The sequence below is a fragment of the Nocardia vulneris genome (assembly GCF_001613425.1).
GTDB lineage: Bacteria > Actinomycetota > Actinomycetes > Mycobacteriales > Mycobacteriaceae > Nocardia > Nocardia vulneris.
The window spans coordinates 1-57,671 of record NZ_BDCI01000020.1; the positions used below are offsets into that span (position 1 = coordinate 1).

54 protein-coding genes (1 of these 54 running past the window's edge) are annotated in these 57,671 nt (G+C 68.8%); 28 read left to right on the top strand and 26 right to left on the bottom strand.

The window, feature by feature from the left end:
- From NVU01S_RS21315 to narI, 15 genes are all read left to right on the top strand, one after another.
- Positions 1–683 (top strand): alpha/beta fold hydrolase (locus tag NVU01S_RS21315; RefSeq protein WP_063825203.1); only part of this gene is annotated, 683 nt, incomplete at its 5' end.
- Between the two features lie 5 nt (positions 684–688).
- Complete coding sequence (locus NVU01S_RS21320) at positions 689–985, top strand: MGMT family protein (protein WP_014987736.1); 297 nt, start codon at positions 689–691, stop codon at positions 983–985.
- Between the two features lie 65 nt (positions 986–1,050).
- The gene (locus tag NVU01S_RS21325; protein WP_043680106.1) at positions 1,051–1,800 is read left to right on the top strand and encodes a VOC family protein; all 750 of its coding nucleotides are present in this window, start codon (positions 1,051–1,053) and stop codon (positions 1,798–1,800) included.
- A gap of 83 nt (positions 1,801–1,883) precedes the next feature.
- Positions 1,884–3,623 carry an NTP transferase domain-containing protein gene (locus NVU01S_RS21330; RefSeq protein ID WP_043680108.1) on the top strand — a complete coding sequence of 580 codons (1,740 nt, stop codon included), beginning with the start codon at positions 1,884–1,886 and terminating at the stop codon, positions 3,621–3,623.
- Positions 3,624–3,708: 85 nt separating this feature from the next.
- Entirely contained in the window at positions 3,709–4,467 is a 759-nt protein-coding gene (locus tag NVU01S_RS21335; RefSeq protein WP_043680151.1) for a class I SAM-dependent methyltransferase, read from the top strand.
- A gap of 149 nt (positions 4,468–4,616) precedes the next feature.
- Complete coding sequence (locus NVU01S_RS43485; RefSeq protein ID WP_141691864.1) at positions 4,617–4,817, top strand: hypothetical protein; 201 nt, start codon at positions 4,617–4,619, stop codon at positions 4,815–4,817.
- Between the two features lie 131 nt (positions 4,818–4,948).
- Complete coding sequence (locus tag NVU01S_RS21340) at positions 4,949–7,261, top strand: arylsulfatase (protein ID WP_043680112.1); 2,313 nt, start codon at positions 4,949–4,951, stop codon at positions 7,259–7,261.
- Positions 7,262–7,365: 104 nt separating this feature from the next.
- Positions 7,366–7,713 carry a DUF1330 domain-containing protein gene (locus tag NVU01S_RS21345; protein WP_043680115.1) on the top strand — a complete coding sequence of 116 codons (348 nt, stop codon included), beginning with the start codon at positions 7,366–7,368 and terminating at the stop codon, positions 7,711–7,713.
- Between the two features lie 118 nt (positions 7,714–7,831).
- Positions 7,832–9,487 (top strand): bifunctional S-methyl-5-thioribose-1-phosphate isomerase/methylthioribulose 1-phosphate dehydratase, encoded by a 1,656-nt coding sequence (locus NVU01S_RS21350; protein WP_043680118.1) that lies wholly within the window; start codon positions 7,832–7,834, stop codon positions 9,485–9,487.
- Positions 9,484–10,059 (top strand): 1,2-dihydroxy-3-keto-5-methylthiopentene dioxygenase, encoded by a 576-nt coding sequence (locus tag NVU01S_RS21355; RefSeq protein WP_043680121.1) that lies wholly within the window; start codon positions 9,484–9,486, stop codon positions 10,057–10,059. The genes NVU01S_RS21350 and NVU01S_RS21355 overlap by 4 nt, the downstream gene beginning before the upstream one ends.
- Positions 10,056–10,745, top strand: a complete 690-nt coding sequence (mtnC, locus tag NVU01S_RS21360) for an acireductone synthase (RefSeq protein WP_043680124.1) — start codon at positions 10,056–10,058, stop codon at positions 10,743–10,745. The genes NVU01S_RS21355 and mtnC overlap by 4 nt, the downstream gene beginning before the upstream one ends.
- 414 nt (positions 10,746–11,159) lie before the next feature.
- Positions 11,160–14,843 (top strand): nitrate reductase subunit alpha, encoded by a 3,684-nt coding sequence (locus NVU01S_RS21365; RefSeq protein ID WP_244896317.1) that lies wholly within the window; start codon positions 11,160–11,162, stop codon positions 14,841–14,843.
- A gap of 1 nt (position 14,844) precedes the next feature.
- On the top strand, positions 14,845–16,467 hold the full coding sequence (gene narH, locus NVU01S_RS21370) for a nitrate reductase subunit beta (RefSeq protein WP_373864207.1): 1,623 nt from the start codon (positions 14,845–14,847) through the stop codon (positions 16,465–16,467).
- Positions 16,464–17,144, top strand: a complete 681-nt coding sequence (gene narJ, locus NVU01S_RS21375) for a nitrate reductase molybdenum cofactor assembly chaperone (protein ID WP_043683374.1) — start codon at positions 16,464–16,466, stop codon at positions 17,142–17,144. The genes narH and narJ overlap by 4 nt, the downstream gene beginning before the upstream one ends.
- Positions 17,141–17,899: a respiratory nitrate reductase subunit gamma gene (gene narI, locus NVU01S_RS21380; RefSeq protein ID WP_043683371.1), complete on the top strand. Its 759-nt coding sequence runs from the start codon at positions 17,141–17,143 to the stop codon at positions 17,897–17,899. The genes narJ and narI overlap by 4 nt, the downstream gene beginning before the upstream one ends.
- Positions 17,900–17,921: 22 nt before the next feature.
- Here narI and NVU01S_RS21385 read toward each other — a convergent pair whose 3' ends face one another.
- The 6 genes from NVU01S_RS21385 to NVU01S_RS21410 all read right to left on the bottom strand — a co-directional run bounded on the left by NVU01S_RS21385 (position 17,922) and on the right by NVU01S_RS21410 (position 21,200).
- Positions 17,922–18,353, bottom strand: a complete 432-nt coding sequence (locus tag NVU01S_RS21385) for a YdeI/OmpD-associated family protein (protein ID WP_043683368.1) — start codon at positions 18,351–18,353, stop codon at positions 17,922–17,924.
- A gap of 73 nt (positions 18,354–18,426) precedes the next feature.
- On the bottom strand, positions 18,427–18,879 hold the full coding sequence (locus NVU01S_RS21390) for a VOC family protein (protein WP_043683365.1): 453 nt from the start codon (positions 18,877–18,879) through the stop codon (positions 18,427–18,429).
- A gap of 120 nt (positions 18,880–18,999) precedes the next feature.
- A complete protein-coding gene (locus tag NVU01S_RS21395; protein WP_082032508.1) occupies positions 19,000–19,827 on the bottom strand; it encodes an aminoglycoside 6-adenylyltransferase in 828 nt (275 codons plus the stop codon).
- A 224-nt stretch (positions 19,828–20,051) separates the two neighbouring features.
- Positions 20,052–20,351: a helix-turn-helix domain-containing protein gene (locus NVU01S_RS21400; RefSeq protein WP_063048153.1), complete on the bottom strand. Its 300-nt coding sequence runs from the start codon at positions 20,349–20,351 to the stop codon at positions 20,052–20,054.
- On the bottom strand, positions 20,344–20,700 hold the full coding sequence (locus NVU01S_RS21405; RefSeq protein WP_063048154.1) for a type II toxin-antitoxin system RelE/ParE family toxin: 357 nt from the start codon (positions 20,698–20,700) through the stop codon (positions 20,344–20,346). The genes NVU01S_RS21400 and NVU01S_RS21405 overlap by 8 nt, the downstream gene beginning before the upstream one ends.
- Before the next feature lie 53 nt (positions 20,701–20,753).
- A complete protein-coding gene (locus tag NVU01S_RS21410; protein ID WP_063048155.1) occupies positions 20,754–21,200 on the bottom strand; it encodes a cupin domain-containing protein in 447 nt (148 codons plus the stop codon).
- 158 nt (positions 21,201–21,358) lie between these two features.
- On the opposite strand from NVU01S_RS21410, the gene NVU01S_RS21415 reads away from it, so the two are divergent.
- Positions 21,359–23,062 (top strand): metallophosphoesterase, encoded by a 1,704-nt coding sequence (locus NVU01S_RS21415; RefSeq protein WP_043673447.1) that lies wholly within the window; start codon positions 21,359–21,361, stop codon positions 23,060–23,062.
- Here NVU01S_RS21415 and NVU01S_RS21420 read toward each other — a convergent pair.
- From NVU01S_RS21420 to NVU01S_RS21460, 9 genes are all read right to left on the bottom strand, one after another.
- On the bottom strand, positions 23,034–23,405 hold the full coding sequence (locus NVU01S_RS21420) for a TfoX/Sxy family protein (protein ID WP_043673374.1): 372 nt from the start codon (positions 23,403–23,405) through the stop codon (positions 23,034–23,036). The genes NVU01S_RS21415 and NVU01S_RS21420 overlap by 29 nt on opposite strands.
- 36 nt (positions 23,406–23,441) lie before the next feature.
- Positions 23,442–24,419 (bottom strand): alpha/beta hydrolase, encoded by a 978-nt coding sequence (locus NVU01S_RS21425; protein WP_043673372.1) that lies wholly within the window; start codon positions 24,417–24,419, stop codon positions 23,442–23,444.
- 40 nt (positions 24,420–24,459) lie between these two features.
- The gene (locus NVU01S_RS21430; protein ID WP_063775988.1) at positions 24,460–25,167 is read right to left on the bottom strand and encodes a DUF6875 domain-containing protein; all 708 of its coding nucleotides are present in this window, start codon (positions 25,165–25,167) and stop codon (positions 24,460–24,462) included.
- 58 nt (positions 25,168–25,225) lie between these two features.
- Positions 25,226–29,377 (bottom strand): non-ribosomal peptide synthetase, encoded by a 4,152-nt coding sequence (locus NVU01S_RS45255; RefSeq protein ID WP_280140775.1) that lies wholly within the window; start codon positions 29,375–29,377, stop codon positions 25,226–25,228.
- 214 nt (positions 29,378–29,591) lie between these two features.
- Entirely contained in the window at positions 29,592–30,395 is an 804-nt protein-coding gene (locus NVU01S_RS21440; protein ID WP_043673444.1) for a sirohydrochlorin chelatase, read from the bottom strand.
- Entirely contained in the window at positions 30,392–31,648 is a 1,257-nt protein-coding gene (locus tag NVU01S_RS21445; RefSeq protein ID WP_052280780.1) for a uroporphyrinogen-III synthase, read from the bottom strand. Before NVU01S_RS21445 ends, NVU01S_RS21440 begins: the two co-directional genes overlap by 4 nt.
- Positions 31,649–31,679: 31 nt before the next feature.
- On the bottom strand, positions 31,680–32,081 hold the full coding sequence (gene nirD / locus NVU01S_RS21450) for a nitrite reductase small subunit NirD (protein WP_043673367.1): 402 nt from the start codon (positions 32,079–32,081) through the stop codon (positions 31,680–31,682).
- A gap of 64 nt (positions 32,082–32,145) precedes the next feature.
- Positions 32,146–34,680 (bottom strand): nitrite reductase large subunit NirB, encoded by a 2,535-nt coding sequence (nirB, locus tag NVU01S_RS21455; RefSeq protein WP_043673364.1) that lies wholly within the window; start codon positions 34,678–34,680, stop codon positions 32,146–32,148.
- 306 nt (positions 34,681–34,986) lie between these two features.
- Positions 34,987–36,243 (bottom strand): MFS transporter, encoded by a 1,257-nt coding sequence (locus tag NVU01S_RS21460; protein ID WP_082032122.1) that lies wholly within the window; start codon positions 36,241–36,243, stop codon positions 34,987–34,989.
- A gap of 65 nt (positions 36,244–36,308) precedes the next feature.
- Here NVU01S_RS21460 and NVU01S_RS21465 point away from each other — a divergent pair, with 65 nt between their 5' ends.
- Positions 36,309–37,034, top strand: a complete 726-nt coding sequence (locus NVU01S_RS21465; RefSeq protein ID WP_043673361.1) for a FadR/GntR family transcriptional regulator — start codon at positions 36,309–36,311, stop codon at positions 37,032–37,034.
- A 177-nt stretch (positions 37,035–37,211) separates the two neighbouring features.
- Positions 37,212–38,690: an MFS transporter gene (locus tag NVU01S_RS21470; RefSeq protein WP_043673358.1), complete on the top strand. Its 1,479-nt coding sequence runs from the start codon at positions 37,212–37,214 to the stop codon at positions 38,688–38,690.
- Positions 38,691–38,767: 77 nt separating this feature from the next.
- Here the strand turns inward: NVU01S_RS21470 and NVU01S_RS21475 are convergent, their stop codons facing one another.
- The 3 genes from NVU01S_RS21475 to NVU01S_RS21485 form a co-directional block, all read right to left on the bottom strand.
- Complete coding sequence (locus NVU01S_RS21475; protein WP_029897303.1) at positions 38,768–39,622, bottom strand: TIGR02569 family protein; 855 nt, start codon at positions 39,620–39,622, stop codon at positions 38,768–38,770.
- A gap of 96 nt (positions 39,623–39,718) precedes the next feature.
- Positions 39,719–40,885, bottom strand: a complete 1,167-nt coding sequence (gene moeZ / locus NVU01S_RS21480) for an adenylyltransferase/sulfurtransferase MoeZ (RefSeq protein ID WP_280140777.1) — start codon at positions 40,883–40,885, stop codon at positions 39,719–39,721.
- A gap of 114 nt (positions 40,886–40,999) precedes the next feature.
- Positions 41,000–42,058, bottom strand: a complete 1,059-nt coding sequence (locus NVU01S_RS21485; protein WP_373864209.1) for a DUF3152 domain-containing protein — start codon at positions 42,056–42,058, stop codon at positions 41,000–41,002.
- Positions 42,059–42,496: 438 nt separating this feature from the next.
- On the opposite strand from NVU01S_RS21485, the gene fasR reads away from it, so the two are divergent.
- Positions 42,497–43,153 carry an HTH-type transcriptional activator FasR gene (fasR, locus tag NVU01S_RS21490; RefSeq protein WP_014987771.1) on the top strand — a complete coding sequence of 219 codons (657 nt, stop codon included), beginning with the start codon at positions 42,497–42,499 and terminating at the stop codon, positions 43,151–43,153.
- Between the two features lie 139 nt (positions 43,154–43,292).
- Here the strand turns inward: fasR and NVU01S_RS21495 are convergent, their stop codons facing one another.
- On the bottom strand, positions 43,293–43,520 hold the full coding sequence (locus tag NVU01S_RS21495) for a DUF3107 domain-containing protein (protein WP_043673352.1): 228 nt from the start codon (positions 43,518–43,520) through the stop codon (positions 43,293–43,295).
- A 144-nt stretch (positions 43,521–43,664) separates the two neighbouring features.
- Positions 43,665–44,210, bottom strand: a complete 546-nt coding sequence (locus NVU01S_RS21500; RefSeq protein ID WP_043673349.1) for a YceI family protein — start codon at positions 44,208–44,210, stop codon at positions 43,665–43,667.
- Positions 44,211–44,312: 102 nt separating this feature from the next.
- Here NVU01S_RS21500 and NVU01S_RS21505 point away from each other — a divergent pair, with 102 nt between their 5' ends.
- Positions 44,313–45,146: a helix-turn-helix transcriptional regulator gene (locus NVU01S_RS21505; RefSeq protein ID WP_043673346.1), complete on the top strand. Its 834-nt coding sequence runs from the start codon at positions 44,313–44,315 to the stop codon at positions 45,144–45,146.
- 1 nt (position 45,147) lies between these two features.
- Here NVU01S_RS21505 and NVU01S_RS21510 read toward each other — a convergent pair whose 3' ends face one another.
- From NVU01S_RS21510 to NVU01S_RS21520, 3 genes are all read right to left on the bottom strand, one after another.
- Positions 45,148–45,837 carry a ferritin-like fold-containing protein gene (locus tag NVU01S_RS21510; RefSeq protein WP_014987775.1) on the bottom strand — a complete coding sequence of 230 codons (690 nt, stop codon included), beginning with the start codon at positions 45,835–45,837 and terminating at the stop codon, positions 45,148–45,150.
- Positions 45,838–45,908: 71 nt separating this feature from the next.
- Positions 45,909–46,976 (bottom strand): polyhydroxyalkanoate synthase family protein, encoded by a 1,068-nt coding sequence (locus NVU01S_RS21515; protein WP_043673343.1) that lies wholly within the window; start codon positions 46,974–46,976, stop codon positions 45,909–45,911.
- 69 nt (positions 46,977–47,045) lie between these two features.
- Positions 47,046–47,903 carry an SCO6745 family protein gene (locus NVU01S_RS21520; protein WP_043673341.1) on the bottom strand — a complete coding sequence of 286 codons (858 nt, stop codon included), beginning with the start codon at positions 47,901–47,903 and terminating at the stop codon, positions 47,046–47,048.
- Positions 47,904–48,353: 450 nt separating this feature from the next.
- Between NVU01S_RS21520 and NVU01S_RS21525 the strand changes: the two genes are divergently transcribed.
- The 6 genes from NVU01S_RS21525 (at position 48,354) to NVU01S_RS21550 (ending at position 53,755) form a co-directional block, all read left to right on the top strand.
- The gene (locus NVU01S_RS21525) at positions 48,354–50,018 is read left to right on the top strand and encodes a DEAD/DEAH box helicase (RefSeq protein ID WP_043673339.1); all 1,665 of its coding nucleotides are present in this window, start codon (positions 48,354–48,356) and stop codon (positions 50,016–50,018) included.
- Between the two features lie 28 nt (positions 50,019–50,046).
- Positions 50,047–51,282: an Rv3212 family protein gene (locus tag NVU01S_RS21530; protein WP_043673335.1), complete on the top strand. Its 1,236-nt coding sequence runs from the start codon at positions 50,047–50,049 to the stop codon at positions 51,280–51,282.
- A 102-nt stretch (positions 51,283–51,384) separates the two neighbouring features.
- Positions 51,385–51,891 (top strand): nitroreductase/quinone reductase family protein, encoded by a 507-nt coding sequence (locus NVU01S_RS21535; protein WP_043673332.1) that lies wholly within the window; start codon positions 51,385–51,387, stop codon positions 51,889–51,891.
- A gap of 68 nt (positions 51,892–51,959) precedes the next feature.
- Complete coding sequence (locus NVU01S_RS21540) at positions 51,960–52,571, top strand: acid phosphatase (RefSeq protein ID WP_043673329.1); 612 nt, start codon at positions 51,960–51,962, stop codon at positions 52,569–52,571.
- Complete coding sequence (locus tag NVU01S_RS21545) at positions 52,568–53,053, top strand: GNAT family N-acetyltransferase (protein WP_029897327.1); 486 nt, start codon at positions 52,568–52,570, stop codon at positions 53,051–53,053. Before NVU01S_RS21540 ends, NVU01S_RS21545 begins: the two co-directional genes overlap by 4 nt.
- 9 nt (positions 53,054–53,062) lie before the next feature.
- Positions 53,063–53,755 carry an endonuclease V gene (locus NVU01S_RS21550; RefSeq protein WP_043673325.1) on the top strand — a complete coding sequence of 231 codons (693 nt, stop codon included), beginning with the start codon at positions 53,063–53,065 and terminating at the stop codon, positions 53,753–53,755.
- 13 nt (positions 53,756–53,768) lie between these two features.
- On the opposite strand, the gene NVU01S_RS21555 is transcribed toward NVU01S_RS21550, so the two are convergent.
- Entirely contained in the window at positions 53,769–54,185 is a 417-nt protein-coding gene (locus NVU01S_RS21555) for a hypothetical protein (RefSeq protein ID WP_043673431.1), read from the bottom strand.
- A 268-nt stretch (positions 54,186–54,453) separates the two neighbouring features.
- Here NVU01S_RS21555 and NVU01S_RS21560 point away from each other — a divergent pair, with 268 nt between their 5' ends.
- Both NVU01S_RS21560 and NVU01S_RS21565 read left to right on the top strand, forming a co-directional pair.
- A complete protein-coding gene (locus tag NVU01S_RS21560; RefSeq protein WP_029897334.1) occupies positions 54,454–55,398 on the top strand; it encodes a diacylglycerol/lipid kinase family protein in 945 nt (314 codons plus the stop codon).
- 252 nt (positions 55,399–55,650) lie between these two features.
- The gene (locus tag NVU01S_RS21565) at positions 55,651–55,905 is read left to right on the top strand and encodes a WhiB family transcriptional regulator (RefSeq protein WP_011211115.1); all 255 of its coding nucleotides are present in this window, start codon (positions 55,651–55,653) and stop codon (positions 55,903–55,905) included.
- Positions 55,906–56,018: 113 nt separating this feature from the next.
- Here NVU01S_RS21565 and NVU01S_RS21570 read toward each other — a convergent pair whose 3' ends face one another.
- Both NVU01S_RS21570 and NVU01S_RS21575 read right to left on the bottom strand, forming a co-directional pair.
- Positions 56,019–57,533 carry a sensor histidine kinase gene (locus NVU01S_RS21570; RefSeq protein ID WP_014987786.1) on the bottom strand — a complete coding sequence of 505 codons (1,515 nt, stop codon included), beginning with the start codon at positions 57,531–57,533 and terminating at the stop codon, positions 56,019–56,021.
- A gap of 22 nt (positions 57,534–57,555) precedes the next feature.
- A protein-coding gene (locus tag NVU01S_RS21575) for a biotin/lipoyl-binding carrier protein (protein WP_043673322.1) crosses the window boundary here: on the bottom strand, positions 57,556–57,671 show its 3' portion. 100 nt of this gene lie beyond the right edge of the window; the window shows 116 of its 216 coding nt (coding positions 101–216); its start codon lies off the right edge, out of view; it ends in the stop codon at positions 57,556–57,558.

Here is a 57,671-nt window from a genome sequence, read left to right on the forward strand (position 1 = left end):
ATCTGGCCACCAACCATCTTCCCGAGGTCCGGATCATCGCGCCCGACCTGCGGGGACACGGCCGATCGAGCACGCGCCCGCCCTGGACCTTCGAAGCTGTCGCCGACGATCTGGCCGAATTGCTCACCGCCGCGGGCGGGCAGCCGGTGACCGTGGTCGGGCACTCGTTCGGCGGGGCGTCGGCGTTGTATCTGGCACACCGGCACCCGGAACTGGTCCGGCAGCTGGTGCTGCTGGATCCGGCGATCGGCCTGGCACCCGAATTCGTCGGCGATATCGCCGAATCGCTCGTGGCCGAGCCCGACTACGAGTCCGTGGCCCGCGCCCGCGAGGACAAGCTGGCGTCCTCGTGGGCCGACGTGGCGCCGCACATCCTGGCGGCCGAGCTCTCCGAGCACCTGGTGCCCACGGCGCACGGCCGGGTCGGCTGGCGGATGAGCGTGCCCGCGGTCGCCTCGTATTGGGGTCAGCTGGCGCGGCCCTATGTGCTGCCCCCGCGCGAGTTGCCGACTGTCCTGGTGCAGGCGACGAAGGTACAGCCGCCGTTCGTCACCCCGGAGTTCCGCGCCGCGCTCATCGCCCACTTGGGCGACCGGCTCACCGTGCACGAGTGGGAGTGCGATCACATGGTGCCGCAAGAACTTCCGGCCCAGACGGCCGCGCTGATCCGCTCGGTGCTCTGAGCCCCGTGGCCACCACGGACGCCGAGGTCGAGCGGGTGCGCGCGCTGGTCGCGTCGATCCCGCCGGGCCGCGTCGCCACCTACGGCGATATCGCCGCGGCCGCAGGGTTGTCCACGCCGCGCACGGTCGGCTGGATCATGCGCACCGACGCGGCCGACCTGCCCTGGCACCGGGTGCTCGGCGCGAGCGGCAGGCCTGCCGCGCATCTGGCCGAGCGCCAGCTGCGCCTGCTCGCGGCGGAGGGCACGCCGGTGCGCGACGGCCGAGTCGACCTGCGGGCGGCGCGTTTTCCGTTCCCGTAGGGCTAGACAGCGCCTAGTCCCGGAAATACCCCCGCAGCGGGTGGCGCGGCGGTTACCGTTGTTTCATGTCCACCCGCCTGGCGTGTGTCGTGTTCGATGCAGACCGGCCGCGGTTCGTCGCGGACTTCTGGGCCGAGCTGCTGGGGTGGGGCGTGACCATCGAGCGTCCGGAGGGCGTGGACGTCGCGGCGCCCGACCCTGATGGTGCCGAGCTCGCCCTGACCTTCGCACCCGCGACCCGAACGAAGAACGCCAAGAACCGCATTCACCTCGATCTGGCCAGCCGCTCGATCGATCATCAACGGCTGCAGGTCGATCGGGCGTTGTCGCTGGGCGCGCGCCGGATCGACATCGGCCAGGGCGCGGTGCCCTGGGTGGTGCTCGCCGATCCCGAGGGCAACGAATTCTGTGTGCTGGAACCGCGGGAGGAGTACGTGGACACCGGCGCGGTGGCCGCCATCGTGGTGGACACCCGGGATCCCGTGCGGCTGGCCGAATTCTGGTCCGCCGCGTCCGGCTGGCCGGTCGCGCACGGCGGCGCGCAGATCGCGGGCCTGCGTTCACCGACTGGGCTCGGCTCCTGGCTCGAGTTCGTCCGCTCGCCGGAGGCGAAGTCCGGCCGCAATCTGCTGCACCTGGATCTGGCCTCCTACGACGACCAGGCGGTCGAGCTGGCCCGGCTGCGCGCCGCGGGCGCGACACCGATCGCACACACCGGCGCAAGCCTCGGCTCGGTGCCGAGCCTGACCCTCGCCGACCCGGAGACCAACGAGTTCTGTCTGCTGCGCCCGGCCCGCGACCGCTCGACCGCCTAGCCGGTCGGCCGCCGCCTCCCGGGTTCGTCGCGGCGACGAATTAGCATGACCGCCATGTTGTACCTTGCTCGAGGTCGTGCTGGGTGACCGCCGCGGACGCCATCGTGCTCGCCGGCGGCCGGGCGAGCCGGATGGGCGGTGTCGACAAGCCCGCGATCGTCATCGGCGGCCGCTCCATGCTCGATGCCGCCTTGGCGGCCGTCACCGGGTGCGTGCACACGGTGGTGGTCGGTCCGCACCGGCCCGAACTGCCGGAGCCCATTCGGCAGGTCCGTGAGGTGCCCCCCGGGTCGGGGCCGGTATCGGCGATCGGTGCGGGGCTGCGGGCGCTCGGTTCGGCCGCGCCGTTCGTCGTCGTGCTCGCCGCGGATCTGCCGTTCCTGACCGCCTGGTCGATCACCGAATTGCTCAGGCACGCCGGGGAATCCGGGGCCGACGCGGTCTTCGCGGCGGACGATTCGGGACGGCCGCAGTATCTGATCGGAGTGTGGCGGCGCACCGCGCTCACCACCGCGCTCGACCAGCTGGATTCGCTGATCAACCAACCGATGAAAGCGTTGATCCCCGCCGACTCGGCGATCATCCCGCTGCCCGGCGTCGCCGACTGCGACACCGACGAGCAGGTGCGGCTGGCCCGTGCGTCGGCGGCCACCCCGCCCGCGGCAGCGCTCACGCTGGCGGCCGCGCGCACCGAGTTGCGCACCGGGCTCACCCGGCTGACCAGCTACGTAGCCGATCTACGCGCGGTGCGCGGAGCCGCGCTCGCCACGCCGTTGACCGCGGCCGGTCCCCTGCCCCGTTTCGATGTCTCGGCGATGGACGGCTACGCGGTGGCAGGTGCGGGCCCGTGGCGGTTGCGCCGCGATATCGGCTTCGCCGGCGGCCAGCGCCCGGTCGGCCTGCTGCCGGGCGAGGCGGTGCGCATCGCCACCGGTGCGCATGTGCCGGACGGCACCACCGGCGTGGTGCGCGACGAATTCACCGACATCGACGGGGACCGGCTGCACCGACTACCGGATACCCCGCTCCGCGACGATATCCGCCGCCGCGGCGAGGACCGCGAGCCCGGAGATCTCGTTGCGCCGCAGGGAACTCCGGTCACCTCGGCGTTGATCTCGGCGGCCGCGAGCGTGGAGGTGACCGCCGCGCCGGTGCGCGGGCCGGTGCGCGCCCGCATCATCATGACCGGCGACGAGATCCGCAACAAGGGCCCGCTGCACGCGGGGCAGACCCGGGACTCGATCGGGCCGATCTTGCCGGAGCTGTTGTCCTGGTACGGGATTCACGCCGTCGACCGGGTGCACCTGCGCGACACTCCGAACGGCTTCGACGAGGTGCTCGCCGCGGCGGCGGAATGCGACCTGCTGGTGATAGTCGGAGCGACCGGCGGCGGCGCGGCCGATCAGCTGCGCACCGCGGTCGCTCGCGCGCAGGCCAGGATACTGGTGCATCGCCTGCGCCTGCGCCCCGGCGGCTCCACCCTCGTCGCCGAACTCCCCAGCGGCACAACGATCCTCGGCCTGCCCGGGAATCCGTACGCGGCGGTCGCCACGCTGCTGGCGCTGGCTCCCGCGGTGGTCGACGGCCGCACCGGCAGCACCCCCGGTCGCACCCAGCTCGGCCCGCTGCACAACGCGGGCGAGATCTCCGGACCGGTCCCCCGCATCGTGCCGGCGCGCTACGCCGACGCGGGCGGCTGGCTGGGCGATCCACACATCCGGACCGCCCACCTGGGCGGACTGGTCGATCGCGACGGCCTGGTCGTCGTCCCGGCCGAGGCCGCGGACGGCGCGACGGTCGAGTTCCTGCCGCTGCCGAGGTGACCGTACCGGTCGAATCACCGCGCCGACGGCGGGACGCGGTATTCGGCGTTGCCGCCGCGGCAACCGGCTGGCAATGTCACCGGGCATGAAACGAAGCTTCGAGGATCTGGTGGCGGAGGCGAGCACGGTCCCCGTGGCGGGCTGGGACTTCGGCTGGCTGGACGGACGGGCCACCGAGCAGCGGCCGTCCTGGGGTTATCAGCGGCTGCTGGGTGCGCGCCTCGGCAAAGTCGATGCGGCACTGGATATTCAGACCGGCGGCGGCGAAGTGCTCGCCGGTGCGGGGCACATCCCACGACTGCTGGTGGCCACCGAATCCTGGCCGCCGAACGTCGCCAAGGCTACCCAGCTGCTGCACCCGCTCGGCATCACGCTGGTGGCGGATCCGGACGAACCGCCGTTGCCGTTCGGCGACAACGCCTTTGACCTGGTGACCAGCCGGCATCCGGTCACCGTGTGGTGGCGCGAGATCGCGCGGGTCCTGCGCCCGTCCGGCACCTATCTGGCGCAACATGTCGGCGATGCAAGCGTTTTCGAACTGGTCGAATATTTCATCGGGCCGCAGAGCGAAGAAATTCGCAGGCAGCGAAATCCGGCGGACGATCGCGCCGCGGCCGAAGCGGCGGGACTGGAAGTCGTCGATCTGCGCTACGAACGGTTGCGCGTCGAGTTCCACGATATCGGCGCGGTGATCTACTTCCTCCGGAAGGTGCCGTGGATGGTGCCCGACTTCACCGTCGACAGATACCGTGATCGACTCGTGACGATGCACGGCGAGATCGAAGAAAATGGACCGTTCGTCGCCCACTCGACCCGATTCCTAATCGAGGCTCGTAAACCCTGAGACCACATCGCACCCCTGTGCTACCTGGGCATTTGCCTAGGATCGCCGGTGCGACGTGCTTTTTTCACTTACCCTTTCGGAATTGCCACCGGCTCGCTATCGTGGGGAACGTTAGGCGAATAACAATCCCCGGAAAGGACCGAGTGGAGATGACTGAAAAGTCGAAGAAAGCGCCTAAGAAAATGCCGAGGCAGATGGATCGGCAGCAGCAGCAACAGCGCCAGGATCAGAACCAGAACCAAGGTATGAACCGAGGCGGCGCAAATTCCGAAGGCCAGCGCATGCCGAACCAGCGCCAGTCGGACAACGACCGGCGCGACGATGATCAGCGCAGGATGGGCCACAACTAACTGATCCACACCGCGTGCCGCCGGTTCACTGTGGAACCGGCGGCCGCGGTTGTGCGCATGCGCCCTGTGGGTTACACGCACCCTGCGTGAAACGCTGGTGAGCCAGACATTCCGCCCTATCTACTGACGGAATGCCTGTTCCCTCCTCCGCGCGCGGTTACGAGTCCTTCGGCGGCGCCATCGGACGCACCACCGCGGACTCGACGCCCGAGTGGACCTACCCGCCGACGGCGCCCGCGGGCGCACCCAACATCGTCGTGGTGCTGGTCGACGACCTGGGGTACAGCGATATCGGCCCGTTCGGCTCCGAGATCGAGACGCCGACCCTGGATCGGCTGGCCGCCAACGGCGTCCGGCTGACGAACTATCACACCACGCCGCTGTGCTCGCCGTCGCGGGCCGCGCTGCTCACCGGAATCAACTCCCACCGTGCCGGTTTCGGCTTCGTCGCGAACGCCGATCCGGGCTATCCCGGCCTGCGCCTCGAACTCGCCGACGATGTGCTCACCCTGCCGGAGATCCTGCGCGACAACGGTTACGCGACCTACGCGGTCGGCAAATGGCACCTGGTCCGCGACGCCACGATGAACCCTGCGGCACACCGGGATTCGTGGCCGACCCAGCGTGGCTTCGATCGCTACTACGGTTCCCTGGAGGGACTCAACTCCTTCTATTATCCGAACCAACTGGTGTCGGACAGCTCGGTGGTCGACGTCGAGGAGTACCCGGCGGACTACTACCTCACCGACGACTTGACCGACAAGGCGATCGCCTACCTCAAGGACCTGCGCGCGCACGACGCGACCAAGCCGTTCTTCCTCTATTTCGCACACGTCGCCATGCACGGTCCGCTCCAGGCCAAACCCGCGGATCTGGCCAAGTACCGCGGCCGCTACGCCGAGGGCTGGGACCGGTTGCGGCAGAACCGGTTCGCCGCGCAACTCGCGCAGGGCCTGTTTCCCCCGGGCACCGAGCAGAAGCCGCGCAACACCGAGCCGGGTTACGAAGCCGCGGAATGGGATTCGTTGAGCGCCGGGCAGCAGCGCCGATTCGCCCGGTACATGGAGGTGTACGCGGGGATGGTCGACAGCATCGATCAGAGCCTCGGCCGCCTGCTCGAGACCCTCGAACAGCTCGGCGAACTCGACAACACCATCGTGGTGTTCACCTCGGACAACGGCGGCACCGCCGAGGGCGGCCCGGAGGGCACCCGCAGCTACTTCGCCGAGTTCGCCCGGATCGACGACCCAGACTGGATCGGCGACGTGCCGCACGACGAGGAACTGATCGGCACCGCGCGGCTCGGAGTGCACTATCCGCGCGGCTGGGGGCAGGCGTCGAACACCCCGTTCCGTTTCTACAAAGGGCAGACGTTCGCGGGCGGTGTGCGCGTGCCGCTGCTGGTCTCCTGGCCGAAGGGACTGCCGCGCGGCGCGGGCGACAACGGCATCCGGCACGAATACGCCTATGTCACCGATCTCGCGCCGACGCTGCTCGAGCTCGCCGGGCTGCGCCGCCCGAGCGTGCGTAACGGCTTGCCGGCCAAAGACTTCGATGGTGTCTCGGCCGCCGCCCTGCTGCGTGACCCGCAGGCCGCGACGCGGCACACCGAACAGTATTCCGAGATGACCGGACACCGCGGCTTCTACCGCGACGGCTGGAAGTTGCTGTCCCTGCACGAGCCCGGCGCGGACCTCGACGGCCCGCACTGGCAGCTGTTCGATGTGCGTACCGATCCGACCGAATTGCACGACGTTGCGGACCGGTACCCGGACAAGGCGGCCGAGCTGGCCGCCGCATGGGACGAATCCGCCTGGGCCAATACGGTTTTCCCCCTGCTCACCCGCCAGGACCTGGCCCGCAGACGCCCCGAGGAGGCGCGGCTCGGCGAGCCGCTGCGGCTGCTGCCCGGCACCCCGACCCTGGAGCGCTACCGCGCCCAGCGACTGATCGCCTATCGCGATTTCACCATCACGGCGGAGCTGGCCGGCTATCGCCCCGGCGACGAGGGTGTCCTTGTCGCACACGGCGATCCGCTCGGCGGGTATCTGCTGTACATCGAGGACGGCTGGCTGGTGTTCGGGATGAACAGCTACGGCCGCTACGACTCGGTGTCGACCGGTCCGCTGACCGCCGGAATCCGCCGGATCTCGGTGACCGCGACGGTCCGTCCGCAGCTGCGCTGGGATTTCGCCCTCGCGGTCGACGGCGTGCGGGTGGCCCGGCTCCGCGATCAGGTCCAGCTGGTGGGCATGTCGCCGTGGACGGGCATCTCCGTCGGCGTCGACGCGCGCGGACCGGTGTCCTGGGAGCTGCGCGAGCGCCGCGGCCCGTTCCGGTACGGCGGCGAACTCCGCGCGGTGACCTACACGCCGGGGCCGATCCGGGTGCCCGCGGGCACCATCGAGGCGGTGGAGCGGGAAGCGGAATTCGTTGCGGAATAAGCGAACCGGCACTTACCCCGGAGGTAATTGTCCGGCCGCACCGGGCGTCCTACGGTCGAGGTGGCGTCACGATCGGGTGACGCCACCGAACAAGGGAACCGCTCATGCCCGCGTATGGCTTCGCCCATCTGCGTGTGCGCACGCCGCACGCCGACATCCTGGAATACCTGGAACGCATCCAGGACACTCTCGATCCGTTCCACGGGCGCTTCGTGATTCACGGACCGCCCGCCGAGATCGTGGAGGGCAGCTGGCCCGGGTCCATGGTGCTGCTCGAATTCCCGGATCTGGACACGGCACGGCAGTGGTACCACTCGCCCGCGTACCAGGCGATCATGCCGCTGCGCACCGACCACATCGAGGGCGATCTGCTGTTGATCGAGGGCGTCGGGCCGGACTACGACCCGCGCGAGCGCGCGGCGAAACTGCGCGCGGGCACCTCGGCGGCCTGAGTCCAGGGCGGCGCTTTCGGCATCGGCGCCGGGCGCGCGGCCGACTTTTCCCGGCTGTTCCGTTTCCGATACCGTTGACCAGGGACAACCTGGTGACATGCGGTAAAGGACGGGCTTGATGGACGACAGTTCTCTGATCTGGGACGACGGTGCGCTGGTCACCATCGACCAGCGTGGACTGCCGCACGAAGTCCGGGAGCTGCGCTTGCGCACCGTCGACGAGGTGATCGACGCGATCCGGGTGCTGGCGATCCGCGGGGCCCCGGCCATCGGCATCGCGGGCGCGTTCGGCGTGGTCCTCGCCACCGCCGCGCACACCGTCGACGGTGTGATCGACACCGCCGCCGTGCACGCCGACGCCGACCGCATCGCGGCCGCACGACCGACCGCGGTGAACCTCGCGTGGGCGGTGCGGCGGGTGCGCGCCGAGGTCGAGCGGGGCGCGGACGCCGTGCTGGCCGCGACCCTCGACCTGCTCGCCGAGGACGGCCGGGTCAACCGGGCGGCGGCGACGCACGCCGCGGATCTGGTGCAGCGACTCTGCGCGGACCGGCCGCTGCGCCTGCTCACCCACTGCAACACCGGCCGTCTCGCGACCAGCGCGTTCGGCACGGCGATCGGCGCGCTGCGGGTGCTGGCCGAGCGCGGCGCGGTAGCGAATGTCCTGGTCGACGAGACCCGCCCGCTGTTGCAGGGCGCCCGGCTCACCGCGTGGGAGCTGGCCGAAGCGGGCATCCCGCACCAGCTCACCATCGACGCCGCGGCGGCCTGGGCGATGGCGACCGGGCAGGTCGACTGTGTGCTCGTCGGGGCCGACCGTGTCACCGCCAACGGCGATGTGGCGAACAAGATCGGCACGTACCCGCTCGCACTGGCCGCGCGCCACCACGGCATTCCGTTCATCGTGGTCGCACCGGAATCGACCAGGGATCCGCACATGGGCACCGGCCGCGACATCGTGGTGGAGGAACGCCCGGCCGCCGAGGTCACCGGATTCGGCGGTGTGGCAACGGCTCCCGCCGGCACCGCGGTGTTCAATCCGGCCTTCGACGTGACGCCGGGCGACCTGGTGACGGCCGTGGTGACCGAACTCGGCGTGGTGCACCGCAACACGGACCTGCAACCCTTGCCCGGCAACGAGATCGCCGGGATCGCACGCGGGCTCTATCAGCGGGGCTGGATGCCGGGGACCGCGGGCAACATCTCGGTGCGCACCGGCGATACCGCGGTGATCACCGGCAGCGGGTTGTCCAAAGGTGAACTCACCGAACGCGATATGGTCACCGTCCGGGTCGCCGATTCGGCGCCGATCACCGACCACGGCCGGAAACCGTCCGCGGAGACCACGATTCACACGGCGGTCTACCGCGCCACGGCAGCCCAGGCGGTTGTGCACATCCACCCGCCCTACGCCACCGCACTGGCAACCCGCCCCGGCGCGCTCGACGCGGTGACCACGGTGCGGATCACGGACTACGAACTCATCAAGGGGCTCGGCGGCACCGATCCCGCGGCCATCGATATTCCGGTGTACCCCAACTGGACCGACGTGCCGCGCATCGGCGCCGACATCGAGCGCCACCTCACCGACCATCCCGGCGCGCCCCCGATCCTGTTCATCGCGGGTCACGGGATCACCGCGTGGGGGGACAATCTTTCCCAGGCGCGCGATCGCGCCGAATGCCTGGAAGCCCTGTGCGAGCTGATCTCCCGGACCGGCCGGACACCGGCGTTCGGCGAGCGCGCGGACCCACTCGAGATTGGACTGACATGACCCTGCTCCAGGTGATGGCCGCCGACAACGCGGCCGACGTGCGGGTGCGAACCACCGACGACGAGCTGATCGGCACCGAATTGGCCGCGCACGGCATTACTTTCGGCCGCTGGCCGGTGCTGCCCGACGCCGCGGCGGTGTCCTCGGACGACCTGCTCGCGCACTACACCGACAACGTCGCCGAACTGAACGAGTCCGGGCGGTACCAGCACATCGACATCGCCCGCATCCACCCCGACGACAGCGATCCGGAGTGGCCGCAGATCGCCAAGGGTGCGCGGGAGAAGTTCCTGAACGAGCACCGCCACGCCGAGGACGAAGTCCGCTATTTCGCGGCCGGGCGCGGCTGCTTCTATCTGCACCTCGGGCACGAGGTGCTGGCCGTGGTCTGCGAGGGCGGCGATCTGCTCTCGGTGCCCGCGGGCACCCTGCACTGGTTCGACATGGGCACCCGGCCCGATTTCATCGCCATCCGGTTCTTCGAGGAGGCCGACGGCTGGGTCGGTGACTTCACCGGTGACCGGATCAGCGAAGGGTTCCCGACCCTCGACGAGCTGCTCGCCAAGTCATGATCACGACGATCGTCGTCGATATCGAAGGAACCACCAGCCCGACCAGCTCGGTGCGCGAAGACCTCTACGGCTACACCCGCGCCCGGCTGCCGGGCTGGCTCGCCGAAAACCGCGAGGGCGCAGCGGCGTCCATCATCGACGGCACCCGGAAGCTGGCCGATCGCCCGGCGGCCGACAACGACGAGATCGCGGCCGTGCTGCGCGGCTGGCTCGACTCCGACGTCAAGGCCGAACCGCTCAAAGCGGCCCAGGGACTGATCTGCGCGGAGGGTTTCCGCGCGGGCGAGCTACACGGTGAGTTCTTCGCCGACGTGCCACCCGCCCTTCGGGCCTGGCACGCGGCCGAGCTGACGCTGTACGTGTACTCGTCCGGATCCGTTCGCAACCAACAGGATTGGTTCGCCTTCGCGCGCGGCGGCGAGCTGACGTCGTTGATCAGCGGCTTCTTCGATCTGACCACGGCGGGCGGCAAGCGCGAGGCCGCCTCCTACGAAAAGATCGCGAGCACTATCGGCGTGCCCGCGGAGCGCATCCTGTTCTTGTCCGACCACCCCGACGAACTGGACGCGGCCGTCGCGGCGGGGTGGCAGGTGGTCGGCCTGGCACGGCCCGGGGAACCGAACCCGCCGCGACCGCCGCACCGGTGGGTGGACACCTTCGCCGATATCGAGACTCGCGCCGAATAGATTGCCCATCGATTGCGCTCATTACGGCAATTTTCGGGCGCAAACAAAGAGCGAATAATTCACGAGTAACGCAATCAGTTCATACCAGATGAAACTACACATATCGGACTTTGCGACATCCTTTGCGACGGTATCGACACGCCCGCGAATGTGACGCGCCCAAAAACACAGCATTTCCACAGCATTGACAAAAGCTGGCGGATGATCTCGGGCAGCAGGCTTCACTTTCGGTGAACCCGCAGGTAGTTTGCGTCTTCCTGCGGGTTTCCGCACCCGTGGCGACCATGCCGATCAGCACCTCCACGCTCCGCGCGCAGCCGACGGGACGGAGTCGGAGAATGTTTCTTGGCAGCACGCCGAAAACATCTTTAGAGTGAGTAACGGCTACCGAATTCACTGCCGCTTGGAGGCGTAGTGGTTGACTCGCGATCCGACGACGTCGGGGATCTGCTTTTACAGTTCGGCAAGTATTTTCAGCGCGGCGAAATCTCCGCCGATCAGCGCACCCTGCACAGGCGGGGCGGGCGCGAAGCCGACAAGTTCTATCGGGAGCGGTGGTCGCACGACAAGGTGGTGCGCTCGACCCACGGGGTGAACTGCACCGGGTCCTGCTCGTGGAAGATCTACGTCAAGGACGGCGTGATCACCTGGGAGGCACAGCAAACCGACTATCCCTCGGTCGGCGCGGACAAGCCGGAGTACGAGCCGCGCGGGTGCCCGCGCGGTGCCTCGTTCTCCTGGTACACGTATTCGCCTGCGCGAGTGCGCTATCCGTACGTCCGCGGGACGCTGCTCGAGCTGTACCGCGATGCGAAGGCCCGGCTGCGCGATCCGGTGCTGGCCTGGGCCGAGCTCGTCGAGGACCCGGTCAAGGCGAAGCGCTACAAGGCCGCGCGCGGCAAGGGCGGCTTCGTACGCGCCGAGTGGCGCGAGGCCACCGAGATGGCTGCCGCCGCGCATGTCTACACGATCAAGCGATACGGCCCGGATCGGGTGGCGGGTTTCTCGCCGATTCCGGCGATGTCGATGGTCAGCCAAGCGGTTGGGGCGCGGTTCATTTCGTTGCTGGGTGGGTCGATGCTGTCGTTCTATGACTGGTATGCGGATCTGCCGGTGGCGTCGCCGCAGGTGTTCGGTGATCAGACCGATGTGCCGGAGTCGGCGGATTGGTTCGATGCCGGGTATCTGATCATGTGGGGTTCGAATGTGCCGGTGACGCGGACGCCGGATGCGCACTATATGACCGAGGCGCGGTATCGGGGGCAGAAGGTCGTGGTGGTGTCGCCCGACTATGCCGACAATACGAAGTTCGCCGACGAGTGGGTGGCGGCGCGGCCGGGAACCGATGCGGCGCTTGCCATGTCGATGGGCCACGTGGTGCTGCGCGAGTTCTTCGTCGAACGGTCGACACCCCGGTTCCTCGACTACGTCAAGCGCTACACCGATCTGCCGTTCCTGGTCGAACTGGACGAACGCGACGGGCACGTCGTGCCGGGCAAGTTCCTGACCGCCGCCGATCTGGGCGATAGCGGCGAAGGAGCCGAGTTCAAGACGGTGCTCCTGGACGCCGGGGTGAACCCCGTCGTACCCAACGGCGCATTGGGGTATCGCTTCGGTGCTGCCGGAGCCGGACGCTGGAACCTGGACCTCGGCGACGTCGATCCGCTGTTGACGCTCTATCACCACGGTGATGAGCATGCAACTGTCCGTCTTCCCCGCTTCGACAGCGACGTGCCCGGTGTGCTGACTCGCGGTGTGCCGACGAGAACCGTTGCGGGAAAACGGGTTACCACTGTCTTCGATCTGCTGCTGGCTCAGTACGGCGTCCAGCGCGAGGGACTGCCCGGAAGCTGGCCGACTAGTTACGACGATGCGACCGAGCCGTATACGCCTGCTTGGCAGGAGGCCATCACCGGCGTACCCGCCAAGCAAGCGGCACGGATCGCGCGCGAGTTCGCTGACAACGCAATGCGTTCGGGCGGCCGGTCGATGATTCTGATGGGTGCGGGCACCAATCACTGGTTCCACTCCGATCAGATCTATCGCGCGTTCTTCACGCTGACGCTGCTCACCGGCTGCCAGGGGGTGAACGGTGGCGGCTGGGCGCACTACGTGGGGCAGGAGAAGTGCAGGCCGCTGACCGGTTGGTCCACACTGGCTTTCGGGCTGGACTGGCAGCGGTCACCGCGCCAGATGCAGGGCACCGTCTTCTGGTACCTGACCAACGATCAGTGGCGCTACGATCCGTTCACGGCCGAGACCTTCGCCTCGCCATTGAGCACCGGGACGTTCGCCGGACGCACCGCCGCGGACAATATCGCGCTGGCGAGCAGGCTGGGCTGGATGCCGAGTTATCCGACGTTCGACCGCAATCCGCTGGATCTGGCGGACGAAGCCGAGCGCGCGGACGAGCCGGCGGCGGACTACGTGGTGGGCAAGCTGAAATCCGGCGACCTGCGTTTCGCGTGCGAAGATCCGGACGCCCCGGAGAATTTCCCGTGCTGCCTGACGGTGTGGCGGTCCAATCTGCTCGGCTCCTCGGGTAAAGGCAACGAGTACTTCAACAGACATCTGCTCGGTGCGGATTCGAATTTGCAGACCACCGATGTGACCGGTGTGCGGCCGCAGGAGTTGGTGTGGCGGGAGCGGGCGGCGACGGGGAAGCTGGATCTGTTGCTGTCGTTGGACTTCCGGATGACGAGCACGACACTGTTCTCCGATATCGTGCTGCCCGCAGCTACTTGGTATGAGAAGCACGATCTGTCCTCGACCGATATGCATCCGTTCGTGCACGCCTTCTCCCCGGCCATCGCGCCGCCCTGGGAAGCCAAGACCGACTTCGAGGCATTCCACCGCATCGCCCAGGAGGTTTCCCGCCTGGCGGAGCACCATCTCGGCGTGCGCAAGGACATCGTCGCCGTTCCGCTGCAACACGATTCGCCCGACGCGTTGGCGCAGGCCGGTGGGCGGGTGCTGGACTGGAAAGCCGGTGAGTGCGAGCCGATTCCGGGTCAGACGATGCCCAAACTGGTGCTGGTGGAACGGGACTACCCCAAGATCGCGGAGAAGATGGCCGCGCTGGGGCCGTTGGTCGAGACGCTGGGCCTGACCACCAAGGGAATCACCACCTACCCCGAAGCCGAAGTAGCGTATTTGGCCGGGGTGAACGGCGTGGCGAGTTCCGGTGTGGCCCAAGGCCGCCCGCGACTCGCCAAGGATATCCATGCCGCCGAGGCGATTCTGGCATTGTCCGGGACCACGAACGGCAGACTCGCGGTCGAAGGTTTCGAGGCGTTGGAGCGTCGTACCGGTACTGAGTTGGTGGATTTGGCTGCCGAGCATGCGGGGAAGCGGATTAGTTTTGCGGATACGCAGGCGCGTCCGGTGCCGGTGATCACGTCGCCGGAGTGGTCGGGGAGTGAGTCGGGTGGGCGGCGGTATTCGCCGTTCACGATCAATGTGGAGCGGTTGAAGCCGTGGCATACGTTGTCGGGGCGTCAGCATTTCTATTTGGATCATGATTGGATGATCGAGCTGGGTGAGCAGTTGCCGGTGTTCAGGCCGCCGTTGGATATGACGGGGTTGTTCAGTGAGCCCGAGGTCGGTGCGGTGGGGGTGAATGGTGTGACGGTGCGGTATTTGACGCCGCATTCGAAGTGGTCGATCCATTCGGCGTATCAGGACAATTTGCATATGTTGACGTTGTCGCGGGGTGGGCCCTCGATCTGGATGTCGGAGCGGGACGCGGCGAAGATCGGTGTGGCCGATAATGATTGGATCGAGGCGGTCAATCGTAACGGGGTGGTGGTGGCGCGGGCGATCGTGTCGCATCGGATGCCCGAGGGCACGGTGTTCATGTATCACGCGCAGGACCGGGCGGTGGGTGTGCCCCGGATCGAGGATCGTGGCGAGGTCGATGATGCGCGGGGTAAGCGGGGTGGGATCCATAACGCGTTGACCCGGATCATGATCAAGCCGTCGCATTTGATCGGCGGGTATGCCCAGCAGTCGTTCGCGTTGAACTATCACGGCCCGACCGGTAATCAGCGTGACGAGGTCACCACGATCCGGCGCCGTAGCCAGGAAGTGGAGTACTGATATGCGTGTCATGGCACAGCTGGCGATGGTGATGAACCTGGACAAATGTATCGGCTGCCACACCTGTTCGGTGACGTGTAAACAGGCGTGGACCAATCGTGGTGGCACCGAATACATGTGGTTCAACAACGTCGAAACCCGGCCCGGGCAAGGCTATCCCCGCCAATTCCAGAACCAGGACCGGTGGAAAGGCGGCTGGACACTGAACCGGCGCGGCAAACTCACGTTGCGGTCGGGGTCGCGGTTCACCCGCCTGCTCAACCTTTTCGCCAACCCCGACCTGCCCACCGTCGCCGACTATTACGAGCCGTGGAGCTATGACTACGACACTCTGCTCGCGGCCCCGGCGATGGACACCACCCCGGTCGCGCGCCCGAAATCGTTGATCACCGGCGCCGATACGACGATCACGTGGGGCGCGAACTGGGACGACGACCTCGGCTCCGGACCCGAACAAGTCGGAAAAGACCCCCTGCTGGCACGATTGTCCGACCAGGTCAAACTCGAGTTCGAGCAAACCTTCATGTTCTACCTGCCCCGCATCTGTGAACACTGCCTCAACCCCTCGTGCGCGGCGTCGTGCCCGTCAGGGGCGATCTACAAACGCGCCGAAGACGGGATCGTGCTCGTCGATCAGGACAAATGCCGCGGCTGGCGGCAATGCGTCACCGGGTGCCCCTACAAGAAGATCTACTTCAACCACAAAACCGGCAAAGCCGAGAAATGCACCTTCTGCTACCCGCGGGTGGAAGTCGGGATCCCGACCGTGTGCTCGGAAACCTGCGTCGGCCGGTTGCGCTACATCGGCGTCATGCTCTACGACGCCGACAAAGTCGGTGCCGCGGCCGCGGTCACCGACCCCGAAGATCTCTACCCCGCCCAACTCGGGGTCTTCCTCAACCCTCACGACCCCCGCGTCATCACCGAAGCCGAACACGCCGGGATCTCCCCGGAATGGATCCAAGCCGCCCAGGACTCACCGGTCTACAAACTCATCGCCGACTACCAGATCGCGCTGCCCCTGCACCCGGAATACCGCACCATGCCCATGGTCTGGTACATCCCACCCCTCTCACCCGTGGTCGACGTCCTCACCCAAACCGGCCACGACGGGGAAAACCCGCACAACCTCTTCGGCGCCATCGACACCCTGCGCATCCCCCTGCAATACCTCGCCGAACTGTTCACCGCCGGCCAGATCGGACCCGTGCGCGCCGCCCTCCAACGACTCGCCGGGATGCGTGCATTCATGCGCTCGATCAACCTCGGCGAAGAACCAGACCCGGCCATCGCCCCCTCGATCCGGCTCCAACCCGAAGAAATCGAAACCCTCTACCGGCTACTCGCCATCGCCAAATACGAACACCGCTACGTCATCCCCTCCGGCGCCGGATCACAAGCCCACCAACTCGACGCACTCGCCACCGGATGCAGCCTCGACACCGACGGCGGACCCGGCATGACCGCACTCGACACCATGGTCGAAAAGTTCCACCTCACCGACACCAACAACGCTGCACCACAGGAGAAGTCGAAGCGGATCAACCTGCTCGACTGGGACGGATCGAGTACCTCCGGTCTGATGCCCACCGACGTCCACGTGCCGGACGGTGCGGCCCGATGACCATCCTGAAACTGCGCCGCCGTCCCGAACCCGCCGTCGCGATGACCGAACGGGATCGGCACCTGGTGTGGCGGCTGGCCGCGTTGCTGCTGGACTATCCGAGCGACTCACTGCTGGCGATGAAGGATCGATTGGCTTGTGCCGCAGCAGAATTGCCGGGCGACATCGGAACCGGATTGACTCGGTTCCTCGGATACTTACGCGACACAACGCCATTGGCGCTCGCGGCCGCCTACGTCGAGACGTTCGACCTGCGCCGCCGCGCCAGTATGCACCTGACCTACTACGCCTACGGCGATACCCGCAAGCGCGGCATGGCGTTGTTGCGTTTCAAGCACGCCTACCGGCAGGCAGGCGCCGAACTCGCCGACACCGAGCTGCCCGACCACCTGCCGGTGGTCCTGGAATTCGCCGCGACGGTCGACCCGATCGGCGGCGAACGATTGCTCGGCGAGCATGTACCGGTGCTCGAGCTGCTCCGGCTCTCGTTGGCGGACAGCGGTTCTCCGTACGCCGACGTGCTCGCCGCCGTGCTGGCCACGCTGCCGCTGCCGACCACGGCGGACCGGCGGCGGATCGCGGAACTGGCCGCACAGGGTCCACCGGAGGAAGAGGTCGGGCTCGACCCCTTCGCGGCGGACCCGTCGATGTTCGCCGACTCGGAAGGACGCCGATGAACCTGACCCCGCACCTGCCGATCGCGCTGTGGCTGATCCTGCCCTACATCGCGTTCACCTCGTTCGCGCTGGGCCACCTGTGGCGTTATCGGAACGACCAATTCGGCTGGACCACCCGGTCCTCGCAGCTGTACGAGAGCCGGCTGCTCCGGCTCGGCAGCCCGCTGTTCCATTTCGGCATGCTCGGGGTGATCGGCGGCCACGTCATGGGTCTGCTGATCCCGCAATCCTGGACCGACGCGCTCGGCATCCCCGAATACGACTATCACCTGTGCGCCGTGCTGTGCGGGTCGGTGGCCGGACTGGCGGTCCTCGCGGGTGTCGCCATCCTGCTCTACCGTCGCCTCACCGTCCCGGCGGTGCGCAAAGCCACCACCGGCAACGACAAGCTCATGTACGGCCTGCTCGCCGCCGCGCTGATCACCGGCATGCTGAATACCTGGGGCAGCAACGTCTTCTGGGGCGTCTACAACTACCGCGCCACCGTATCCCCTTGGTTCCGTAGCCTTTTCACCCTCGACCCGCGGCCCGACCTGATGGTCGACACCCCGTGGACCTTTCAGCTGCACGGCCTGGTCGTCCTGGTGCTCATCGGCATCTGGCCCTACACCCGGCTGGTGCACATGTTCAGCGCGCCCATCGGCTATCTGACCCGCCCCTACATCGTCTACCGCAGCAAGGCCGCCGAGACGAGCACCAAGAGCAGCTACGCCCGTGCCTGGCGCGCCCCGGTCACGCCCCAGCGCTGGCGCTGATCACGTTTCGGCACAACCGAATTCACCGCAGCGCGGCGACCACCTTCGCGATCCGGCGGGTGCGAGTGTCCTCGCGTTTGGCATCGACGACCGACGTGACGTGTTCGCGGCGGCGCGAATAGGACAGCTCGTCGAAGGCCGCACGCAGGCCGGCGGCGTGCAAGGCGGCGGCGAGGTCGTCCGGCACCTCGACGGTCCGCTCGATGTCGTCGCGCTCGACGGTGACGAGCACGGTGTCACCAGGCCCCTTACCCAGCTGGGTGCGGATCGCTTTCAGCACGCCCAGACACGGTCCCGACCCCATGTCCACGATGGAACCGCGATATTCGATGCCGTCGAAGGTGGCGCGGACCGGGACGCGCCCGCCGCCCAGCGCGGCGGACACTGCCGCGGGGACGGCGACGAACGCACCGCCGCCGAGCGCCGACTCGACCGTTCCCACGAATTCCGCCATGCGGCCAACCTACTCCTGAACAGGGCAGACGAGGCCCGCGCGAGGATCCGCGCGAGCCTCGTCGGCGGCGACCTCAGGCGTTGTCGTAGGCGTCCTGCAGGGTTTTGATGTCCAGCTTGGACATGCTGCGCAGGGCGGTGCCGACCGCGATGGTCTTGGCCGGGTCGTCGCCCGCCAGCAGCTTCGGCAAGGCCGCGGGCACGATCTGCCAGGACAATCCGAAGCGGTCGGTCAGCCAGCCGCACGGGCCCGGCGCGCCGCCCTCGGTGAGGGCGTCCCACAGGCGGTCCACCTCGTCCTGGCTATCCACGATCACCTGCAACGAAGCGGCGTCGGTCAGCGGGTGCCCGGGTCCGCCGTTCATCAGGGTGACGGCGTGCCCGTCGAGGTCGAGGGTGACGACCAACGCCGAACCGTCCGCGTTGCGGGCGACGTCGGTGATCGCCGAGTTCGGCAGCACCGAGGTGTAGTGGGTGGCCGCTTCCTCGGCGGCGTTGTCGAACCAGAAGAAGGTGTTGACGGACATGCTGTGCTCCTTGCGTATCGGTGACTTGCTGTCACCCTCTGGTCGGAGCCGGGTCGCCGCCTTCGACGTATCTCGTCGAAAAACTTCGAAATATTTTCCGGAACGCGTTGAGCTGGCCGTTCAGCGCTGCGGGAGCTGATCGAGGTACGGGCGGACGGCCTTCTCGGCGGCTGCCGGGTAGTCCAAGTCCTGACTCGCGGCGACCGCCCTGGCCAGTTCGGCGAACAGGTCCGCGGTGGCCTGGGCTTGGCGCAGCGGGTCGCCGATCGCGAAGATCGCTTCGACGCGCTGCCACACGCCCGGCGCGGCCCAGTCCCGCATCTTCGTGCCGCCGTGCCAGACGTCGTGTCCGGCGCCGTGGTGTGTCACCGCGTGCCATTCGATCATGGTCAGCAGCAGATCCTTGGTCTCCTGATCCCGGGAGCGCACCACCCACTGATCCCCACGCGCCAAATACCTTGGCAGGTGCGCGATCTCGAACCAGAACTCCGCGCACTGCGCCGTGAACTCCTGCTGATCCGGTAGGTCAACGATCGGGCTCGCCCCGGTCGCCGCGGGTAGCCGCGCCGCGATCCCGTCGCGATCGAACAGCACCTGATAGCCCCGCTCGTGCAGTTCGTCCAGCCCGTCCGCGGCGAATTCGCTCAGCAGATCCACCGGCAGTATCTGGAAGTCCGCCTTCACCCCACCGTCGAAGAACACCAGATGCGCCGGGTTGTCATACGGCCCCTCCAACTCGATGTTCACCCACACCTCCCCCAACTCCCGCACCCACCCGTCATCCCCCGAGTACAGCTCAGGATCCGTCGTGAACACCTCGATGTCATGATCCGACAACGCGTCCACCGCCCCGCCGACCCGCCCCCGCGACCCGGTCCGCAACACCACCCGCACATCCCCCCGCCCCCGAGCCCACTCCACCACCCGCACCACAAACCCGTCATCCATCCCCCGATCGTCCCCCACCCGCACCCCCACAACCACCCGCCAACTGGCTGAACCCCACCCCCACTCCCCGGCAACCCCCACAGACCATCCACACCCTTCACAGGCCTCGCACCCCCTGTGAACCGTACGAACGCTCTGTGCGCCCCGACCTATCTGTCGCTTGGTCCGCAACTACCCAACTTGCCGACCCCGGGATACGGACTACCTCCCGGTGGCTCAGTCCATCAGCCGGCCTCGCGCAGCCGATCGAACCCTACGTTGAGCCGCAGGTACAGGGCCTCGGCAAGGCGCTCCAGCATCGGGATCGTCGGCATCGTGCCGCCCGCCTCGAAGCGAGCGATCGCAGGCTGCTTCAAACCGGCCCGCTCCGCCAGTTCCGCCTGGGTGAGGCCGAGTTCTTCGCGCCGCTCACGGACGGCGGCACCGAGTTCGAATCGAATCCGCGCCGCCTCGTAGCCGGCACCTGCGCCGGGCCGACTCATCACCTCGTCACGAATATCGGTCCAGCTCTTCCGTTCACCCATGGATTTCTTCCTCCTCCACGGTATGTGCCTCAGCAGCACATCGTTTCATCGCCCGCACCGCACGGTCTATCTCGGCGGTCTCACGCATCCGATGCTTGCGAAATACCGTCAGCAGAATGATGCGCCTGCCTGATGCGATCCAGTAGGTGATCCGCACTGCTTCCCGAGATAGATAGAAACGGAGCTCACGCAGCTTTCCGTCCAGTTGCCTGGTGTACGGCTCATCCAGCAGCACTCCCCGCTCCGCTAGAAGGTCGACATAGAAGATCACGGTCTCCTGGTCGTCCTGGCCGAGCGAGTCGAACCACTCGACCACCTCTGGTTCCAGCTCTACCCCTCCCCAATTCATAACACGGATGTTATGTCAGTTCAAGGCCGGCGGCCCCGAAAACGGTGGGACGGTTAGGCGCAGGGTGGGGTGGGGGCGTCTCGGAAGAGGGGGTGGGCGGTGGGTGGGGCGTAGACGACGTCGAGGATCAAGGGGGTGGGGCCTTGGTTGCGGCCGATGTGGACGTTCCAGGCGCCTTCGGGTTCGTAGATGAAATCGCCGGGGTGGTAGGTGGGGCCGGTGCAGTCGGGGCCGGGGTGGGTGAGGGTGCCGGCGCGGATGACACCGAAGACGGGGCCGTCGTGGTAGTGCCACCCGGTGGAACCGCCTGGGGCGATGGTGATTTCGCGCACCACGAGATCGGTGCCCGCGACGAACGGGAGCAGGCCCGCGGGGATCTGGGCTTGGGCGAGGGTGACGGCGGTGATGTCGGTGCCCGGGGTGGCGTTGGCGGTGACGCCGCCGCACACGGCCGCGCCGAGCACGAGCGCCGCGCCGACCACGCGCAGGAATGGCCTCATCGCCGGAGCGTAACCGGGACGGCAACGATTGCGGAATGCGATTTGTCGTGATTGTCGGAAAGGCGCTGAAGGTGGTGAAGGGAAAGTTCACGAATTGTTCGCGCGACGCCTGCGGTGTCGAGTTGCCCGCGACGGGCGGGCCGTACAGCATGATGCGAATGCCGTCGCATCCGCTGAACCCCGCAGGCGATATTCCGGATACCGGAATCCCGGCCGAGCTTTCCGCCGAAATGACCATGGCCGAACAGCATGATTGGCACCGGGAGTATCTGCGACGTCATCCGGTGTCGCGGCGCAATATCCTGCGCGGCGCCGCGGCGGCGGCCGCCGTCGCCGCGGTGGGCGGCTCCCCGTTCGGTAAGCGCGCCTACGCGCAGGACGCGCAACTGGCGGTCGGTGGGCGCCACGTCGGCTTCGGGCCGGACGCGGCGAGTCAGCTGCGTTTCGCGGGTCAGCTGTCCCGGCGACCGGCGGGGACCAAGGTTTTTCTCGATCACGGCCCGACTCCCGCGCTCGGCGCGACGGTGGAGGCCGAGGTGCGCAACCTGCTCACTCAGGTGCCGCGCAGCGACGGCGGCGTGCTCGCGGCCGAACAGTTCTACGCGCACGCGCCGGTGGACGGCCTGCCCGGCCGGTTGCCGCATTTCTACCGCTGGCGCACCTCGGACGGGTTCGCCGGTGATATCCGGGCCGCTGCCCCGGCGATGCCGACCGCGCGCGCGGCGCTGGTGCCGTTCCGGTTCACCATGATGGGCGATCAGGGCACCGACGAAACCCCGGCGCAGCCACCGGGCGTCGCGCCCGGCGATTATGACGACAAATACTACAAAGCGGACAATGATCCGTCGGCTCCGCACGCAACCAATGTGTTGCGCCAAATCGCCGCCGCCGAACCGGATTTCCATATCCTGGCCGGCGATATCGCCTATGCCGATCCTTCCGGTGCGGGCAAACCGAACCAATTCGTTCCGCACGGCGGCAAACTCGCGTCCGGCTTCGACAAGTTCAATCCGTATGTCTGGGACGTGTACTTCGGCGCGATCGAGAACAGCGCGGCGCAGACGCCGTGGATGTTCGCCACCGGCAACCACGACATGGAGGCGACCTACGGCGCGCTCGGCTACGGCGGGCACGCGGCGCGGCTCGACTTCCCCGGAAACGGGCCCGCCGGTTGTCCTTCGGCGTATTCGTTCACCTACGGCAATGTCGCGGTGCTCTCGCTGGACGCCAACGACATCTCCTATGAGATCCGCGCCAACACCGGGTATTCCGGTGGGGCGCAGACGAGTTGGGTGGAGCGCACGCTGGCCGCCTATCGGGCCGATCCCGAGATCGATTTCCTGGTCTGCTTCTTCCACCACTGCGCCTATTCGACGACCGAGGCGCACGCCAGCGACGGCGGCGTCCGCGACGCCTGGGTCGCGCTGTTCGACCGATACCAGGTGGATCTGGTGCTGCAGGGGCACAATCACGTCTTCGAACGCACCGACCCGATCCGCGGCAATGCCGCGACGAAGGTGGCGGGCGACAACTCGATCGTCTATCCGGAATCGGACGGCACCGTCTACTACACGGTCGGCGGCGGTGGCCGTCCCCGCTACGAATTCCAGCCCGGATCGCAGGAGTCCTACCGCGGCAACGAGTTACCGGACACGACGGTGCCGAACAGTTACGTGTGGGTGCCGGGCGGCGGCAAGCGGGCGGAAGCGGCGCCGTGGTCGCGGGTGCGGTTCCGCAACTACTCGTTCCTGCGCGTCGATGTGCGACCCGGCCTCTTCGCCAGCGAAATGGACGTGGTGGCGGTCGACGAGTACGGCCGCGAATTCGACAAGCTCACCTACCGCCGGCAAGTCCGCGGCTAGTGCCCGGCTTCTGCTTCGGCGGCAGCGACCGCGCGTAACCGACACCGCGCTCGACCCATTCGCGCAGCACCGCGTCGTCGTCGGCCGCCTCGGCGGTGACGCGCAACCAGCCGACCATCTCGCGCCCGCCCATCACCATCGGCCGCACGATGTCCCGGGCGAGCAGGTCGTCGTGCTCGCGCGGGTCGACCCGGACCAGCAGCCCGCCCTGCCCGCTGGCCGCCACCGCCATATGGCCGCCGATCAGGAAGGCCAAGCCACCGAACATCTTTCGTTCCGAGAGCTGCGGCCCCGGGGTGATCATCAGCCGGATGCGGTCGGCCAATTCCTCGTCATACGCCATGGCGGCATTGTCTCCCCGGGCACCGACAGGTTCTGGTCAAGCACCGATGGCCGCGGCGAACAGCGGCCAGGACAGGTGCACGTCGTCCTGCCAGTAGGTCCAGGCGTGCGTGCCCGCCGGACGCAGGTTCGCGGTGACCGGGATGCCGAGCTGCTGCAGCCGATCCACGAACGGCCGGGTGCAGCCGCCGACGACGGTCTCCATCACACCGCCGACCAGGACCCGATCGATCAGCCGAACCGGATTCCCGTCGACCCCGGTGTCGCTGATGTTGTCGTGCTCGCCGGGCGCACCGGTGCCCGAGGAGACGTACAGTGCCACCCCGCGCAGGCGTTCGGCCTGCACCGTCGGATCGTGCGCGAGCCACGCCGGATTGTCCGGCGCGCCCCACATGTTCGCCGCGTTCGCGCCGAACACCGCGAGTTGCGAGGTGACCAGCGCCTGCGCCCCGGCGTCGCTGGTGCGCGGGCAGCCGCTGTAGGCCCCGACCGCCTGGTACATGCCGGGCGCGCCGATCGCCAGATTCAGCGCGGAGGTGGCCGACATGGAAAGTCCCGCAACGGCATTGCGCCCCGTCATGGCGAATCGCGATTCCAGCAGCGGCGGCAGTTCCCTGGTCAGGAAGGTGGTCCACTGATTGCGGCCGAGCGCGGGATCGTCCTGCAGCCAGTCGGTGTAGAAGCTGGCCCGCCCGCCGATCGGCACGATCACGTTGACGTTCTTGTCCGCGAAGAAGTCCGCGACGTCGGTGCGGCGCATCCACGGCCCGCCGTCCTCGCCGCCGTCGACGGCATTGAGCAGATACAGCGCGGGGGCGCCCGCGCCGGGATGCGACATCCACAGGGTGATCGGCTTGTTCATCGCGGCGGAATGCACGACCACCTCTAGTTGCCGCCCGCCGAGCGGCCGCACATCGAGGATGCGGGAATCGGGATCGGCGCCCGCCGTCACGGCCGGGACGATCGCGGCGAGCAGCACGAGCAGGGAAACCAGGCAACGCATCAGCCGGCGCATGATGTCGAGTATCTATCAGGCCGATGGCGACCCGTGGCATTCAGCGGGCGTGTTCGTCCGGCGAGTGAACACGCAGGTCGGTGATGCCATCGTCGGCGACCCCGGTCCGTTGCAGCCGTTCGGCTATCGACCAGCGAAGACGGCGCGGCAGATCGGGCGCCACCTGGGTCAGGTAGGCGTACAGCCATTCGGTGCGTCCGACGAGAAACGGGAAGTCGGTGTTCATCATCTTGCGGATCACCAGCATCGGCAGCGGCGCGTCGAGCGGGCGGAAGTCCTTGTTCCACAACCCGGATACGCCGCAGCCCGGATAGAACTGGCCGAGCATCAGCCCGTCGGCCACCACGGCGGTCTTGCGCGCCCGATGCACCGCGTCGACCGGGCCGTACCGGGTGAGGTCGGGGAACAGCGTGATGGCTGCCAGCATGCCGGCGTCGCGCCCCGCGGCGGTGCGCAGCGCGCGATAGATCTCGAAGGCGTCGTCCACCGCGGCGGTCATGGTGTCGACGGCCGGTTGCGGGCCGGGCAGGACGGCGACCCACAGGCTGTGATGCGTCATCGTATGGCGCACAAAGGGACACACCGGGCCGTCGCGGCCGAGGGCGGGATCCGGACGGGCCAATCGGTCGGCGAGATACCGTAACAGTGTGCCCGCGTGCGGGTTTCGCTCCGCCCAAGCCGCCGGGTCGTCGTAGACATTGCACCATTCGAGGCCGGTACGCGGCCCCACGTGGGTACGTGGGCTCACGACCGATCCTCGCCGGGCGTGGCGAAACCACCTGTGCGCGTCCCGATATACACGCGGCTCACTGTTCCCGCGCCGCCGTCACGGATACCGCCGTGCGTTCGAGGTGGCGGGCCAGGATCGGTCCGATCACGGCGACGACGTCGGAATTGGTGAGCTGAGCGTGCGTCGCCGCCACCGGATGTTCGATGAGCTCGCCCGTGACGTAGGGCCGCCACATCTCGGCGCCGAACAGCTCGGTCATCCCGCGGGTCGCCGAAAAATACAGCAGGTCACCGTCGTACACGCCGGGGCGGTAGCCGTGCGCGAGAGCCACACCGTCCACGTAACCGCGGTGCAGCCGCTCGAGCTGGAGTGCGGACAGACCGGTGCCGAACGACGCACCCGCGCGCGCCAATTCGGCGGCGGCCTCGTCGGCACTCAGCTCCGGGGCGGCGTCGGCGTCCAGCGGTTCGTCACCGAGCAAGTGGGTCAACAGGTCTCGCATCCGGGGCACCGGCGGCGGCGCGGCACCGTCGGGAACGACGACGCTGTCCAGCATCGCCAGCGCACCGACGGCGGCGCCGCGCGCCCGCAGCCGCACCGCGATCGCGTGCGCGATCTGCCCGCCGAGCGACCAGCCCAGCAGGTGGTATGGGCCCTCGGGTTGGGCGCGAACCATCGTCGCGACATAACTGTCGGCGAGTTCGTCAATGGTGCCGATGGTCTCGCCCTGTCCGGTCAGCGTCGGCGCCTGCAGCCCGTACACCGGCCGGTCGGTGATGTAGCGGGCCAGCCCGGCATAGCACCAGGCCAGCGGCACCGCGGAATGCACGCAGAACAGCGGTGGCCGAGTGCCGTTGCCGCGCAGGGCGAGTAGCACGCCGAGCGCGTCGTCCGCGGTGTCCGCGCCGTCGTAGCCCGCGATGCGCGCCGCGAGCGCGCCGACCGTCGGCGTGGTGTACAGCCAGCGCACGGTGACCGGAACGCCGGTGGCGGTCGCCAGTTCGGCGGAAACCGCCACGCCCAGCAGGGAATTCCCGCCCAGTTCGAAGAAGTCGTCCACCAGGCCGACCCGCGACTGCCCGGTCGCCCGCTCGAGCTGCGCGGCGACCAACCGCTCGGTGTCGGTCTCGGGCGCGACGTAGGGACGCGGCGCGGCCACCGGGGCCGGCAGCGCGCCGCGATCCAGTTTCCCGTTGCCCGACACCGGCAATCGGTCGAGTTCGACGAGCGCCGCGGGCACCAGCGCCGCGGGCAGGGTGCCGCGTAGTCGGCGCGCGGTCGTCACCGGATCGAATCGCGCGCCCGGTGCGGTCACCACATAGGCGACCAGGCGCGCCTCGGCTCGGCCCGCGTCGGCGACAGTCACCACGGCTTGCGCGATCTCGGGGCCCGCGAGCAGGGCCGATTCGATCTCGGCGGGCTCGATCCGCCGCCCGCGCACCTCCACCTGCCCGTCCACCCGGCCGAGGAATTCGAAGGCGCCGTCGGGGCTCGCGCTGACCAGATCGCCGGTGCGATACAGCCGTTGGCCGATGCCGAACGGGTCGGCGATGAACCGCACCGCGGTGCCCGCCGGATCTCGGAGATAGCCGTCGGCGACCCCGATACCGCCGAGGTACAGCTCGCCCCGCGCGCCGGGCGGCACCCGGACCAGCCGCGCATCGAACACCACCGCGAGCACTCCCGGCAGCGCCGCACCGATCGATACCGGTTCGCCCGGACGCATCGCCGCGGTTTGCGTTGCCATGACGGTGGTTTCGGTCGGCCCGTAACCGTTGAACAGGCGCACGTGCGGCGCCCATTCGCGGACCAGCTCCGGTGGGCACGCTTCACCGCCGACCACCACGGCACGCAGCCCCGGCACCGCGGTCGGCGACAAGGTCGCGAGCACCGCGGGCGTGGTGAGGAAGTGGGTGGCGCCGCTGTGCTCGAGCAGCCGGGCGAGCGCACCGCCCGCGACCACGGCGGGCGATGCCACCACCAGCCGGGCGCCTGCCGCGAAACAGCTCAGCAGCTCGAGCAGGTGCGCGTCGAACGACGGCGCGTGCGCGTGCAACACCACCGAATCCTGTGCCACCCCATAGTGTCCGAGGATGTAGTCGGTCAGCGAGCCGAGACCGCGGTGGGTGACCAGCACCCCTTTCGGCACTCCGGTCGTGCCCGAGGTGTAGATCAGATAGGCGGGGTGGTCCGGCCGTAGCGAGCGCGGCCGCTCGGCATCGTCGATCGGTGTCCCCGCGCGGCGCACCACCTGGGTCACCGCACGGACATCGTCGAGCAGCTGCCATTGCACGCTGCATCGGTGCGCGCCCACCAGCTCCCCGGTGTCGCAGGGCAGCAGCTTGCGCACCGCGGTGACCGTAAGCCCTTGGCGCGCGCCGGAATCCGCGATCACCGCGGCGATCCGCGCGGGCGGGTCGGCCGGGTCGATCGGGACGAAGCAGGCGCCGGATCTGGCGACGGCCCACAGCGCGAGCACCGACTCCAGCGAGCGCGGCACGGCCACGACGACGAACTCACCGGGCCGCGCCCCGGCCGCCATCAGCTGCCGGGCCCACCGCGCCGAGCGTTCGTCGAGTTCGCGATAGGTCATGCTGCGCGTGCCGTCCTGCACCGCGACGGCGTCCGGCACCAGGCCCGCCCGCAGCAGATCGGGCAGCAGCCGGATCGGGCCGCTCGGCTCGATGGCCACCGGCGCGGGCGGCGCGAGATCCAAGGCCGGTGTGGGGCAGTCGGTTCCGGCGGCCAGGAAGCGCGCGAAGTAGTCCAGGAACATGCGGTGCTGCCAGGCCACCAGGTCGTGCCGGTAGCGCGCCGGGTTGGCGTGGAAATCGATGCTCACCGAGCGCTCGTCCGGACCGGCCTGGTAGCCGTTGACGAGCAGGTCTTCCACCGGCCCGAGCGACAGCAGCCGCGCCTGCCCGGTCAGCGCGCCGAGACTGAGCGGCTCGGTGAATCCGAGCACGTTGACCACCGGACCGAAGCCGCCGCGTTCGACGTGCTGCTGCCCGCGGTCGCGCTGCATGTCCTCGTAGCGGTACCGCTGATGCCGCAGCGCACCGATCACACGCGAGCGCACCTGCGCGATCACCGTGCCGACCGTCGCGGTGTCCAGGCCGGACAACCGCAGCGGCACCACGTTCGACAGCGACCCCGCCGACCGGCGCAGCGCCGCGGTCGGGCGCGCGGTGACCGGCAGCGTGAGGGTGACCTCGGCGCGCCCGGTCATCCGCGCCAGATAACAGGCGAACGCCGCGACCGCGAGTTCCGGGAAGGTGGCGCCGTGCGCGGCACGTGCGGCGGCGAGCAGTTCGGCCGTCGCGGCGTCCAGCGTCGCGCTCACCCGGTGCGGTCGCGGCTCGGGCGCGGCGGGACGACCGGCCAGGCCGACCGGTTCGGTGAGCGTGTGCAGCTGCTCGCGCCAATAGTCCCGGTCCGCCCCGGCGCGCGCCGAATCCTGGTATCTGCGTTCGTCTTCCAGCAGCTCCGGCACGGTCAGCGCCCGCGCGGCAGCTGATTGGGGCACCTTCGACGACGTCAGCGAACTACTCACCGCCGCAACGTTTTCCATCGTCATACTGGCGTAGGAGCCGGTGCGCGGTGCACTGTCGGGCACGGCACGCGCCGACCGGCGCAGCACCCGGGTGGGCGAGCGGCGGCGACCGGCACCGGCGGACCCACCGGTTTCGGTCACGCAGTCGTTCACGGCGTCGAGCCGGTGCGCCGCAACGACTTCCGCGCGGTAGAGCTCACCGGTGCGCCGCAGCACCGCTGCCGCGCCCACCCCGTCCAGCACGATGTGATGGCTGCGCAGATACAGCAGGTGATGGTCCGGTCCCACCTGGAACACCGTGGCGACGGTGAGCGGATCGGTGAGCGGATCGAGCGGTGCGGTGTAGTCGCGCTCCATCAGCTCCAGGGCCGCGGCCATCGGGTCGGCCTGGTCGGTCAACCGCATCCGCCGGATCGGCAGCTCCGCCGCGGCGGGCACGTACTGGCGCGGATATCCGTCGACCACCCGGAAACGCAGGTGCGGCGACTGCAGTTCGTGGGCCGCGCGCCGGGCGCAGCGCGACATCAGGCCGATCTCCAGCGGACCGGACAGGTCCAGGTACATCGCGACCGTGATCGGCACCCCCGGATGCAACTGCTGGGCCACCCACCAGCGCAGCTGCGCCGTCGACAGCGGGTACATCGGCTGCGCCGTGGCGTCGGCTCCGGTCAACACGCCTCCCTGCGATTCGGAAAGCCACCGCTGAATCGTCCAGGGGCAAACTTACGGCATCCAGGCGTGAACCCTCCGTAATTTCAGCACAATCGGCGCGTGCACAGGCGGCTACCTGCCCAGATGGGACGATCCCGCCCATCGGCTCACCATCGGAGCCCGACACCGACCGACGGACGAGCACACCCGGCGCTATACGAAGAAGCCACCGACGCTGTCAGCGCACGCGCGCCCGCACCAGTTCCCGCGCGGCGACGCGATACCGGTCGGCGATGAGCCGGACCACGGCGGGATGGACCCCGATGGGTTCGGCCACGCCGTCGGCCCCGGCGCCGTGCAGACGCTGGTGGAACAGCCCGTGCGCCAGCAGATAGGACGCGACGAAAACCCGCTCGGCACCGGAAGCACGCAGCGCGGCAACGACATCCGCGACGCGCGGGGCGCCGGTGGCGATATAGCCGAGGCGGACCGGCGAGTCCAGCCGCTCGGCCAGCATCGCGGCGGCGCGGCGGACATCCTGGCGCGCACGGGGATCCGAGGAACCCGCGGCGGCGAACACGACCGCGTCCCCGGGCCGCCAGCCCGCGGCGCGCAGCCGCATGGTCATGATCCGGGCCAGCGCCGGGTCCGGCCCCATGGCCGGGGTGATCGCCACCGCGCCGTGACCGCTGTCGGCCACCTCCCGCGGCACATCCTGATAGACGTGGTACCCGGAGGCGAGGAAGGCCGGAACGACCACGGCGGGAACGGATTCCCCCGCCGGGCCGGTCAGGTCGCGCAGCACCTCGGCCGGTGCGGGGCCGAGCACATCGACGAAGGCCGTCCGCACTGCGGGCACGGCTGCCTGCTGCGGTCCGGGAACGAGGGGAAGTGGTTCCCGGGCCGCAGCGGCATCGGCGTCGCGCCCCGAAACCGCGACGCCGAGTTCGTTGCCGACCGCTTCGGCCAGCGCGGCGATCATCTCGACGCCGCGTGCGCTCCTGGTGCCGTGCGCGACGAGCACCAGCGCGGGGGCGCTCACCACGCCCCCATGGTCTGGGCGTGCCGCAGCGGGGTGCCGAAACCGGGCAGCTGCGGCCCGCCGAGTTCGGGCCGCGGGTTGTTGTCGACGCATTCGGCCGCGTCCATGGCCAGCCGGTAGCCGCGCTTGACCACGGTCTGGATCGCCTTCGGCGCGCCGAGTCCGGCGCGCAACCGGGCGATCGCGGTTTCCACCGCGTGCGTGTCGTCGCCGCCGCCGGGCAGCGCCGCGAGCAGGTGCTCCCGGGAGACCACCCGGCCGGGCTGCCTGGCCAGCGACCGCATCAGCGCCATCGGCGCGGGCGCCAGCTGGCGCACCGCACCGTCGACCACCACGCAGCCGCCGCGCACGCTCAGCGTGTGACCCGCGGCGTAGATCCGGTTGGCCCGGCGCGGCAGTTCCTCGGCGACGTGCCGCGCCAGCGCACCGAGGCGGGCCCGCCCCGGCATCGAGGTCGGCACGCCCAGCTCTTCCAGCGGCGCCGCGGTGATCGGCCCGACGCAGGCGGCCAGCACCCGGCCACGCAGCGCGTACAACAGCCCGTCGAGCAGTCCGGTTTCCTTGGCGCGCATCAACATCGACGCGACGGCGGGTGCGCTGGTGAACGTGACGCAGTCCAGGCTGGAGGTGACAATGGCCTCGATCAGCTGATCCATCGGCTGCTGATCCTGCGGCGGCTCCCAGCGATACACCGGCACCGGCACGACATCCGCACCGGCGCAACGCAATACCTCACAGAAGTCGGGCACCGGCTCCCACTCGGTGGTCGCACCGTGCAGCTGCACCGCGATCCGCACCCCGTCCACACCCTCGGCGAGCAGATGATCGAGCACCTCGGCCGAGGACTCGGACGCGGGCGACCACTCCTCGCGCAATTCGGCCGCGCGGATGGCGCCCTTGGCCTTCGGGCCGCGCGCCAGCACCCGGGTGGACGCGAGCGTGCTCCGCAGTTGCTCCGCGATGCCCCAGCCCTCGGCCGCCTCCATCCAGCCGCGGAAGCCGATGCCGGTGGTGGCGACCACGATCTGCGGGGGATCGACGACCAGCTGGCGAGTCACCCGCTCCAGTTCGTCGTCGTCGGCGAGCGGAATGATGCGAATGGCGGGTGCGAACACCACGCCGGCGCCCCGGCGGACCAGCAGGGTGGCGAACTCGTCGGCGCGTCGCGCCGCCGTGATGCCGATGGTGAATCCCGCGAGACAGGCGCTTGCGTCGGCAGTCGGCCCGCCCGTCGCCCGGTCACCGCCCCCCATCGAGTCGCTTCGCGATGCTGTGCTCATTGGTTCATCCGTCCGAGGAAGCGAGCTCGGCAACCACCGGCTCGTTGGAAATCGACACGATGCCGTCGGTCACGCTCACCGCGTATACCGGCAGCATTGCCGATTCGTCGTCCAGGCAGCGCCCGTCGACCAGTGAGAAGGCCTGCTTGAGCAGGGGCGACGCGACGACGGGCACGCCGCCGCGGTCGCCGACGATCCCGCGCGACATGACCGCCGCGCGTCCGAACGGATCAATGTTGCCCACGGCGTAGAGCATGCCGTCGGGCAGCAGGAACAGGGCGGCCTGACGGCCACCTTTCAGCAACACCGCGACGCCGCGGCCGGGGATCAGGTAGTCGAGCCGGCATGCCGGTGTCCAGCCGGTGGCGGTAGCAGCGGCAATGCCGGGGGTATCGATCACGGTCATCGGTGTCATCCTCCAAACGCCTTACTCATTGGTACCGGCGTCCTGTTTCTATGGGGTTAAGCCGTCATTTCCCGCGCGTAGCGACCGGAATATCCGGCATACCGAGTAACACCGGCACCTTCCGTTCGCCGCTTTCGTCGAAGGAGATGGTCGGATCGGCCTCGTCCGGGGCGTTCACGAAGGAGACGAACCGGGAGAGCTTTTCCTCGTCCTCGAGCACCGCGGCCCATTCGTCGCGGTAGCCGTCGATGTGCTGGGCCATGGTCGCCTCCAGCTCGTCGGCGATACCGAGGCTGTCCTCGCAGACCACCTGCTTGACGTAGTCGATGCCGCCCTCGAGCGCCTCCTGCCACGGCGCGGTGCGCTGCAACCGGTCCGCGGTGCGGACGTAGAACATCAGGTACCGGTCGATGTACTTGATCAGCGTCTCGTCGTCGAGTTCACCGGCGAGCAGCACCGCGTGCTTGGGCGTGAGACCGCCGTTGCCGCCGACATAGAGGTTCCAGCCGTTCTCGGTGGCGATCACACCGACGTCCTTGCCGCGGGCCTCGGCGCACTCGCGGGCACAGCCGGACACCCCCAGCTTCAGCTTGTGCGGGGAACGCAGTCCGCGATACCGCTTTTCGAGCAGCACCGCCATGCCGACCGAGTCCTGCTGACCGTAGCGGCACCAGGTGGAGCCGACGCAGCTCTTCACCGTGCGCAGCGACTTGCCGTAGGCGTGCCCGGATTCCATGCCGACATCGACCAACCGCTGCCAGATCAGCGGCAGCTGCTCGACGCGCGCGCCGAACAGGTCGATCCGCTGACCGCCGGTGACCTTGACGTACAGGTCGAAATCCTTGGCGATCTGGCCGATGGTGATGAGCTGATCCGCGGTCACCTCGCCGCCCGGCATCCGCGGCACCACCGAGTAGGTGCCGTTCTTCTGCAGGTTGGCCAGGAAGTGGTCGTTGGTGTCCTGCAGACCCGCCTGCTCGCCGTCCAGGATGTGCTCGCTCGACGTCGAGGCGAGGATGGAGGCGACCGTCGGCTTGCAGATATCGCAGCCGGATCCCTTGCCGTACTTGGTGATCAGACCCGAGAACGTGCGAATACCGGTGACCTGGACGATCTGGAACAGCTCGGAACGGGACTGCTCGAAGTGCTCGCACAGCGCCTTGGACATCTCCACGCCGGACTGCTCGAGCAGCTTCTTGATCATGGGCACACAACCGCCGCACGACGTGCCGGCGGAGGTGCACTTCTTGACTCCGGCGATATCGCACGCGCCTTCGCCGATGGCGCCGCAGATATCGCCCTTCGACACGTTGTTGCACGAGCAGATCTGGGCATCGTCCGGCAGCGCATCGGCGCTCAGTTCCGCGCCCGCGGGCGAGATCAGCGCGGCGGGCTCGGCCGGCAGCGGACGACCCACCAGCGGGCGCAGCGACGCATAGGCCGTCGCGTCGCCGACCAGGATGCCGCCGAGCAGGATCTGCGCGTCGTCGGACACGACGAGCTTGGCGTAGGTGCCCTTCGCGGCGTCGTGCAGCACGACCGACAGCGCGCCCTCGGTGCTGGCGTGCGCGTCGCCGAAGCTGGCCACGTCGACCCCGAGCAGTTTCAGCTTGGTCGACATGTCCGCGCCGGGGAATTCGCCCGCGCCGCCGAGCAGGCGGTCCGCCACGATCTCGGCGGTGGTGTAGCCGGGCGCGACCAGGCCGTAGCAGGTGCCCTCGACCGCGGCGCATTCGCCGACGGCCCAGATGTTCGGATCGGAGGTCTGCAGGCCTAGGTCGGTGATAATGCCGCCGCGGGGGCCGACCGTCAGGCCGCTGTCGCGGGCGATCTGATCCCGCGGGCGCACGCCGGCGGAGAACACGACCAGCGCGGCCTCGATCACCGACTCGTCGGACAGCGCGACCCGCACGCCCTGGTCGGCGGCCTCGATCGAGGACGTGCCGACACCGGTGTGCACGGCCAGGCCGAGATCGGTGACCAGGCGCTCCAGGATCGCGCCGCCGCCCTCGTCGATCTGCGCGGGCATCAGCCGGTCGTTGTACTCGATCACGTGCGGCGTGAGGCCGAGCAGCCGCAGCGCATTCGCGGCCTCGAGGCCGAGCAGACCGCCGCCGACCACCACACCGACCGCGCCGGGCCCGGCGGCCTCGGCGGCGGCCCGGATGCCGTCCAGGTCGTCGAGGGTGCGATAGACGAAGCACTCGGGCAGGTCGTGCCCGGGGACCGGCGGCACGAACGGGTACGAGCCGGTGGCCAGCACCAGCGCGTCGTAGGAGAGGGTCTCCCCCGTCGACGTGGTGACCTTGCGGGCGTCGCGGTCGATGCTCTCGGCGCGCTGGCCGAGGCGCAGCTCGACCAGCGCGTCGCCGGCGTACTCGTTGCCGGGCAGTGCCAGCTCCGCCGCGTCCCACCGGCCGACATAGGAGGACAGGCCGACGCGGTCGTAGGCGGGCAGCCGCTCCTCGCTCAGCACCACGACCTGCCACTGCCCCGCCTCGTCCCGCGCACGCAACGCCTCGACGAACCGGTGCCCGACCATGCCGTGGCCGACGACGACGGCGGTCTTGCGTGCGGACGGTTCGAATGGGTGATTCATCGGGGTGCTCAAGAAGGGCCTCCAAAGATCCGGTTGGCCCAACGGTAGGAAACGGGTATTGCCGCAATGCTGCGCGAAATGACCGGCGCATCAACGGTTGCTCACGGTTATCCGAATCCGGGCGTGAGTTCGCCCGTAAGTTACGCCCATGTGACAGAGCGGTTTCCGGAGATCACCGGGACCCCACCACGGGCCCGTCCCGAAGGAGAGTCGCCCTCCGAGCATCCCCTGCCCCACTACGCGCCGCAACCCGGCCGACAACAACTTGTCAGCCGGGTTGCGGGGTCTGCCGGGGGTGCGGCGGGATCAGCTCCAGGTGTCCTCGAGCATGCGCGGCTTGCAGGCTTGCCACGCGCCGGCCAGCAGGACCAGGACGGCGACGGTGAGCAGCGCGAAGGGCGCGAGCCAGCCGTCGGTGGCCGAGTGCAGCACGCCGAACAGCACCGGGCCGACGCAGGCCACCGCGTAACCGACGCCCTGGGTGAAGCCGGACAGCGCCGACGAGCCGCCCGGGGTGTTGGTGCGCATGTTGATCAGGGTCAGTGCCATCGGGAAGGTGCTCGGGCCGAGGCCGAGCAGGATCACCCACAGGATCGGCACGCTCATCGGCGCGACGAGCAGCCCGACGAACGAGGCCAGGAAGAACCCACCGCACGCGACCACGACCAGGAAGGGATTGCGGAAGCGCGCGACCACGGTCGGCGCGGTGAGCGCGGCGAACAGGCCGACCAGACCGAACACACCCAGCATGCTGCCCGCGAAACTGGCGCTGGCGCCGGCGTCGGTGAGGATCTTGGGCAGCCAGGTGAACATCGCGTAGGTGATCAGTGAGGTCATGCCGAACATGCCGGCCATGCCCCAGGCCAGCGGGGAGCGCCAGACCCGGCCGGTGCGCGGCGCCTCGGCAGGCAGGGCGGTGGTGTCCGCGACGTCGCGGCCGCGACGGTCACGCAGCACACCGATCCAGGGCAGCGCCGCGGCGAAACCGAGGGCGGCCCACAGGCCGAGCGAGATCCGCCAGCCGAACGCGTCGGCGACCGGGACCGCGACGAACGCCGGCACCACGGTGCCGATCTGCACCATCATGATGTACAGCGAGCTAACCACCGCGAGCCGATCCGAGAAGTACCGCTTCACCAGCGGCGGGATCACCACGTTGCCGATGCCCATACCGGCCAGGGCCAGCGCGGAGAACACCAGCAGTTCGGCGGTGCCGGAGAGCAGGACCCGGACCAGCATGCCGGTGCCGGCCATCAGCATCGCGGTCAGCGCGGTCCGTTCCAGGCCGATCCGCTGCACCAGGACGGGGGTCAGCAAACCCGAGAGCGCGAACATCGCGGTCGGGATCATGCCGAAGACGCCGACCACGGCGGTGCCGTAGCCCACGTCGGCGCCGATCCGTTCGGCCAGGGGGCTGAACGCCGTCACCGCGACACGCAGCACGAGCGCCGACATCACGATGGCAGCCAGAACGAGTAGACGCCCCTCCGTCAGGGCCCGCCGACGCTGCTCGACCAGCGCGGATTCGGTTCGGGTCGGAGTTTTCTGGAGGGTTGCAGTCACCGCGAAATCATAGGATGACCGGATGATAGGAGGCAACGATTTGTGATGAGCGGTACTCTGAGTCAGTGCAACCAGTCCGGCGCACCAGCCTCATTGCCCAGGTCACCGAGCAGCTGCGTGCCGAAATCCGTTCCAGCCGTTGGCCGATCGGCTCACGCATCCCCACCGAACCGGAGCTCACCGAGCTCACCGGGACGGGTCGAAACACCGTGCGCGAGGCCGTTCAAGCCCTCGTCCACGCGGGGATGCTCGAGCGACGCCAAGGTTCGGGAACCTATGTGATCGCATCCTCCGACCTCGGCGGCACTTTAGGCAAGTACTTTGCCGACGCCGAGGAGCGCGATGTGCTCGAGCTCCGCCTGGCGCTCGACACCACCGCCGCCGCGCTGGCCGCCCGCCGCCGCGACGACAGTGATATCGCCAACCTCCTGCAGTTGCTCGCCGAACGCGACAAAGCCTGGCACGACGACAGCCCGGCCGCGATCGAGTCCGACGTGGAACTGCACCGGGCGATCGTCGTGGCCAGCCATAACGCGGTGTACCTGGAGTTCTACGACTCGCTGCTCCCGATCATCGAACAGGTGATCCGAGCACGGACGTTGAAATCCGACGACTCCTACCCCGAAGAGCACGCCGAATTGGTGCACGCGGTGATCGACGGCGATCCCGAACGCGCCTCCTCGGCCGCGAGTTGCTTTCTGAACTCGCTGATCGCGGAGTACCCGGACGCCATCGATAACACCGATATCGCGGATAACACCGATATCGCGCGCGACGAACCCACCGGATAGTCGACTCACCACGCCCTGGCTCCCGCTGTGAGCCGGAATTGCCTGGAACGTCACGCACAGCCACGGTGCCGCAACACCCGGCCCCTACGTTGTGACGGGATAAGCCAGGCAACTCGACGCCACCCGCGGCAGTGCCGCCGCGCGGGCGGCCGGTCGAGCGCATATGAGAGGAAGCCGATGACTGCGACCGCAGCCGCCACCGGCACCGAATCCGACACCTTCCAGCATCAGACCAGGGGCCGCTGGCTACCGACCTGGGAGCCGGACAACCAGAAGTTCTGGGAGTCGGGCGGGGCGCGCACCGCGCGCAAGAACCTGATCTTCTCGGTATTCGCCGAGAACCTCGGCTTCAGCGTCTGGGTCATCTGGGGCACCGTGGTGACCAGCATGGGCGCGGCCGGCTTCGGCTTCCTCGCCGGACTCGGCAAGGGCGATCCCACCGCGGTGAGCAACGCGCTGCTGCTGTCCTCGACGCCGACGCTGGTCGGCGCGGCCCTGCGCATTCCGTACACCTTCGCCATCCCGAAGTTCGGCGGGCGCGCGTTCACCGCGTTCAGCGCGGCGATGCTGCTCGTGCCGACGCTCGGCCTGGCCTACTTCGTCAACCAGCCGGGCACGCCGATGTGGGTCTTCATGATCCTGGCCGCGCTGGCCGGCGTGGGCGGCGGCAACTTCTCCTCGTCGATGTCGAACATCAACTTCTTCTTCCCCGAGGGCAAGAAGGGCGCGGCGCTCGGCATCAACGCGGCGGGCGGCAATCTCGGCGTGGCGCAGACCCAGCTGATCCTGCCGCTGATCATCACCCTCGGCACGCACCTCACCGCGAAGGACCCGGCCGGCTACCGGTTCGGCATCACCCTGTCCATCCTGGTGTGGGTGCCGTTCATCCTGGCCGCCGCCTTCGGCGCGCTGCGCTACATGGACAGCATCGCCACCGCCAAGTCCGACGGTAAGTCCTATCGGCTGGCCCTGACCAACCGGCACACCTGGGTGATGGCAGTGCTCTACATCGGCACCTTCGGCTCGTTCATCGGGTTCTCCTTCGCGTTCCCGACGCTGATCAAAGCCAACTTCCCCGAATTGGCCAAGATCGGCTGGATCAGCACCATCGGCAACCTGGCCTTCCTCGGCGCGTTCGTCGGCTCGTTCAGCCGTCCGTTCGGCGGCTGGGTCGCGGACAAGGTCGGCGGCGCGAAGATCACCCTGTTCGTGTTCGGCGGCATGGCCGTCTCGGTCGCCTTCATCATGGCCGCGCTGGAGCTGAAAAGCTTTCCGCTGTATCTGATCTCGTTCCTGGTGCTGTTCGTGATGACCGGCATCGGCAACGGTTCGACCTACCGGATGATCCCGACCATCTTCAGCGCGATCTCCAAGAAGTACGCCGCCGAGCACGGACTCGACCTCAACGAGTCGGCGGCCTCGGCCCGGCGGCAGGCGGGCGCGGCGATCGGAGTGATCGGCGCGGTCGGCGCCTCGGGCGGCTGGCTGCTGCAGCAGGCGCTGCGGCTGTCCAACACCCACTACCACACCATGGCGCCCGCGTTCTGGGCCTACGCGGTGGCGTTCCTGGTGATGGGCGCGCTCACCTGGTGGTTCTATCTGCGATCCTCGTTCGCGGTCGGGCGGATGCCGTCGCTGGCCTACGCGAAGGTGTAACCCGCGCCGCTCATTTCGCCGCCGACCGTGGAAAGCCGCGCATCGCAACGGTTTTCCGCGGTCGGCGGTTTTTCCGGCTAGACCATCAAGCGGACCATGTCCGCGGTGCGCGCCAGACCGGGGAACGCCTCCGGCGTCGACCGCGGGTGCAGCGCGTGCACCGCGAGCCGGAACATGACCGCGCGCAACAGCATCTGCGGCCACTCGGGCAGATCCCGCCAGCGATCCAGCAGTCCGTCGTCGGCACCGCCCCAGGCCAGCGCGTCCACCACGATGACCCCGGCCGCCCACGGCGCGGGACGCCAGTACGGCGTGATGTCGGTCAGACCGGGCGTGTAGACCCCGGCGAACAGCACGGTGCCGAACAGGTCACCGTGCACCAGCTGCGCGGGCGTCTGCACCGGCTTGCGCAGCGTGGCCAGCTGACCGATGAGCTCCATGCTGCGCTGACCGTCCGGCGACGCCTGGGTGGGCAGCATGCCGCCCGCGCGTAAGGTGCGCAGCGGCACCGCTTCCCAGGCGGCCCGGTCGGCGGCGACGAACACGTCCACGTCCACCCACGGCACCACCGGCTGCTGCACCAGGAACCGCGGCCGCTCGAGCTGGGCCGTGGCCTGATGCAACCGCAGCGACACCGAGACCACCTCGTCGTGCCGCGGTTCCGGGACACCCTCGAGGTAGGTGTCGGCCCGCCAGCCCGAGACGACATAGCGGCCGTCGGTGGCGCGCACCGGGCGGGCCAGGCGCAAACCGTCCACCTGCAACGTCTCGCGCACCTTCGCGGACCACGCGGCCCGCGCGTGGTCCGCGACCGGGCTCAGCACCACATCCCCGTACCGCCAGCCGCCCTCCCAGTCCCCGACGGCCACGGGCGTCACTTCACGCAGACCGAACGTGGCTCGCACGTGCTCGGGGGGTTCCACAGAAGTCACGGCCGTACCGTACCGCCGGGGTGGACGCTGTACAGCACGCCGCGCCGATACGCAACCCCGCCGGTCGGACGGGGTACACGCACGACGCCGAGCGAATCAGTAGACGGGCAGCGAGGGGTCGATCTGCCGGGCCCACGCGATGACGCCACCCTGCAGGTGGGTGGCGTCGGCGAAACCGGCGCGCTTGAGCGCGGCCAGCGCCTCGGCCGAACGGACACCGGTCTTGCAGTGCAGCACGATCGGACGATTCTGCGGCAGCTCGGACAGGGCCTCACCGGACAGGATGCGGTCCTTCGGGATCAGTTTCGCGCCGTCGATGTGCACGATGTCCCATTCCACCGGCTCACGCACGTCGATGAGCTCGATCTCCTTGCCCGCGTCGAGCAGTTCCTTCAGCTCGCGCGCGGTCACCGTGGAATCGGCCGCGGCGGCCTGCCCCTCCTCCGAGACCACACCGCAGAACGCCTCGTAGTCGATCAGTTCGGTGATCGGCTGCCGCTCCGGATCGCGGCGCAGCTTGATGGTCCGGTAGTTCATGTCCAGTGCGTCGTAGACCATCAGACGGCCGAGCAGCGGCTCGCCGATCCCGGTGATCAGCTTGATGGCCTCGGTGACCATCACCGACCCGATCGACGCGCACAGCACGCCCAGCACGCCGCCCTCGGCGCAGGAGGGCACCATGCCCGGCGGCGGGGCCTCCGGGTAGAGGTCGCGGTAGTTGATGCCGCGCCCGTCCGGCGCGTCCTCCCAGAAGACCGAGACCTGACCCTCGAAGCGGTAGATCGAGCCCCACACGTAGGGCTTGCCCGCCAGCACCGCCGCGTCGTTGACCAGATAGCGGGTGGCGAAGTTGTCGGTGCCGTCGACGATCAGGTCGTACTCGGCGAACAGCTCGACCGCGTTGTCCGGCTCCAGGCGCAGCTTGTGCAGGCGTACCTCGATGCCGGAGTTGATCTCCAGGATCGAATCGCGCGCGCTGTCCGCCTTCGGCCTGCCGATATCGGACTCACCGTGGATGATCTGGCGTTGCAGGTTCGAGGCGTCCACCTCGTCGAACTCCACGATGCCGAGGGTGCCCACGCCCGCCGCGGCCAGGTACAGCAGCGCCGGGGAGCCCAGCCCGCCCGCGCCGATGACCAGCACCTTGGCGTTCTTCAGCCGTTTCTGCCCGTCGACGCCCAGATCGGGAATGATCAGGTGACGGCTGTAGCGGGCGACCTCGTCCTTGGTCAGCTCCGCGGCCGGCTCGACCAATGGTGGCAGGGACTTTGGTGATGACACGTCCAGGACTCCTCGAATCGAATGGGTCGATCTCGTTGTGCAACGCCCGCGACCAGACCGTTCTTCCCGATCTATCGTCGCCTACCCGCCGCGCGCTCAGCCGCGAGGGTAGGGCCAGGGGTTGAAGCGGCAGTGCTTGCCGTCCATCGGGACCACGCCGCCGGGCTCGAGGACGGCGATGTCGTTGTTCTTGGTGCCGAAGGTCTGCTGCATCATCACCGGGGCCAGGCCGCCGTCGGTCTCACACGGCTGGTGCTGGTGGTAGCCGATGGCGTGCCCGACCTCGTGATTGATCTGGTACTGCCGGTAGGACCCGATATCGCCCTCGAAGGCGATCGCGCCGCGCACCCAGCGGACCTCGGAGAGCACCACCCGGCCGAGATCGGCGTTGTAACAGGACGAGTCGATCGGAATTTCGAAACCACAAGCCTTGCGGGTGGATTCGCGCGATGTGAGCGAAATGCGGAATTCGGCGTCGCCCTGATCGACGCGCCGGAACGCGAATTTGGGGTCGTGCGTCCAGCTTTTCGGGTTGGCGAGCGTGGACTCGATCAGCTTCGCCACCGATTCGTCGCCGCCGAATCCGGAAGTGTCCACCCCGTCCTCGATTTCGACGGTGTAGCGAAAAACCGAATCGGTCCCGGTGCCGATTTGCCCGGTCGAACCCGGGACCATATGCCAAGTGCCGGCACCGGTTTCGGCGAAACCACCGCCCTGCGGCAACGCACCGGTCGGCAGATCCGCGGGGAAATGACCGTCGCCGCTGGGCAAGCCGATGATGCCCGCGTTGCGGGTATGCGGGCTCAACTGTCCTATGCCCGGCGTGTTCGCGGCACCGACGATCGGCTCGCCGCCGCGCACCGCGTCCACGATCACCAGCACCGTGACCGCGAACAGCACCGGTAACGCGTAGGCCCGCCAGCCGTAGGTGGACACGAAACGGCCCAGGGCGCTCTGCTTCTTGGCGGAGCGCTCGGGGCGTTCCCTGGTGCGGCCCTCGTCCGGCGCGGTGGGATCCCAGCGGGCGCGCAGCGGTTGATGGGAACGATCGGGCCGGTCGTACAGGCCGAGCGGGTCGTAGATCTCGACACCGTTGTGGTCACGCCGCGGTGCGCGCGAATCGGACTGTGGGGCAAGGGGATCCGCGACCGGCACGGCGCCGCTACGCCGGGCCGAGCCGGGCCTGCGGCGCGGCGGAGTGCCGACATCGAGCCGGTCCTCGGCGTCGAGCGGCGCCGCGGCGCCGGATGCGCCGGCACCTGCCGGTCGACCGGACCTCGTCACGGGTTCGGAGACCACCGAACCCGGTGCACCGGGACCAGCACGGCGGCGCGTATCGCGCCCGCCGCCGGACACAGCCGACGGGCCGGAGTCCGGTCCCCCGAGACGGTCGGCGCGGAATCTCACGCCCACCAGCGTCTCACAATGCGCAAGTGCTGCCGTCGGGCACGCCACCTCGGGCGCCGGGTGCGACATTTCTCACCGCGTCGAATCAGTTCTCCGGGCCCGGTCTGCGGGCGGGCAACAACCGAGTATCGTTCTTGGGATACCCGGTGCACACCCCTTGCCGGGGAATCAACTGGGAGAGCCGAAATGACTGACCTCGTGGACCGGATGACGTCCCGTAGAACGTCGTCCGAGCCCGCCAAACGCGGCACCCGGCTTCCGCGCGACGAGCGACGTCTCCAGCTACTCGCGGCGGCCAGCGAAGTCTTCGTCCAGCGCGGATACCACGCCGCCGGCATGGACGAGATCTCGCAGTGCGCAGGCGTGAGCAAGCCGGTGCTGTATCAACACTTCACCAGCAAGCTGGAGCTGTACCTTGCGGTCCTGCAGAACTACGTGGACATGCTGGTCTCCAGCGTCCGGCAGGCGCTGCGGTCGACCACCGACAACCGCCAGCGCGTCCGAGCCGCCGTACAGGCCTACTTCGATTTCGTCGACAACGAGATGCAGGGCTTCCGCCTCGTCTTCGAGTCCGACCTGACCAGCGAGCCGCAGGTGCAGCGCCGGGTCGAGCAGGCCACCGAGGCCTGCGTGGACGCGGTATTCGACCTGGTGGCCCACGACTCGGGCCTCGACCCGTACCGGGCCCGCATCCTCGCGGTCGGCCTGGTCGGCGCGAGCCAATTCACCGCGCGCTACTGGCTGGAGGCAGACCGGCCCATCCCGAAGGAAGAGGCCGTCGACACGACGGTTTCCCTTGCCTGGGGTGGTTTGTCGCATGTGCCCCTGCACCCTATCGACTGAGCCCCCTGCACCCTATCGACTGAGCCCCCTGCACCCGATCGACTGAGCCCCCCGATCGACTGAGCACAGCCGAACACGAACGAGCCCCCGCACCCGAAGGTGCGGGGGCTCGTTGCGGTTCGGGCCGCGGCCGGAAACCTCAGACGGTGGCGAAGCCGACGCGACCGCTCTGCGGGGTGCCGATCTCGACATACGCGACCTTCGACGCCTGGATCAGGAACTTGCGTCCCTTGTCGTCGGTCAGGGACACGACGCCGCCACTGCCGTTCAGCGCACCGGCCACCAGTGCCTCGACCTCGTCCGGGGTCTGCGAGCTGATGATCAAGAGCTCGCGTGGGCTATCCGAAATACCGATCTTGACCTCCACGGCCAACCTCCGAACGTAAGAGTCCTGTGCTGTCGTCCCAAGGCTAATGCAGGGGGATCATCCGGGCGGCAGACGGTGCCTGCGCTCTCAGCGAAACAGAAAAGGCCCGCACGCCGCTGTGCAGGCCTTCGTCGGCGCGCGGGCCTACTTGGGCTCGACGAGCTGGATCTCCAGCTCGATGTTCACCTTGTCGCTGAGCATGCCGGGCAGCGCGCCGCCGACGCCGAAGTCGGTGCGCTTGATGGTGCCGGTGGCCGAGAATCCGGCGTGGTTGTCACCGGTGGCGCCGAACTCCTGCACGCCGCCCCATTCCACGTCCAGGGTGACGGGCTTGGTGACGCCGCCGAGCGTGGCCTCGCCCTCGACCTCGAAGGACTCCGCGATCTGCACCGGCGCGGTGGCGCGGAAGCTCAGTGTCGGGCGGTTGGCCACGTCGAGGAAGTCCGCGGTGCGGATGTGCGCGTCCCGGTCCGGGTTGCCGGTGTCGAACGAGTCGAGGTAGATCGTGGCGCCGAGCTCGGCGCGACCGGCCTCGTCGACCACGAATTCGGTCTCGAACTTGGTGAATCCGCCGCGCACCTTGGAGATGCCGAGGTGGCGGACGGTGAAGGCCACCGAGGAGTGCGCGGTGTCCAGGGTCCAGGCGCCCGCCTTCAGCTGGGCAGTGGTCGATTCGGAAGAAGTAGTCATGCCCTAGACCCTGGCCGGACCGCGGTCCGTTAACCAGACCGCCGTTATCCTGGACCTGACAGGGCGAGGGTAAGCCTCCCAGGAAACGGCACGATGGAGCCCATGGCACGCAACGGATTCGCGGAGTTCCTCATCGCACGCCGGGCCGAACTACGGCCCGGCGACGTCGGCATGCCGGAGGGCAGGCGGCGCCGGACCCCAGGACTGCGCCGCGAAGAGGTGGCCGTCCGGGCCGGGGTGAGCGCGGACTATCTGGCCCGGCTCGAACAGGGCCGCGATACCAATCCGTCCGTCGCGGTGATCGACGCGCTGGCCGACGCACTGCTGCTGCGCGGCAACGAACGCCATCACTTCAGCATGCTCGCCCTGGCCTCCGGCAACGAATCCAACTGCCCGGGTAGCGAATCCGCCGAGGAGCAGGTCGCGGACACGATCCAGTCGATCCTGCGGGCACTGCAGCCGACCCCGGCCTTCGTGATCGGCCGGCGGTTGAACGTGCTGGGCTGGAACACCGCCTGGGCCGAGTTCGCCGCGCCGCTGGGCCTGCTGGACGGGGACGGCCAGCCGAACCTGGCCTGGTACACCTTCCGGCAGCCGACCGCGCGGACGGTGCTGCGCAACTGGTCCGAGGCGGCCGATATCTTCACCGCCGCGCTCGCCCGCGCGAAACTCCGCTGGCCGGGCGATGATTCGCTGCTGAAGACGATCGATGCGCTGCGCCGCCAACCGGAGTTCGCGGCCCGCTGGAAGCCGCACCACGTGGGTGCGCGCATCTCCGGCATGCTGCAGCTGGACCACCCGGTGCACGGGCGGGTCGACGTGCCGTTCGAAACCTTGGAAGCCGACCGCGATCAGAGCGTCATCGTCTGGCTGGTCGACCAGGCCCAGACGCAGACCCAGGGCCTGCGTCTGGTTCGTCCGGCCGCGAACGAGTAGGTCAGAGACCGAGTTTGGCCATGCGCTCGGCGTGGCTGGTCTGCATGCGCTCGAACAGCGCGGCGATGCCGTTCAGGTCGCCGGTGGCGCTGAGCACCAGCTCGGTCAGCTCGTCGCGCTGGGCCATCACGTACTGCGCCTGGGTGATCGCCTCACCCAGCAGGCGCCGGCCCCAGAGGGTGAGCCGGTCGCGCTCGGAGCGGCTGGTCTCGACCGCGCGACGCACCTCCTCCACCACGAACTCGGAGTGGCTCGTCTCTTCCAGCACGTCCCGGACGACGGCCGCGACCTCGGGGGTGAGCGCACCGGCGATCTCGGTGTAGAAGTCGGCGGCGATGCCGTCGCCGACGTAGAACTTCACCATCGACTCGAGCCAGGTCGACGGGTCGGTGGAGGCGTGGTAGGCGTCCAGCGCCCGGACGAACGGGGCCATCGCGTCGAAGATGTCGACGCCGCGTTCGGCCAGCGCCGACTCCAGCGCGTTGAAATGGCCCATCTCGGCGGAGGCCATCTTGGCGACCGCTACCTTGCCGCGCAGCGTCGGCGACAGCTTGGCTTCCTCGGCCAGCCGATAGAACGCGGAGATCTCGCCGTAGGCGAGCACCGCGAACAGATCGATGACTCCGGGATGGTCGGCGGGGATGGAGTCTGCGGACGAAACACCCGGCGCGGCAGGTGACTGTGCTCCCATGACCCCAGACTAGTACTCCGCCGTGACCGTGCCCGCCCGCGGCGCTGCCTGCGCCGCGATCCCGCGCGCGCTCATGCCGATTCGGCGAGGAACTTGTCCAGATAGGTCCAGGTGGTGCCGCGTGCCTCGGGGCCGGTGAGGATGCCCAGATGGCTGCCGGGCGAGGTCTCGTAGCGGACCGAGGCGGCGCCGGTGAGGTTGCGCGCGCCCGCCTCGACCGCGGCCGCCGCGGTGATCACGTCGCTCGGCCCGCCGACCAGCAGCACCGGCGCGCTCACCTGCGCCAGCTCGATGCGCCGCGCGCCGAGCCGGACCACACCGCGACCGATGTCGTTGTTCAGGATCAGCCGGCCCCACAGCTGACCGTAGAAGCGGCCGGGGTAGCCGGGCATCTCGGCCATGAAACGGTCGATGGTCTCCATCCGCGCCAGCGTCTCGGTGCGCGCGATATTGCTCGCGACGAACCATGGCCGGGTCAGCTCGCGATCCCACGCGGTGACCTTGTACGCGATCCTGGTCAGCGACGCGGGCACGCCACCGGCCGCGCGGACCAGCGTCGAGGTGCCGATCCCGCCGGTGAACCGGGCGACCGCGCGCAGCTGCGGAATACCGGTCATCTTGTCGTAGTCCAGCGGCGAGCCGACCGCGGTGATCGACCGGATCGGCAGCTCGGCGTGCGCGGCGGCGGTGAGCAGCGCCAGCGTGCCGCCGAGCGACCAGCCGACCAGGTCGACGGGCACGCCGCCGCGATCGGCGGAGGTGCGCAGCACCGCCTCGGGCAGGATCTCGTCGATCCAGTCCTCGAAGCCCATCCGCCGGTCCGCGAAGGTGATCTCGCCGTAGTCGACGACGTAGGGCGCACGGCCCGTCTCCAGCAGGAACCCGGCCAGGCTCTGGTCGGGGCGCAGGTCGAAGCAGGTGGCAGGCGCGGCCAGCGGCGGCACCAGCAGCACGGCGGAATCGGTTGCGGTGGAAGTATTCTCGGCCGCACCGGGGCGCTGCTCGAACCGGCGCAGCTGGCGATGCGGCTCGTCCCACAGCACCGTCGACGGGGTGGGATCGGGCGCCTCGACGCCCGATCCGAAGGTCAGCGCCCACGCGTTGCGCGCGGCGGTCGTGACGGTGTCCGCGATATTCACACCGAGAATGTCTCACATCTCGGTACCGGCGGTAACAGGCAAGTCCGATTTGTGGCGAACACCCCTGTATCAGCCCCGGCCCATGGCGACCGGGGTGACGGGCGGCAGCACCGTCTCCCGCACCCGTTTCACCAGCGGCGCGAGCGAGGTCGTCAGCTCGGCGACACCACCGGCGGACAGCGCGGCCAGGCCCCCGTTCCACGCCGCCTTGTCGGTACTGGCCTCCACCCGGGTGAGCAGTTCGCCGCCGCTGCCGGTGAGCGCGGGATTGCTCGGCTCCCCCCGCACCAGGCCCCTGGCCCGCAGATCGTCGCAGGTGTCGGCCCATTCGCGCTCGGACAGACCGCGCGCGGGCCGCATCACCGATTCCGGCGCCTTACCCGCCGCCACCTGCATGATCAGCGCCTCGCGACCGGTCAGTCCGTGTGCCACCAGCGCGGCGACGTGCCCGTCGCCGCGGTGCTCGCGCAACGAGCTGGTCAGCTGCCACAGCGCGCCGACCGGATCCGCGGGCAACGGCAGCGCCGCGTTTGCCGCGAACAGCGGCCTGCCGGTCGGATCGGCGTCGCGCTGTACCGGAGCGAGCAATTCCACCGCGCGGGCGCATTCCGCCTCGCCCGCGCCGAGCCCCCGCAGCAGCGCGGTCGAGAAATCGAGGCGTACCTCCAGACACTGCTGCGGGGTCGCCCGCGCCCAGGCGTCCGGCACCGCTTTGCGCACCATATCCGGATGAAAACCGGCAAAGGTCGCCGTCACTGTGGCGGCGGTCACGGCGCCGAGCGGAGCGGCCCGAAATGCGAAGTACGTTTGCCAGTAACCGCGCAGCCCGATCGCGACGCCCGCCTCCTTGACACCGGTCCCGAAATAGACCACATCGTGTAGCGGTTCGAGCGTCGTCCAGATTTGCCGCGCAGGATGAATTGCCATGTCGCGCAGCGTACGTCGATGAACGGCGCGGGGATACCGTAGTTCGGATTCCGAATAAACGGTGGTGGCAATTCGAGCCGCGCACAATATCACGCTACAATCGCAGCGGACAACGAAATGTTTCGCTCGACGGAGTTGCCAGATCTGTGCGTCGACCGCCACCGCGGTACTCCGCAGATCGCCCGCCACCGAGTTGTCGAGCAGCGGTTTCGTCGTCCAGGAAAATGTGCGCGCACCAGATCCGCATCGCCAGTGCGCCGCGCCGATGTCTCGCGAGGTAGCTGCCACAAGCCGCGGCACCCGACGACATCCGGAGCGTGGCCGGGCGAGTATCACAGGCGGAGACGTGGTCGTCGTGGGCCGACCGGTCCGCCCCACCTCGTGCGCGCGTGACGCGATTACGAGGAAGGCACGAACCTGAGCAAGATCACCGTTGAACAGGAACCCGGGGTGGCGGACACGCTGTTGACCGCCGAACTGGACGAAACCCATACCGCACCGACATTTGCCGAATTGGGGGTGCGCGCGGAAATCGTGCGCGCGCTCGACGAGATCGGCATCGAACGTACTTTCGCCATTCAGGAACTCACCCTGCCGTTGGCGCTCGCCGGTGAAGATCTGATCGGTCAGGCGCGCACCGGCATGGGCAAGACCTTCGGCTTCGGCGTGCCGCTGCTGCACCGCATCGCCACCGCCGACACCGGCACCACCCCGCTCGACGGCACGCCGCGGGCGCTGGTCATCGTGCCGACCCGCGAGCTGTGCATCCAGGTCACCAACGACCTGGAGAACGCGAGCAAGTACCTGACCAATCACCAGGGACCGTTGCAGGTGGCCTCCATCTACGGTGGCCGCCCCTACGAGTCGCAGATCGCCGCGCTGCGCGCCGGCGTCGACGTCGTGGTCGGCACGCCGGGCCGGCTGCTGGATCTGGCGAACCAGAATCATCTGATCCTGGGCAAGATCGGCGTGCTGGTGCTGGACGAGGCCGACGAGATGCTCGACCTGGGCTTCCTGCCCGATATCGAACGCATCCTGACCATGGTTCCGGACAAGCGCCAGACCATGCTGTTCTCGGCCACCATGCCGGGCCCGATCATCACCCTGGCCCGCACGTTCCTGACCCGCCCGACGCACATCCGGGCCGAGGAACCGCACGATTCGGCGGTGCACGATCGCACCGCGCAGTTCGTCTACCGGGCGCACGCGCTGGACAAGAGCGAACTGATCGCCAAGGTGCTGCAGGCCGAGGGCCGTGGCGCCACGATGGTCTTCACCCGGACCAAGCGCACCGCGCAGAAGGTCGCCGACGATCTGGCCGAGCGCGGCTTCTCGGTCGGCGCCGTGCACGGCGACCTCGGCCAGATCGCCCGCGAGAAGGCGCTCACCAAGTTCCGCAAGGGCGCCATCGACGTGCTCGTCGCGACCGACGTGGCCGCGCGCGGCATCGACATCGACGACGTCACCCACGTCATCAACTACCAGTGCCCCGAGGACGAGAAGACCTACGTGCACCGGATCGGGCGCACCGGCCGGGCCGGGCGCACCGGCGTCGCGGTGACGCTGATCGACTGGGACGAACTGGCCCGCTGGGCGAGCATCGACAAGGCGCTCGGCCTCGGCATCCCGGAACCCGTCGAGACCTACTCCCGCTCCCCGCACCTGTTCAGCGATCTCGGCATCCCCGAGGGCGTCTCGGGCACCGTGCGCAAGGCCAAGCCGGAACGGGAAGAGGACGCGGTGGTCGTCGACCGCCCGGCGCGTACCCCGCGCAAGCGCAACCGCAAGCGCACCGTGCGCGGACAGCCGGTCGAGGGCGCCGAGACGAACGGCGACACCCCGGTCGAGAAGCACAGCGCGCACGACGCGTCCCCCGACTCGGACGAGAACGGGGACCAGCCCGCGCGGCGCAGGCGCAGGCGGCGTAAGCCCGCGGGCGACGCCGAGGCCGGCCCGGACACCACGACCGAGAGCGCGGACACGTCCGAGAACGCGGCGGCCGAGCCGGGCGAGCAGCCGGCCCGGCGCAGGCGCCGTCGCCGCAAGCCCGCGGCCGACGGCAACTCGACCGAAAGCGCAGGCAGTTCGGTCGAACCTGCCACGGCTTCGGTCTGAGCGAGACGGATCCGCTACTCTCGCAATCGTGCTCGCACCCGAGCGGCGAACGCGCGCCGACGTAATCTCCGCTGTCGCGATCGCCGCACTCGTGGTGGTCGCGGCGGTGGTGGTGTGGGCGCGCGGCGATGCGCGGGGCACCGAATCGGTGACCGCCACCTCGCCCGTGCCGACACCCGCCGCGACCGATCAGCTGCCCACCTCGTTGCGCGAGCTGTGGCACGCGCCGAACGCCGCGAGCGAACGGGCGCTGGTCTCCGGCGGCGTCGTCGTCACCGGAGACGAGGGCACCGTCACCGGCCACGATCCGCGTACCGGCGACGAGCTCTGGTACTACCGGCGCGATATGCCGCTCTGCGGGATCGAGGGTCAGTTCACCACCGTGGTCGCGGTCTACCGGGACCAGCGCGGGTGCAGTCAGGCCACGCTGCTGGCCGGTGACAACGGCGCGCGCCGCACCGCGCGCACCAGCTACATGGATCCGTCGGTGCGCCTGTCCGTCGACGGCACCTACACGCTGGCCCAGGGTCCGAAGCGGCTGGAGATGTGGCGTTCGGACCTGGTGCGCACCCTCGAATACGGGTTCGTGGACGCGCCGGTGAACGTGAAAACCCAACCGCGCAAAGGCTGCACGCTGCTGTCCTCGGGCTCTAGCCCGTCCCGGCTCGCCGTGCTGGAGCGCTGCCCCGAGGACGCGGCCGACCGGCTCACCGTGCTGAACCCGGCGCCGAAGGACAACACGGTGCCCGAGGAGCACGGCTCGCACGTATTGACCGGTCCCGGAAGCGATTCCGCCGACGCCAAGGTGCTCGCGGTGTCGGACAACCGGATCGTGCTCTATCTGCCCGGCGCGCCGGGCGCGGCCGGCGCGCAACCCGCGGCGCCCCGCCTGGCCGTCTTCGACGCGACCGGTAATCCGATTGTGGTGCACCAGCTTTCGGCTCCGCTCAGCGCCGAGTCGACGACCACCCGAATCGGTTCGGCCTACCTGGTTTTCACCGGCAACAGCGTGATCGCCTTGAACGGCACCACGTTCGACCCGCTGTGGACCGCGGCGGGCGCGCTCGGCAGCCCGGCCATGATGGCGGGCCGGCTGCTGCTGCCGACGGCGGGCGCGATGGCGTTCCTCGATCCCAGCTCCGGCGCCGAGGTCGGCCGGGTCCCGCTGACCCGTACCGACTACAGCGGTGCGCCCATTTCCCTCGCGGTGCTCGGCTCGACCATCCTGGAACAACGCGGCACCGAGGTGTACGCCCTCGGCTGAGCGCCCCCGGCGCCGTCGAGCTCAGCGCTGCGCCGGCGAACGCGGCACAGCCGCGACAATTCGGGGCGACCGTCTGTCGGTGCCGTGCGGCACACTACCGGCATGAACGAAAACGACCCCACCGCGGCCGCGTCGAAAAGCGACATCACCTCGTTCGACGACCCGGACGCGCCCTGGAATCAGGAGTTCTCCGAAGCCGAGATGGCCAACTGGAACGACGGCGTGATCGAGGAGTTCCGGGCGGGCGGGGGCAAGGTCGGCGGCGCCTACGCCGGGGCCGAACTCCTGCTGCTGACCACGACGGGCGCCAAGAGCGGCAAGCAGCACGTGGTCCCGCTCGGGCTGCTGCGCCGGGGCGAGACCATTTACCTGAGCTCCTTCATCGAGGACAAGTACCCGGCCTGGTATCACAACGTGAAGGCCGATCCGCGGGTCACCGTCGAGCTCGGCGGCACGACCTATCGCGGCACCGCGCAGGCCCTGGAAGGCGCGGAGTACGACGAGTTCGCGGCCTGGGCGCTGGCCGAGAACCCCCTGCTGGCGGACTATCAGTCCAAGATCACCCGCCCGCTCCCGCTGGTCGTGCTGACGCTGGCGCCGCAGGACTGACCGGTGCCGACGCCCCGGCGACACCGGCCGGGGGACGCGCCCGGCCGGGCGTGAACCATGATGGATCCATGTCCGTACTCGACGATGCCCGGCTGGTGCTGCTCCGACACGGCGAGACCGCCTGGTCCACCGGGCACCGCCATACCGGCACCACCGACGTGCCGCTCACCGAGCACGGTGAGGCGCAAGCCCGCGCCGCCGGTCCGCTGCTGGCCGCGCTGCAACTGCGTGACCCGCTGGTACTCACCAGTCCCCGCAGCCGCGCGAGGCACACCGCCGAGCTGGCCGGGCTCACCGTCACCGCGGTCGACGACGATCTGGCGGAATGGGACTACGGCGACTACGAAGGCCTGACCACGCCCGAAATCCGCCAGACCGCGCCCGGCTGGACCATCTGGACCGGCACGGTGCCCGGCGGCGAGTCCGCCGACGCGGTGCGCGCCCGAGCCGATCGAGTGCTCGCCTCGGTGGAACCCCAACTGCCCGAACGCGATATCGTGCTCGTCGGGCACGGACACTTCTCCCGGGCGCTGATCGCCCGCTGGGCCGAATTCGAGCTCACGGAGGGCCGCCGGTTCGCCATGTCGACCGGCGCGCTGACCGTACTCGGCTACGAACACGAGGTGCGTACCGTGCACGCGCACAATCTCGTTCCCACCAGCAACGGAGCAATACTGTGACTGTAGAACTGCGCCGCGCCGTCCCCGCCGATGTGCCGGGACTGGTCCGGCTCGTCGAGGATCTGGCCGAGTACGAGAAGGCCCGCGACGAGTGCACGGTCACCGAAACCCAGCTCGACACCGCCCTGTTCGGCCCCGAACCGAAGGTCTTCGCGCACGTGGTGAGCGAGGACGGGGAACTGGTCGGCTGCGCGATCTGGTTCCTCAACTTCTCCACCTGGGACGGCGTGCACGGGATCTATCTCGAGGACCTCTACGTCAAGCCGCAGACCCGCGGCAAGGGGTACGGCAAGGCCTTGCTCACCGCGCTGGCGCAGGAAGCCGTCGAGCACGGCTACAGCCGCCTGTCCTGGTCGGTGCTGACCTGGAACACCCCGTCCATCGAATTCTACGAATCCCTCGGCGCCGCAGCGCAAGACGAGTGGGTCGGCTATCGCCTGTCCGGCGAGGCGCTCGATCGGCTGGCCAAGGACGGGCAGTAGCGCACGACCATGACATGGCTCGCACATCTCGACGAGACCACCTGGCCGACGACTCCGGACGAGGCCATCGCGATCCAGGACGACCTGCGTCCCAAGGTCGAAACCAGCGGCTCGGCAAGCGATTTCCGGATGATCGCCGGGCTCGACTGCGCCTACGCCGACACCGGGGCGGTCGCGGCCGCGGTGGTCGTGCTGGACGCGACCACGCTGGAGACCGTCGAAACCTCTGTCGCACACGGGGTCTCACATTTCCCGTACTATCCCGGCCTGCTCGCCTTCCGCGAATTACCCACCACCATGCGGGCTTTGGCGCAACTCGCCGCCGCTCCCGACCTACTGGTCTGTGACGCACAGGGTTTGGCGCATCCGCGCCGCCTCGGCTTCGCGTGTCATATCGGCGTGCTCACCGGGGTGCCGGCGATCGGCGTCGCGAAGTCGGTCTGGGGCGATTACGCCGAACCCGGGCCCGAGCGCGGCGCGCGCACCGATGTCACCATCGACGGCGAGGTCGTCGGCAGCGCGTTGCGCACCAGGGCGGGGGTGAAACCCGTCTTCGTCTCCATCGGCCATCGCATCGATCTGGACACCGCGTGCGCGCAGGTGCTCGCGCTCACCCCGGCGTACCGCCTGCCGGAGACCACGCGGCGCGCGGACGCGCTGTGCCGCACGGCGCTCAAAGGCGCGGTGGCCCGCCAGGGGTGAGGACCGGACGGCCTCAGTCGGGTTCGACGCCGTAGTCCGCGGCCATCCACCGGGTGGACGGCGGCGCGAACAGCAGGACCAGGCTGCCCAGCGCCACGACGCCGAGGGCCGCGCCGAGCAGCGGCTGGTGCGAGTCGGTGAGCAGCGACCAGGTGACCGGCAGCAACAGCAGTTGCGCGATGACCGCGATCGCGCGGCCCCACCGTTTGCCGAGCAGTAAGCCGATGCCCGCCGCGAGCACGGCGCCGCCGAGGATGCCGAACCAGGCGGCCGTGCCGTACCCGCTCGTCGCCGTCTGGTCGGCGCCGAGCAGCCCGCGCACGATCAACACCAGCGCCACGATCACCGCGACGCCGCCCTCCAGTGTCACCAGCGCGCCCGCGCCACGCACCGTCGTCGGCACGCCCGCGGCACCGTCACCTCTACCGATTTCAGCCACCCGCCAAGCCTAGGCTCTGTCTCGAAGTCCGGCCGGATGCCTCCGCGGTTCAGCTCGCCGCCTGGCAAGGCGGAGGAGGAGCCGATACCGGGGTTGTATCGGTGACGACGACAACGCGGCCAGGCGGCGAGCTGGACCGCGGAGGCGCCGGATGGGACTTCGAGACTGAGCCTAGGTGCCGATGCCGCCGGCCCGCCTCGCGGCCGGTCCGGTTCAGCGGCTTTTCGGACCGGTTCGGCGGCCAATTAAGCTGCGTGGCGTGCGGACCCTGCTGATCGTGAATCCGAATGCCACCTCGACGACGCCGGCGACTCGCGATCTGCTGGCGCACGCGCTGGAGAGCCGCACCCAGCTGACCGTCGCGCACACCCAGCACCGCGGGCACGCGGCCGAACTGGCCCAGTGGGCCGCCACCAACGAGATGGACCTGATCGTCGTGCACGGCGGCGACGGGACGGTCAACGAGACCATCAACGGCTTCCTGCCGCTGCCCGAACTCAACGACGGCCAGGCCTGGCTGCCCAGGCTCGGCGTGATCCCCGGCGGCTCGGCGAACGTGTTCGCCCGCGCGCTCGGCATCTCCCCCGATCCGGTGACCGCCACCAATCAGCTCATCGATCTGCTCACCCTGGACAAGGACCGCCGCATCGGACTGGGCCTGGCCGACGATCGCTGGTTCACGTTCAGCGCGGGCGTCGGCCTCGACGCCGATGTGTGCGAAGCCATCGATGAAAGTCGCGCCGACGGAAAAACCGCGACGCCCGCCCGATATCTTCGAACAACTGTGCGACAGTTTTTCCGCGCGCGGCGCAGGGAACCGTCCGTCCGGATCGAAATCCCGGGCCACGAACCGATCACCGACGTGCATTACGCCTTCGTAACGAACACCACCCCGTGGACCTACCTGAACACCACCCCGGTGCACACCAACCCGGGCACCAGGTTCGAAACAGGTCTCGGCGTGTTTGCCGTGCGTTCGATGGCCGTACTGCCTACACTGCTGCTTGCCAGGCAGCTTTTGGCTGTCGATGGAAACCCCAAGTCCCGCAATTTGTTTCGCGAGGACAACGTTCCGTCCGTGCGCGTCGAGACGAAGGAACCCATCGGTCTGCAAATCGATGGCGACTTTATCGGGAAGCGCAACGTGGTGGATTTCACGGCGGTGCCCGCCGTCCTGGACGTCGTGGCGCCGCGACCAGCCTGATGCAGAAAACGCACGAAAAACATCGTGGTTGCGCTGCGAAAACCGGGTAGAGCGAGTACAAAGGACCGGGCAGGTTCCCCCAGCGGGAGCCGTTGAGCGTGAGCTTCCCCACGGTGCACCAGATACCTATTGACATCTACGGTGTTCGTGAAAGCATTCACAAGCAACCGTGCGGAAACATTCGAGTCGCACAAGTGAACGATCCACAAACCGTCGGCGCCCTTTTGCGGCGCCCAGCAAAGGAGCAGAGGAATGGACTGGCGCCACAAGGCCATCTGTCGCGACGAGGACCCCGAACTGTTTTTCCCGGTGGGTAACAGCGGTCCTGCGCTCGCGCAGATTGCCGATGCCAAGCTGGTCTGCGCTCGCTGCCCCGTTACCGCTGACTGCCTGTCCTGGGCCCTGAAGTCCGGACAGGATGCCGGCGTGTGGGGCGGTATGAGCGAGGACGAGCGTCGGGCGCTGAAGCGTCGCAACGCGCGCACACGCACCCGCACCGTCGTCTGAGCAGACGTTCGGATTTACCGGACCTTTCAGCCCGGTCCGGTAAACGCATTTCAGCCCGGCACCCCAGAGGTGCCGGGCTATCTTGTGCCCCAAGGCATATGACACAACCGTCGCTAGCGCCCGGAACGCCGCCCGAGCGGCACGCGTAGCACCGCGTCGGTCCCGATATCCGCGCCGGGATGCAGACCGATCGAACCACCGAGTTCGGCCGTCACCAGGGTCCGCACGATCTGCAGGCCGAGCCGATCCGAGGATTCCAGGCTGAATCCGGCGGGCAGACCGCGACCGTCGTCGCTGATGATCACGTCGAGCCAGCGGGCCGAGCGCTCGGAACGGATTGTCACCGAACCGTTCTCGCCCGAATCGAAGGCATGCTCGATCGCGTTCTGCACCAGCTCGGTCAGCACCATCACCAACGGCGTCGCCCGCTCGGCGGAGAAGACGCCCAGCGAGCCCGCCCGGCGCACCTTGATCCGCGCGGTGTGCACCGTCGCCACATCCGCCATGATCGGCAGCAGCCGGTCGACCACCTCGTCCAGGTCGACCTCTTCGTCCACCGACATCGACAGCATCTCGTGCACCGACGCGATCGAGGTGACCCGGCGCACCGACTCGGTGAGCGCGACCTGGGCCTCCTCGTTCTCGGTCCGGCGGGCCTGCAGGCGCAGCAGCGCGGCGACGGTCTGCAGGTTGTTCTTCACCCGGTGGTGGATCTCCCGGATGGTGGCATCCTTGCTGAGCAGGGCGCGATCGCGCCGCTTGACCTCGGTGACGTCGCGGACCAGCACCGCTGCCCCCGCGAGTTCGCCGTGCGGGCGCAGCACCAGGGTGCGCAGCAGCACGGTCGCGCCGCGCGCCTCCACCTCCATCCGGCGACCGGTGCGCCCGGCCAGCGCGGCCTGGATATCGCCGACCACCTCCTGCGCGTCGAACGGGTCGGTGATCAGCGACCTGGTCAGCACCGCGAGGTCCTGACCCGCGAGGTCGGCCTGCAAGCCCATCCGGTGATAGGCCGACAGCGCGTTCGGGCTGGCGTAGACAACGATGCCCGCGGTGTCGAGCCGGATGAAGCCGTCGCCCGCGCGCGGGCTGGAGTGGGTGGCCGCGCGATCCTCGGTGGTCGGGAAGGTGCCGTCGGCGATCATCTGGCACAGGTCGTCCGCGCAAGCGACATAGGCGATTTCGAGGGTGCTGCGGACCCGGGACCGCTGCACATCGGTGTCCCGGCTGAGCACCGCGATCACGTCGTCGCCGCAGCGCACCGGGATGGCCTCGCGCACCGCGTGCACCGGGGTGGGGTGATAGACGCCGGAGGTCTCCACGTCGTGGTCCGCGCGCACGATCTTGCCGGACATCAACGCGTCGAACACCTGCGGATGATCGGCCTGCAACGCCAGCGTGCCGACCAGGTCCTCCTGGTGCACGGTGGGCGCGGTGGTCGGCCGGCACTGCGCGACACACACGATGTCGGCGCCCTCCGCGATCGGTCCGGCGCCGACCCAGAGCAGCAGATCGGCGAAGGACAGATCGGCGAGCAGTTGCCAATCACCCACCACTCGCTGCAGATGGTCCACGGCGACGCCGGGTAAGTCGGTGTGTTCGGCTAGCAGTTCACTGAGGGTCGCCATGGGGTTCTACCGCCGCAATCGCTCAGGAGATCACAGCGATCAGATGGCCCGCCTTGATGGCGTCGCCCTCTTTGACGCCGATCGAGCTCACCGTGCCGCCGACCTCGGCCAGCACCGGGATCTCCATCTTCATCGACT

What these genes read in the sequence shown, in the direction of transcription:
- NVU01S_RS21325 (WP_043680106.1), top strand. Translation starts at nt 1,051, where the DNA reads ATGTCCACCCGCCTGGCGTGTGTCGTGTTCGATGCAGACCGGCCGCGG.
- NVU01S_RS21335 (WP_043680151.1), top strand. Translation starts at nt 3,709, where the DNA reads ATGAAACGAAGCTTCGAGGATCTGGTGGCGGAGGCGAGCACGGTCCCC.
- NVU01S_RS43485 (WP_141691864.1), top strand. Translation starts at nt 4,617, where the DNA reads ATGACTGAAAAGTCGAAGAAAGCGCCTAAGAAAATGCCGAGGCAGATG.
- NVU01S_RS21340 (WP_043680112.1), top strand. Translation starts at nt 4,949, where the DNA reads ATGCCTGTTCCCTCCTCCGCGCGCGGTTACGAGTCCTTCGGCGGCGCC.
- NVU01S_RS21345 (WP_043680115.1), top strand. Translation starts at nt 7,366, where the DNA reads ATGCCCGCGTATGGCTTCGCCCATCTGCGTGTGCGCACGCCGCACGCC.
- NVU01S_RS21350 (WP_043680118.1), top strand. Translation starts at nt 7,832, where the DNA reads ATGGACGACAGTTCTCTGATCTGGGACGACGGTGCGCTGGTCACCATC.
- NVU01S_RS21355 (WP_043680121.1), top strand. Translation starts at nt 9,484, where the DNA reads ATGACCCTGCTCCAGGTGATGGCCGCCGACAACGCGGCCGACGTGCGG.
- mtnC (WP_043680124.1), top strand. Translation starts at nt 10,056, where the DNA reads ATGATCACGACGATCGTCGTCGATATCGAAGGAACCACCAGCCCGACC.
- narH (WP_373864207.1), top strand. Translation starts at nt 14,845, where the DNA reads ATGCGTGTCATGGCACAGCTGGCGATGGTGATGAACCTGGACAAATGT.
- narJ (WP_043683374.1), top strand. Translation starts at nt 16,464, where the DNA reads ATGACCATCCTGAAACTGCGCCGCCGTCCCGAACCCGCCGTCGCGATG.
- narI (WP_043683371.1), top strand. Translation starts at nt 17,141, where the DNA reads ATGAACCTGACCCCGCACCTGCCGATCGCGCTGTGGCTGATCCTGCCC.
- NVU01S_RS21385 (WP_043683368.1), bottom strand. Translation starts at nt 18,353, where the DNA reads ATGGCGGAATTCGTGGGAACGGTCGAGTCGGCGCTCGGCGGCGGTGCG.
- NVU01S_RS21390 (WP_043683365.1), bottom strand. Translation starts at nt 18,879, where the DNA reads ATGTCCGTCAACACCTTCTTCTGGTTCGACAACGCCGCCGAGGAAGCG.
- NVU01S_RS21395 (WP_082032508.1), bottom strand. Translation starts at nt 19,827, where the DNA reads ATGGATGACGGGTTTGTGGTGCGGGTGGTGGAGTGGGCTCGGGGGCGG.
- NVU01S_RS21400 (WP_063048153.1), bottom strand. Translation starts at nt 20,351, where the DNA reads ATGGGTGAACGGAAGAGCTGGACCGATATTCGTGACGAGGTGATGAGT.
- NVU01S_RS21405 (WP_063048154.1), bottom strand. Translation starts at nt 20,700, where the DNA reads ATGAATTGGGGAGGGGTAGAGCTGGAACCAGAGGTGGTCGAGTGGTTC.
- NVU01S_RS21410 (WP_063048155.1), bottom strand. Translation starts at nt 21,200, where the DNA reads ATGAGGCCATTCCTGCGCGTGGTCGGCGCGGCGCTCGTGCTCGGCGCG.
- NVU01S_RS21415 (WP_043673447.1), top strand. Translation starts at nt 21,359, where the DNA reads ATGCCGTCGCATCCGCTGAACCCCGCAGGCGATATTCCGGATACCGGA.
- NVU01S_RS21420 (WP_043673374.1), bottom strand. Translation starts at nt 23,405, where the DNA reads ATGGCGTATGACGAGGAATTGGCCGACCGCATCCGGCTGATGATCACC.
- NVU01S_RS21425 (WP_043673372.1), bottom strand. Translation starts at nt 24,419, where the DNA reads ATGCGCCGGCTGATGCGTTGCCTGGTTTCCCTGCTCGTGCTGCTCGCC.
- NVU01S_RS21445 (WP_052280780.1), bottom strand. Translation starts at nt 31,648, where the DNA reads ATGGGGGGCGGTGACCGGGCGACGGGCGGGCCGACTGCCGACGCAAGC.
- nirD (WP_043673367.1), bottom strand. Translation starts at nt 32,081, where the DNA reads ATGACCGTGATCGATACCCCCGGCATTGCCGCTGCTACCGCCACCGGC.
- nirB (WP_043673364.1), bottom strand. Translation starts at nt 34,680, where the DNA reads ATGAATCACCCATTCGAACCGTCCGCACGCAAGACCGCCGTCGTCGTC.
- NVU01S_RS21470 (WP_043673358.1), top strand. Translation starts at nt 37,212, where the DNA reads ATGACTGCGACCGCAGCCGCCACCGGCACCGAATCCGACACCTTCCAG.
- fasR (WP_014987771.1), top strand. Translation starts at nt 42,497, where the DNA reads ATGACTGACCTCGTGGACCGGATGACGTCCCGTAGAACGTCGTCCGAG.
- NVU01S_RS21500 (WP_043673349.1), bottom strand. Translation starts at nt 44,210, where the DNA reads ATGACTACTTCTTCCGAATCGACCACTGCCCAGCTGAAGGCGGGCGCC.
- NVU01S_RS21505 (WP_043673346.1), top strand. Translation starts at nt 44,313, where the DNA reads ATGGCACGCAACGGATTCGCGGAGTTCCTCATCGCACGCCGGGCCGAA.
- NVU01S_RS21510 (WP_014987775.1), bottom strand. Translation starts at nt 45,837, where the DNA reads ATGGGAGCACAGTCACCTGCCGCGCCGGGTGTTTCGTCCGCAGACTCC.
- NVU01S_RS21520 (WP_043673341.1), bottom strand. Translation starts at nt 47,903, where the DNA reads ATGGCAATTCATCCTGCGCGGCAAATCTGGACGACGCTCGAACCGCTA.
- NVU01S_RS21535 (WP_043673332.1), top strand. Translation starts at nt 51,385, where the DNA reads ATGAACGAAAACGACCCCACCGCGGCCGCGTCGAAAAGCGACATCACC.
- NVU01S_RS21540 (WP_043673329.1), top strand. Translation starts at nt 51,960, where the DNA reads ATGTCCGTACTCGACGATGCCCGGCTGGTGCTGCTCCGACACGGCGAG.
- NVU01S_RS21550 (WP_043673325.1), top strand. Translation starts at nt 53,063, where the DNA reads ATGACATGGCTCGCACATCTCGACGAGACCACCTGGCCGACGACTCCG.
- NVU01S_RS21565 (WP_011211115.1), top strand. Translation starts at nt 55,651, where the DNA reads ATGGACTGGCGCCACAAGGCCATCTGTCGCGACGAGGACCCCGAACTG.
- NVU01S_RS21570 (WP_014987786.1), bottom strand. Translation starts at nt 57,533, where the DNA reads ATGGCGACCCTCAGTGAACTGCTAGCCGAACACACCGACTTACCCGGC.